Source organism: Pseudomonas sp. B14(2022) (genome assembly GCF_012030485.1).
Classification (GTDB): domain Bacteria; phylum Pseudomonadota; class Gammaproteobacteria; order Pseudomonadales; family Pseudomonadaceae; genus Aquipseudomonas.
In genome coordinates this window covers 114,482-169,712 of the sequence record NZ_JAAUVM010000011.1, presented here as the reverse complement: position 1 = coordinate 169,712, position 55,231 = coordinate 114,482, and the positions used below count along the sequence as shown (strand labels likewise).

General features: G+C 60.3%; 60 protein-coding genes, 1 tRNA gene and 1 pseudogene (2 of these 62 cut by a window edge). 45 read left to right on the top strand and 17 right to left on the bottom strand.

What is annotated here, in order from left to right; all coding sequences use genetic code 11:
- Nucleotides 1–565: the 5' portion of a Maf family protein gene (locus HCF10_RS17970; RefSeq protein ID WP_167656081.1), read on the bottom strand. The gene continues 14 nt to the left of window position 1, outside the view; the window shows 565 of its 579 coding nt (coding positions 1–565); its start codon is at nt 563–565; the stop codon falls past the left edge of the window.
- Between the two features lie 105 nt (nt 566–670).
- Between HCF10_RS17970 and HCF10_RS17965 the strand changes: the two genes are divergently transcribed.
- From HCF10_RS17965 to HCF10_RS17870, 20 genes are all read left to right on the top strand, one after another.
- On the top strand, nt 671–1,201 hold the full coding sequence (locus HCF10_RS17965; RefSeq protein WP_027607804.1) for a YceD family protein: 531 nt from the start codon (nt 671–673) through the stop codon (nt 1,199–1,201).
- Between the two features lie 13 nt (nt 1,202–1,214).
- Nucleotides 1,215–1,397, top strand: coding sequence for a 50S ribosomal protein L32 (gene rpmF, locus HCF10_RS17960; RefSeq protein WP_008152339.1), 183 nt, complete (start codon nt 1,215–1,217; stop codon nt 1,395–1,397).
- Nucleotides 1,398–1,401: 4 nt separating this feature from the next.
- A complete protein-coding gene (gene plsX / locus HCF10_RS17955) occupies nt 1,402–2,412 on the top strand; it encodes a phosphate acyltransferase PlsX (RefSeq protein ID WP_131697761.1) in 1,011 nt (336 codons plus the stop codon).
- Between the two features lie 125 nt (nt 2,413–2,537).
- Nucleotides 2,538–3,476, top strand: a complete 939-nt coding sequence (gene fabD, locus HCF10_RS17950; protein ID WP_032886801.1) for an ACP S-malonyltransferase — start codon at nt 2,538–2,540, stop codon at nt 3,474–3,476.
- Between the two features lie 24 nt (nt 3,477–3,500).
- Nucleotides 3,501–4,244 (top strand): 3-oxoacyl-ACP reductase FabG, encoded by a 744-nt coding sequence (gene fabG, locus HCF10_RS17945; RefSeq protein ID WP_167656080.1) that lies wholly within the window; start codon nt 3,501–3,503, stop codon nt 4,242–4,244.
- Nucleotides 4,245–4,435: 191 nt separating this feature from the next.
- Nucleotides 4,436–4,672: an acyl carrier protein gene (gene acpP, locus HCF10_RS17940; protein ID WP_003442511.1), complete on the top strand. Its 237-nt coding sequence runs from the start codon at nt 4,436–4,438 to the stop codon at nt 4,670–4,672.
- A 127-nt stretch (nt 4,673–4,799) separates the two neighbouring features.
- On the top strand, nt 4,800–6,044 hold the full coding sequence (gene fabF, locus HCF10_RS17935; protein ID WP_131697760.1) for a beta-ketoacyl-ACP synthase II: 1,245 nt from the start codon (nt 4,800–4,802) through the stop codon (nt 6,042–6,044).
- Entirely contained in the window at nt 6,044–6,859 is an 816-nt protein-coding gene (pabC, locus tag HCF10_RS17930) for an aminodeoxychorismate lyase (RefSeq protein WP_131697759.1), read from the top strand. Before fabF ends, pabC begins: the two co-directional genes overlap by 1 nt.
- A gap of 1 nt (nt 6,860) precedes the next feature.
- A complete protein-coding gene (gene mltG, locus HCF10_RS17925; protein WP_131697758.1) occupies nt 6,861–7,982 on the top strand; it encodes an endolytic transglycosylase MltG in 1,122 nt (373 codons plus the stop codon).
- Between the two features lie 19 nt (nt 7,983–8,001).
- Entirely contained in the window at nt 8,002–8,634 is a 633-nt protein-coding gene (tmk, locus tag HCF10_RS17920) for a dTMP kinase (RefSeq protein WP_145338698.1), read from the top strand.
- The gene (locus HCF10_RS17915; RefSeq protein ID WP_167656079.1) at nt 8,627–9,616 is read left to right on the top strand and encodes a DNA polymerase III subunit delta'; all 990 of its coding nucleotides are present in this window, start codon (nt 8,627–8,629) and stop codon (nt 9,614–9,616) included. The genes tmk and HCF10_RS17915 overlap by 8 nt, the downstream gene beginning before the upstream one ends.
- Nucleotides 9,617–9,679: 63 nt before the next feature.
- Nucleotides 9,680–10,465 (top strand): TatD family hydrolase, encoded by a 786-nt coding sequence (locus tag HCF10_RS17910; RefSeq protein ID WP_131697755.1) that lies wholly within the window; start codon nt 9,680–9,682, stop codon nt 10,463–10,465.
- 444 nt (nt 10,466–10,909) lie between these two features.
- Nucleotides 10,910–11,578, top strand: a complete 669-nt coding sequence (locus HCF10_RS17905) for a TetR/AcrR family transcriptional regulator (RefSeq protein ID WP_027607814.1) — start codon at nt 10,910–10,912, stop codon at nt 11,576–11,578.
- 114 nt (nt 11,579–11,692) lie between these two features.
- Nucleotides 11,693–12,661, top strand: a complete 969-nt coding sequence (locus tag HCF10_RS17900; protein WP_131697754.1) for a GTP 3',8-cyclase MoaA — start codon at nt 11,693–11,695, stop codon at nt 12,659–12,661.
- Between the two features lie 144 nt (nt 12,662–12,805).
- Complete coding sequence (locus tag HCF10_RS17895) at nt 12,806–13,411, top strand: DUF4823 domain-containing protein (RefSeq protein WP_027607816.1); 606 nt, start codon at nt 12,806–12,808, stop codon at nt 13,409–13,411.
- A 16-nt stretch (nt 13,412–13,427) separates the two neighbouring features.
- A complete protein-coding gene (locus HCF10_RS17890) occupies nt 13,428–13,988 on the top strand; it encodes a DUF1285 domain-containing protein (RefSeq protein ID WP_131697753.1) in 561 nt (186 codons plus the stop codon).
- Nucleotides 13,989–14,059: 71 nt separating this feature from the next.
- On the top strand, nt 14,060–14,773 hold the full coding sequence (locus HCF10_RS17885) for a GntR family transcriptional regulator (RefSeq protein WP_131697752.1): 714 nt from the start codon (nt 14,060–14,062) through the stop codon (nt 14,771–14,773).
- On the top strand, nt 14,770–15,771 hold the full coding sequence (locus tag HCF10_RS17880; RefSeq protein WP_131697751.1) for an ADP-ribosylglycohydrolase family protein: 1,002 nt from the start codon (nt 14,770–14,772) through the stop codon (nt 15,769–15,771). Before HCF10_RS17885 ends, HCF10_RS17880 begins: the two co-directional genes overlap by 4 nt.
- A 77-nt stretch (nt 15,772–15,848) precedes the next feature.
- Nucleotides 15,849–17,315, top strand: a complete 1,467-nt coding sequence (locus HCF10_RS17875; RefSeq protein WP_167656078.1) for a purine-cytosine permease family protein — start codon at nt 15,849–15,851, stop codon at nt 17,313–17,315.
- Nucleotides 17,308–18,225, top strand: a complete 918-nt coding sequence (locus HCF10_RS17870) for a PfkB family carbohydrate kinase (protein ID WP_167656077.1) — start codon at nt 17,308–17,310, stop codon at nt 18,223–18,225. Before HCF10_RS17875 ends, HCF10_RS17870 begins: the two co-directional genes overlap by 8 nt.
- 59 nt (nt 18,226–18,284) lie before the next feature.
- On the opposite strand, the gene HCF10_RS17865 is transcribed toward HCF10_RS17870, so the two are convergent.
- From HCF10_RS17865 to HCF10_RS17855, 3 genes are all read right to left on the bottom strand, one after another.
- Complete coding sequence (locus tag HCF10_RS17865) at nt 18,285–18,551, bottom strand: hypothetical protein (RefSeq protein WP_167656076.1); 267 nt, start codon at nt 18,549–18,551, stop codon at nt 18,285–18,287.
- 51 nt (nt 18,552–18,602) lie between these two features.
- Nucleotides 18,603–18,935: a hypothetical protein gene (locus HCF10_RS17860; protein ID WP_131697748.1), complete on the bottom strand. Its 333-nt coding sequence runs from the start codon at nt 18,933–18,935 to the stop codon at nt 18,603–18,605.
- 85 nt (nt 18,936–19,020) lie between these two features.
- Nucleotides 19,021–20,217, bottom strand: coding sequence for an MFS transporter (locus HCF10_RS17855; RefSeq protein WP_145338691.1), 1,197 nt, complete (start codon nt 20,215–20,217; stop codon nt 19,021–19,023).
- Between the two features lie 187 nt (nt 20,218–20,404).
- Here HCF10_RS17855 and HCF10_RS17850 point away from each other — a divergent pair, with 187 nt between their 5' ends.
- The 6 genes from HCF10_RS17850 (at nt 20,405) to HCF10_RS17825 (ending at nt 26,340) form a co-directional block, all read left to right on the top strand.
- Nucleotides 20,405–20,884, top strand: a complete 480-nt coding sequence (locus HCF10_RS17850) for a GNAT family N-acetyltransferase (protein ID WP_027607824.1) — start codon at nt 20,405–20,407, stop codon at nt 20,882–20,884.
- 238 nt (nt 20,885–21,122) lie between these two features.
- Nucleotides 21,123–21,944, top strand: coding sequence for an SDR family oxidoreductase (locus HCF10_RS17845; protein WP_131697746.1), 822 nt, complete (start codon nt 21,123–21,125; stop codon nt 21,942–21,944).
- 37 nt (nt 21,945–21,981) lie between these two features.
- Nucleotides 21,982–22,968 carry a substrate-binding domain-containing protein gene (locus HCF10_RS17840; RefSeq protein ID WP_167656075.1) on the top strand — a complete coding sequence of 329 codons (987 nt, stop codon included), beginning with the start codon at nt 21,982–21,984 and terminating at the stop codon, nt 22,966–22,968.
- Nucleotides 22,965–24,464, top strand: coding sequence for an L-arabinose ABC transporter ATP-binding protein AraG (gene araG, locus HCF10_RS17835; RefSeq protein ID WP_167656093.1), 1,500 nt, complete (start codon nt 22,965–22,967; stop codon nt 24,462–24,464). The genes HCF10_RS17840 and araG overlap by 4 nt, the downstream gene beginning before the upstream one ends.
- Nucleotides 24,465–24,483: 19 nt before the next feature.
- Nucleotides 24,484–25,449, top strand: coding sequence for an L-arabinose ABC transporter permease AraH (gene araH, locus HCF10_RS17830; RefSeq protein ID WP_090400399.1), 966 nt, complete (start codon nt 24,484–24,486; stop codon nt 25,447–25,449).
- Nucleotides 25,450–25,536: 87 nt separating this feature from the next.
- Nucleotides 25,537–26,340: an IclR family transcriptional regulator gene (locus HCF10_RS17825; protein ID WP_145337045.1), complete on the top strand. Its 804-nt coding sequence runs from the start codon at nt 25,537–25,539 to the stop codon at nt 26,338–26,340.
- Here HCF10_RS17825 and HCF10_RS17820 read toward each other — a convergent pair whose 3' ends face one another.
- Nucleotides 26,341–27,393 (bottom strand): NAD(P)-dependent alcohol dehydrogenase, encoded by a 1,053-nt coding sequence (locus HCF10_RS17820; protein WP_131699733.1) that lies wholly within the window; start codon nt 27,391–27,393, stop codon nt 26,341–26,343.
- A gap of 183 nt (nt 27,394–27,576) precedes the next feature.
- On the opposite strand from HCF10_RS17820, the gene HCF10_RS17815 reads away from it, so the two are divergent.
- Nucleotides 27,577–28,470, top strand: a complete 894-nt coding sequence (locus HCF10_RS17815; protein WP_131699732.1) for an AraC family transcriptional regulator — start codon at nt 27,577–27,579, stop codon at nt 28,468–28,470.
- A 70-nt stretch (nt 28,471–28,540) separates the two neighbouring features.
- Here the strand turns inward: HCF10_RS17815 and HCF10_RS17810 are convergent, their stop codons facing one another.
- On the bottom strand, nt 28,541–30,205 hold the full coding sequence (locus HCF10_RS17810) for an electron transfer flavoprotein-ubiquinone oxidoreductase (protein WP_131699731.1): 1,665 nt from the start codon (nt 30,203–30,205) through the stop codon (nt 28,541–28,543).
- A 534-nt stretch (nt 30,206–30,739) separates the two neighbouring features.
- Here HCF10_RS17810 and HCF10_RS17805 point away from each other — a divergent pair.
- The 14 genes from HCF10_RS17805 (at nt 30,740) to HCF10_RS17740 (ending at nt 42,391) form a co-directional block, all read left to right on the top strand.
- Complete coding sequence (locus tag HCF10_RS17805; protein WP_065924817.1) at nt 30,740–31,489, top strand: electron transfer flavoprotein subunit beta/FixA family protein; 750 nt, start codon at nt 30,740–30,742, stop codon at nt 31,487–31,489.
- A 2-nt stretch (nt 31,490–31,491) separates the two neighbouring features.
- A complete protein-coding gene (locus HCF10_RS17800) occupies nt 31,492–32,421 on the top strand; it encodes an electron transfer flavoprotein subunit alpha/FixB family protein (RefSeq protein ID WP_167656074.1) in 930 nt (309 codons plus the stop codon).
- An 83-nt stretch (nt 32,422–32,504) separates the two neighbouring features.
- Entirely contained in the window at nt 32,505–33,320 is an 816-nt protein-coding gene (locus HCF10_RS17795; RefSeq protein WP_131699729.1) for a substrate-binding periplasmic protein, read from the top strand.
- Between the two features lie 9 nt (nt 33,321–33,329).
- Complete coding sequence (locus HCF10_RS17790) at nt 33,330–33,692, top strand: DUF4398 domain-containing protein (RefSeq protein ID WP_131699728.1); 363 nt, start codon at nt 33,330–33,332, stop codon at nt 33,690–33,692.
- A complete protein-coding gene (locus tag HCF10_RS17785; protein WP_131699727.1) occupies nt 33,689–34,504 on the top strand; it encodes an OmpA family protein in 816 nt (271 codons plus the stop codon). Before HCF10_RS17790 ends, HCF10_RS17785 begins: the two co-directional genes overlap by 4 nt.
- A 271-nt stretch (nt 34,505–34,775) precedes the next feature.
- Complete coding sequence (locus HCF10_RS17780) at nt 34,776–36,215, top strand: aminotransferase-like domain-containing protein (RefSeq protein ID WP_017527404.1); 1,440 nt, start codon at nt 34,776–34,778, stop codon at nt 36,213–36,215.
- Nucleotides 36,216–36,319: 104 nt separating this feature from the next.
- A complete protein-coding gene (locus HCF10_RS17775) occupies nt 36,320–36,811 on the top strand; it encodes a translation initiation factor 2 (protein ID WP_131699726.1) in 492 nt (163 codons plus the stop codon).
- Nucleotides 36,812–36,973: 162 nt separating this feature from the next.
- A complete protein-coding gene (locus tag HCF10_RS17770) occupies nt 36,974–37,228 on the top strand; it encodes a YkgJ family cysteine cluster protein (protein ID WP_017527406.1) in 255 nt (84 codons plus the stop codon).
- 41 nt (nt 37,229–37,269) lie between these two features.
- A complete protein-coding gene (locus HCF10_RS17765) occupies nt 37,270–37,875 on the top strand; it encodes an START domain-containing protein (protein ID WP_131699725.1) in 606 nt (201 codons plus the stop codon).
- A gap of 103 nt (nt 37,876–37,978) precedes the next feature.
- Nucleotides 37,979–38,215, top strand: a complete 237-nt coding sequence (locus HCF10_RS17760) for a hypothetical protein (RefSeq protein WP_048731221.1) — start codon at nt 37,979–37,981, stop codon at nt 38,213–38,215.
- 213 nt (nt 38,216–38,428) lie between these two features.
- Nucleotides 38,429–38,770, top strand: coding sequence for a ribonuclease E inhibitor RraB (locus HCF10_RS17755; RefSeq protein WP_015885395.1), 342 nt, complete (start codon nt 38,429–38,431; stop codon nt 38,768–38,770).
- 456 nt (nt 38,771–39,226) lie between these two features.
- Nucleotides 39,227–40,636: a circularly permuted type 2 ATP-grasp protein gene (locus HCF10_RS17750; protein ID WP_167656073.1), complete on the top strand. Its 1,410-nt coding sequence runs from the start codon at nt 39,227–39,229 to the stop codon at nt 40,634–40,636.
- A gap of 4 nt (nt 40,637–40,640) precedes the next feature.
- On the top strand, nt 40,641–41,591 hold the full coding sequence (locus tag HCF10_RS17745) for an alpha-E domain-containing protein (protein ID WP_053139428.1): 951 nt from the start codon (nt 40,641–40,643) through the stop codon (nt 41,589–41,591).
- Complete coding sequence (locus HCF10_RS17740) at nt 41,588–42,391, top strand: transglutaminase family protein (protein WP_131699723.1); 804 nt, start codon at nt 41,588–41,590, stop codon at nt 42,389–42,391. Before HCF10_RS17745 ends, HCF10_RS17740 begins: the two co-directional genes overlap by 4 nt.
- 28 nt (nt 42,392–42,419) lie before the next feature.
- Here HCF10_RS17740 and HCF10_RS17735 read toward each other — a convergent pair whose 3' ends face one another.
- Nucleotides 42,420–43,226: a c-type cytochrome gene (locus HCF10_RS17735; protein ID WP_131699722.1), complete on the bottom strand. Its 807-nt coding sequence runs from the start codon at nt 43,224–43,226 to the stop codon at nt 42,420–42,422.
- 649 nt (nt 43,227–43,875) lie between these two features.
- On the opposite strand from HCF10_RS17735, the gene HCF10_RS17730 reads away from it, so the two are divergent.
- The 3 genes from HCF10_RS17730 to HCF10_RS17720 all read left to right on the top strand — a co-directional run bounded on the left by HCF10_RS17730 (nt 43,876) and on the right by HCF10_RS17720 (nt 48,062).
- Complete coding sequence (locus HCF10_RS17730) at nt 43,876–45,081, top strand: acetyl-CoA C-acetyltransferase (protein WP_167656072.1); 1,206 nt, start codon at nt 43,876–43,878, stop codon at nt 45,079–45,081.
- Nucleotides 45,082–45,097: 16 nt separating this feature from the next.
- Nucleotides 45,098–47,242 (top strand): 3-hydroxyacyl-CoA dehydrogenase NAD-binding domain-containing protein, encoded by a 2,145-nt coding sequence (locus tag HCF10_RS17725; RefSeq protein ID WP_167656071.1) that lies wholly within the window; start codon nt 45,098–45,100, stop codon nt 47,240–47,242.
- 94 nt (nt 47,243–47,336) lie between these two features.
- Entirely contained in the window at nt 47,337–48,062 is a 726-nt protein-coding gene (locus HCF10_RS17720) for an amidotransferase (RefSeq protein WP_131699719.1), read from the top strand.
- Here the strand turns inward: HCF10_RS17720 and HCF10_RS17715 are convergent.
- The 3 genes from HCF10_RS17715 to HCF10_RS17705 all read right to left on the bottom strand — a co-directional run bounded on the left by HCF10_RS17715 (nt 48,059) and on the right by HCF10_RS17705 (nt 50,796).
- Nucleotides 48,059–49,030: a magnesium and cobalt transport protein CorA gene (locus HCF10_RS17715; RefSeq protein ID WP_167656070.1), complete on the bottom strand. Its 972-nt coding sequence runs from the start codon at nt 49,028–49,030 to the stop codon at nt 48,059–48,061. The two genes, HCF10_RS17720 and HCF10_RS17715, sit on opposite strands and share 4 nt — an antisense overlap.
- 138 nt (nt 49,031–49,168) lie before the next feature.
- Nucleotides 49,169–49,891 carry a lysophospholipid acyltransferase family protein gene (locus HCF10_RS17710; protein WP_131699717.1) on the bottom strand — a complete coding sequence of 241 codons (723 nt, stop codon included), beginning with the start codon at nt 49,889–49,891 and terminating at the stop codon, nt 49,169–49,171.
- A gap of 212 nt (nt 49,892–50,103) precedes the next feature.
- A complete protein-coding gene (locus HCF10_RS17705; protein ID WP_131699716.1) occupies nt 50,104–50,796 on the bottom strand; it encodes a crotonase/enoyl-CoA hydratase family protein in 693 nt (230 codons plus the stop codon).
- A 336-nt stretch (nt 50,797–51,132) separates the two neighbouring features.
- Here HCF10_RS17705 and HCF10_RS17700 point away from each other — a divergent pair.
- A tRNA-Ser gene (locus tag HCF10_RS17700) sits at nt 51,133–51,222 on the top strand.
- Between the two features lie 85 nt (nt 51,223–51,307).
- On the opposite strand, the gene HCF10_RS17695 is transcribed toward HCF10_RS17700, so the two are convergent.
- The 7 genes and pseudogenes from HCF10_RS17695 to HCF10_RS17665 all read right to left on the bottom strand — a co-directional run.
- The gene (locus tag HCF10_RS17695) at nt 51,308–51,577 is read right to left on the bottom strand and encodes a short-chain dehydrogenase (RefSeq protein ID WP_167656069.1); all 270 of its coding nucleotides are present in this window, start codon (nt 51,575–51,577) and stop codon (nt 51,308–51,310) included.
- Nucleotides 51,578–52,104: 527 nt separating this feature from the next.
- The gene (locus HCF10_RS17690) at nt 52,105–53,145 is read right to left on the bottom strand and encodes a DMT family transporter (RefSeq protein WP_167656068.1); all 1,041 of its coding nucleotides are present in this window, start codon (nt 53,143–53,145) and stop codon (nt 52,105–52,107) included.
- Between the two features lie 62 nt (nt 53,146–53,207).
- Nucleotides 53,208–53,543, bottom strand: coding sequence for a hypothetical protein (locus HCF10_RS17685; protein WP_131699711.1), 336 nt, complete (start codon nt 53,541–53,543; stop codon nt 53,208–53,210).
- 90 nt (nt 53,544–53,633) lie between these two features.
- Entirely contained in the window at nt 53,634–54,212 is a 579-nt protein-coding gene (locus tag HCF10_RS17680) for a DUF4337 domain-containing protein (RefSeq protein WP_167656067.1), read from the bottom strand.
- Nucleotides 54,213–54,274: 62 nt separating this feature from the next.
- A complete protein-coding gene (locus tag HCF10_RS17675) occupies nt 54,275–54,640 on the bottom strand; it encodes a DUF2784 domain-containing protein (RefSeq protein WP_167656066.1) in 366 nt (121 codons plus the stop codon).
- Nucleotides 54,641–54,689: 49 nt separating this feature from the next.
- Nucleotides 54,690–55,016, bottom strand: a complete 327-nt coding sequence (locus HCF10_RS17670; RefSeq protein ID WP_131699708.1) for a helix-turn-helix domain-containing protein — start codon at nt 55,014–55,016, stop codon at nt 54,690–54,692.
- A pseudogene (locus HCF10_RS17665) lies at nt 55,000–55,231 on the bottom strand (type II toxin-antitoxin system RelE family toxin); its annotated part runs 20 nt beyond the window's last position; the annotation flags it as partial. The gene HCF10_RS17670 and the pseudogene HCF10_RS17665, both read right to left, overlap by 17 nt.

Sequence of the window (55,231 nt, the reverse complement as noted above, 5' to 3'; positions counted from 1 at the left end):
CGCCTTCGCTGAGTAGCATGTCCACCAAGCGAATCAGCGGTAAGCCGACGAGGCTGGTCGCGTCCGGCCCTTCGGTGCTCTGGAAGAGGCTCACGCCCAGCCCTTCCGCCTTGAAGCTGCCCGCGCAGTCATACGGCTGCTCTATACGCAGGTAGCGCTCGATGCGCGCTGCATCCAGCTCGCGCATTTGCACAGTGAAAGGCACGCAGTCCACCTGGCAGTGCCCGGTCTCGCTGTTCAGCAGGGCCAGGCCGGTGAGGAAGCTGACACGCTTGCCACTGGCGGCCAATAACTGCTCGCGCGCATTTTCGAACGTGTGGGGCTTGCCGATGATACGGCCTTCCAGCGCGGCGACCTGGTCTGAGCCGATGATCAGGTGTCCTGGGTGGCTGGCGGCGAGGGCGCGGGCCTTTGCTTCGGCCAAGCGCTTGACCAGCTCGATGGCAGACTCATTTGCAGCGTGGCTTTCGTCGATATCCGGCGAGCTGCAGATGAATGGCAGGTGCAGGCGACTGAGCAATTCCCGGCGATAAACCGAGCTGGAAGCGAGTAATAAAGGCAGCATATACGTCTCCTCAAGGCGGCCGCCGATTCTAGCGGGGCGACCGGCCGACGCACAGGGCTGAATTTCCTTTGACATGGCTGGGTGCATCCCTATAATGCTGCGCCTATGTTGAATGACCCGATTCCACCTCACGTTGACCCGCGCAAATTGGCTGATCGTGGCACTTCCCTTCAAGGTGAGTTGCTGCTGGCCGATTTGGAGAGACTCTGCGACCCGCTTTCCGACACTGTCGGTACGGTGCAGGCCAAATTCGTTTTTGAACGAGATGAACGTAAATCTGTGGTAATTCACAGCTTTATCGACACCGAGGTCAAAATGGTTTGCCAGCGTTGTCTTGAGCTGGTCACCCTGCCGATTCACAGCGAGTGCAGTTATGCTGTGGTAAAGGAGGGTGCGAATACCCAGTCGTTGCCGAAAGGTTATGACGTGCTGGAACTGGGCGAAGATCCTTTGGATCTGCATGCACTGATCGAGGAGGAGCTTCTGCTCGCCTTGCCCATTGTGCCTGCTCATCATCCGGAAGAATGCCAGCAGCCGGCGGGTCTCGATGACGAGTCCGAACCGAGCGAGGACGAGGTAACGCGGTCCAACCCGTTCAGTGTATTGGCGCAGTTAAAGCGTGACCCAAACGTTTAGGAGTTAATCAATTATGGCTGTTCAGCAGAACAAAAAATCCCGCTCTGCCCGTGACATGCGTCGTTCGCACGACGCCCTGACGGCAAGCACTCTGTCTGTAGAAAAAACTACCGGTGAAATTCACCTGCGTCACCACGTATCGCCAGAAGGCGTATACCGTGGCCGTAAAGTGATCGACAAGGGCGCTGACGAGTAATCACTTGTCTGCTCAAGTCATCGCGATTGACGCAATGGGCGGGGACTTCGGTCCCCGCAGCATTGTTCAGGCCTGCATTGCCAGCCTGTCTGCTACGCCCTCGCTGCACCTGACCCTCGTCGGTCAACCCTCTCTCCTTGAAGAACTGATTGCCAGCCATCCGGCGGTGGATCGCGCGCGCCTGACTGTTACGCCAGCCAGCGAAACCATCACCATGGATGAAAAGCCGGCGACGGCCCTGCGCGGCAAGCCTGACTCTTCGATGCGGGTGGCCTTGGAGCTGCTGCGTGATGGCAAGGTGCAAGCCTGTGTCAGCGCCGGCAACACCGGTGCACTGATGGCGTTGTCGCGGCATGTGCTCAAGACGCTGCCGGGAATTGACCGGCCGGCGATGGTGGCGGCGATTCCGACGCAGAAAGGCTATTGCCAGTTGCTCGACCTGGGCGCGAATGTGGATTGCAGTGCCGAGCACCTGTTCCAGTTCGCCGTGATGGGCTCTGTGGCCGCCGAAGCGCTGGGCGTGGCTCGTCCGCGCGTGGCCTTGCTGAATATCGGTACCGAAGACATCAAGGGCAACCAGCAGGTCAAGCTTGCCGCGACCTTGTTGCAAGGTGCGCGAGGTCTGAACTACATCGGCTTTGTCGAGGGTGATGGTTTGTACCGTGGCGAAGCGGATGTGGTGGTGTGTGATGGGTTTGTCGGCAATATCCTGCTTAAATCCAGCGAAGGCCTGGCGACCATGATCGCCACGCGCATCGAAGCGTTGTTCAAGCAAAGCCTGGCGTCGCGCCTGGTGGGGGCATTGGCGCTGCCGTTGATGCGTCGCCTACAGGCCGATCTGGCGCCAGCGCGGCATAATGGCGCGAGCTTTCTCGGGTTGCAGGGCATTGTGGTGAAAAGCCACGGTTCCGCAGGCGTCGAAGGCTTCCAGAGTGCGATTGCGCGGGCCTTGATCGAGATCCAGGAGAACCTGCCGCAACGCTTGCACGGACGTCTTGAGGATCTGTTGCCTTAGGCGAATTGGCCTGGGAATGCTTAAATGTGACCGGCCAGTTCAATTGACCATCCAATCTGTCAGTTTCGTGCGCTCCCACCGAGGAGCGACCATTTCCGACGACCAGATCATTAGGGGCTTGTTACATGTCTACATCCCTCGCATTCGTCTTTCCAGGGCAGGGTTCGCAGTCCCTCGGCATGTTGGCCGAGTTGGGCGCGCAATACCCGCTGATCCTGGACACGTTCAAGGAAGCTTCCGAGGCCCTGGGTTACGACCTGTGGGCGCTGACCCAGCAGGGGCCGGAAGAGCAGCTCAATCAAACCGATAAAACCCAGCCAGCCATCCTGACCGCTTCAATCGCCCTGTGGCGCTTGTGGTTGGCCGAAGGCGGTGCGCGTCCGGCGTTCGTGGCCGGTCATAGCCTGGGCGAATACAGCGCCCTGGTGGCGGCGGGCAGCCTGACCCTTGCTGAAGCGGTCAAGCTGGTCGAGCGTCGTGGACAACTGATGCAGGAAGCCGTTCCGGCCGGGCAGGGCGGGATGGCCGCTATCCTGGGGCTGGACGATGCTGTCGTAATCGAAGCCTGTGCCGAAGCGGCCCAGGGTGAAGTGGTGAGCGCGGTAAACTTCAACTCCCCAGGCCAGGTGGTGATCGCCGGTGCCAAGGCGGCCGTCGAGCGTGCCATCGAGGGCTGCAAGGCACGTGGTGCCAAGCGTGCATTGCCGTTGCCGGTGAGCGTGCCGTCGCACTGCGAGCTGATGCGCCCGGCTGCCGAGCGTTTTGCCGAGTCCATCGCGGCCATCAACTGGCAGGCGCCGCAGATCCCGCTGGTGCAGAACGTCAGCGCGGCCGTGGCCGTCGACCTCGACACCCTCAAGCGCGACCTGCTGGAGCAACTCTACAAGCCTGTGCGATGGGTCGAGTCGGTCCAGACCCTGGCCGCCAATGGCGCCACCGAGCTGGTCGAGTGCGGCCCGGGCAAAGTCCTGGCCGGCCTGAACAAGCGCTGCGCCGACGGCGTGTCGACTGCCAACCTCAATACCCCGGATGCCTTCGCTGCCGCTCGTGCGGCGCTGGCCTGATCCCCGAACTTAGGAGAAGCCTGCATGAGTCTGCAAGGTAAAGTTGCACTGGTTACCGGCGCGAGCCGTGGCATTGGCCAGGCCATCGCCCTGGAGCTGGGTCGTCAGGGCGCCGTCGTGATTGGCACCGCCACTTCCGCCTCGGGCGCCGAGCGTATCGCCGCGACCCTGAAGGAAAACGGCGTACAAGGCACCGGCCTTGAGCTGAACGTGACCAGCGATGAGTCCGTGGCTGCCGTCTTGGCCGAGATCACCGCACAGTTCGGAGCCCCGGCAATTCTGGTGAATAACGCTGGTATCACCCGCGATAACCTGATGATGCGCATGAAAGACGACGAGTGGTACGACGTGGTCGATACCAATCTGAACAGTCTGTTTCGCCTGTCCAGGGGTGTTTTGCGCGGCATGACCAAGGCGCGCTGGGGTCGAATTATCAATATTGGCTCCGTAGTGGGTGCCATGGGCAACGCAGGCCAAGTAAACTATGCAGCCGCCAAGGCCGGTCTGGAAGGTTTCAGCCGTGCATTGGCGCGTGAGGTCGGCTCGCGGTCGATTACGGTCAATTCGGTGGCCCCAGGGTTCATCGACACCGATATGACCCGCGAACTGCCGGAAGCACAGCGTGAAGCGTTGCTGACGCAGATTCCGCTGGGCCGTCTGGGCCAGGCTCAAGAGATCGCGAATGTGGTCACTTTCCTGGCATCCGACGGTGCGGCATACGTGACTGGGGCTACAATCCCGGTGAACGGCGGGATGTACATGAGTTAAATTGTGACGGATCGCTTCAAAAAAATGTCATACGAGCTGTCTAAAATCCGTTATAAAGCTGCAACTTAATTTATAGGCAGGTGGCAAACCGGGTACAGGGTGAAGCTTTCAGTTGAAAAGCTGAAAAGGCTTTCTATACACTTACCCACTGGCCAGCTGCCTGAATTTGTCCATTAGGAGTTAAACAAGGTATGAGCACCATCGAAGAGCGCGTCAAGAAAATCGTTGCCGAGCAACTGGGCGTCAAAGAAGAAGAAGTGGTCAACACTGCTTCCTTCGTAGAAGACCTGGGTGCCGATTCCCTTGACACCGTTGAGCTGGTGATGGCTCTGGAAGAGGAATTCGAGACCGAAATCCCGGACGAAGAAGCTGAAAAAATCACTACTGTTCAAGCTGCTATCGACTACGTTACGAACCACCAGGCGTAATAGTTTGTAGTCGTCGCCTGCTGTTAGGGAAAAACCGCACTGCTGTAACGGCGTGCGGTTTTTTCTTTAGCGCTGATGAAAAGTAAGCTCTGAAGCAAAGTGTCGTCATTAGAAAAAGGAGAGTGCTGTGTCGCGTAGACGCGTCGTAGTCACCGGTATGGGTATGTTGTCGCCACTGGGTACGGATGTGCCGAGCAGTTGGCAGGGCATTCTGGCTGGCCGCAGTGGTATTGGTCTGATCGAACATACGGACCTTTCTGCCTATTCCACCCGTTTTGGCGGCTCGGTAAAGGGGTTCAATGTCGAGGAATATCTCTCGATCAAAGAGTCCCGCAAGCTCGACCTGTTCATTCAATACGGCCTGGCAGCCGGTTTTCAGGCAGTGCGTAACGCTGGCCTGGAAGTGACCGACGCCAACCGTGAGCGCATCGGCGTGGCCATGGGTTCGGGTATTGGCGGTTTGACCAATATCGAAGAAACCAGCCGCACGCTGCACGAATCCGGGCCCCGTCGAATTTCACCGTTCTTCGTGCCTGGCTCGATCATCAATATGATTTCCGGTTTCCTGTCCATCCACTTGGGTGCGCAGGGGCCTAACTACGCCATTGCTACGGCGTGCACCACGGGTACCCACTGCATCGGTATGGCGGCGCGTAACATCGCCTATGACGAAGCCGACGTGATGATCGCCGGTGGTGCTGAGATGGCGGCCTGCGGCCTGGGGATGGGCGGCTTTGGCGCCTCCCGTGCACTGTCGACCCGCAATGACGAGCCGACCCGTGCCAGCCGCCCGTGGGACAAAGGCCGTGACGGCTTTGTACTGGCCGACGGTGCCGGTGCCCTGGTACTCGAAGAGTTGGAGCACGCCAAGGCGCGTGGTGCCACCATCTATGCCGAGTTGATCGGGTTTGGCATGAGCGGCGACGCCTATCACATGACCTCGCCACCGTCCGACGGTGCCGGCGCTGCGCGTTGCATCACCAACGCCTTGCGCGATGCCAAGGTCAATGCAGACCAGGTGCAATACATCAATGCCCATGGCACCTCGACCCCGACTGGCGATTTGGCGGAAGCCGAAGCCATCAAGTCGGTGTTCGGCGAGCACGCCTACAAGCTGGCGGTCAGCTCCACCAAGTCCATGACCGGCCACCTGTTGGGTGCGGCGGGCGCGGTAGAAGCGATCTTCAGTGTGATGGCCATCAAGGACCAGGTCGCTCCGCCGACCATCAACCTCGATGAGCCGGACGAAGGCTGCGACCTGAACTTCGTGCCGCATGAGCCGCAACAGATGCCGATCGACGTTGCGATCTCCAACTCGTTCGGCTTCGGTGGCACCAACGGTTCCCTGGTGTTCCGCCGGTTCGCCGAGTGATGCACAGCTGGGTCGACGGTCAGCCAGCGGACAGCGTGCCCCTGAAAGATCGCGGCCTGGCGTACGGTGACGGCCTGTTCGAGACCGTCGCCGTCAAGGCCGGGCAGCCCGTGCTGCTTGACCGTCACCTGCAACGCCTTGATGAGGGCTGCAGGCGCCTCGCTTTCGTTGTGGATCAAGTGCTGGTCCGCAGCGAAGTGCAGGCCTATGCCGCCGCTCTCGGCGACGGTGTCCTCAAGTTGATCCTCACCCGCGGCGACAGCCTGCGCGGTTACGGCATCAACCCCGAGGCCCCTGTGCGTCGTATCTTGCAGGGCAGTCCGCCTGCTACCTATCCCCAGGCCCATGGAACCGACGGTGTTCGTCTGTTTGCGTGTGCCACCCGCTTGGCCGAGCAGCCGCTGCTGGCCGGTCTCAAGCACCTCAATCGCCTCGAACAGGTGCTCGCCCGTGCTGAATGGCAGGATGCCGAACATGCCGAAGGTTTGATGCTGGATATGTCCGGGCGTGTCATTGAGGGCGTATTCAGCAACCTGTTCCTGGTGCGTAACGGCTTGTTACTAACCGCTGATCTGAATCGTTGCGGCGTTGAAGGCGTCATGCGCGCCGAGATCCTGGCGCAGGCGCAAGCCCTGGGCGTCCCGGTGGCTGTGGCCGACATCAGTCTCGAGCAATTGCGCGAGGCCGACGAAGTCTTCGTATGCAACAGCGTTTATGGCATTTGGCCGGTGCGTGGATGCGCTGCGATGAGCTGGTCGGTTGGGCCGCTCACCCGTAAACTGCAGGGCATTGTTCGCGCGCTATTGGATATTTGAGTTGATACGAAAACTGGTTGTACTGCTGCTGATCGGTCTGTTCTCGGCGGCTTTGCTGTTGGGGTTTTCCGCATGGAAATACGACGCTGCCTTGAAGCAGCCGTTGAATCTGACCCAGGAGCAATTGCTCGATGTTCCGGCAGGGGCGACGCCCACCGGGACCTTCAATCGCCTGGAAGCCGATGGCGTGCTCGACGGCGCGTTCTGGTTGCGCCTGTATTGGCGCTTCAACCTCGACGGCCAACCGCTGCACAGCGGTGAATACCGCATGACCCCCGGCATGACCGCCGAAGGCCTGATCGGCCTGTGGCAGCGCGGCGAAGTGGTGCAATACAGCCTGACGCTGGTGGAGGGCTGGAATTTCCGTCAGGTGCGTTCGGCACTGGCCAAGCATGAAAAGATCGTGCAGACCCTGTCGGGCCTGAGTGACAGTGAAGTGATGGACAAGCTCGGCCATCCCGGCGTGTTCCCCGAAGGGCGGTTCTTCCCGGATACCTACCGCTTCGTGCGCGGCATGACCGATGTCGAGTTCCTGAAGAAAGCCTATAACCGCCTGGATGATGTGCTCGCCCAGGAGTGGAGCAAGCGCGCTGCCGATGCGCCCTATACCGACCCCTATCAAGCCTTGATCATGGCCTCCCTGGTGGAGAAAGAGACCGGTGTGCCGGAAGAGCGCGGGCAGATCGCCGGGGTATTCGTGCGCCGCCTGAAGATCGGCATGCTGCTGCAGACCGACCCGACCGTGATCTACGGGCTGGGCGAGCGCTATAACGGCAAGTTGACCCGTGCGCACCTCAAGGAAGCCAACCCCTACAACACCTACATGGTTGCCGGTCTGCCGCCGACACCCATCGCCATGGTCGGCCGCGAGGCGATCCATGCCGCGTTGAACCCGGTGCCGGGCAGCAGCCTGTATTTCGTCGCCCGTGGCGACGGTAGCCATATTTTCTCCGATGACCTGGGTGCGCATAATGCCGCCGTGCGTGAGTTCCAGCTCAAGCGCCGTGCCGATTACCGCTCAAGCCCGGCACCGATGGTCAAACCGCCGGAAGACGTAACGCCGCCTGCTGATGCACCCGCCGAGCCCGCGTCGGATGCCGCCGCGCCGCAAAGCCCGCAATGACTCTGACTAAGGACTGCCTGTGACTGGCTTGTTTATTACCCTGGAAGGCCCCGAAGGCGCCGGCAAAAGCACCAACCGCGATTACCTGGCCGGGCGCTTGCGCGCTGAAGGTGTCGAGGTGGTGTTGACCCGTGAGCCCGGCGGTACGCCACTGGCCGAGCGCATCCGTGAAGTGTTGCTGGCCCCAGGCGAAGAACAGATGAACCCGGACACCGAGCTCCTGCTGGTGTTCGCTGCCCGTGCCCAGCACCTGGCCGAGGTGATTCGCCCGGCCCTGGCCCGTGGTGCCGTGGTGATCTGCGACCGTTTCACCGATTCCACTTATGCCTACCAGGGCGGTGGCCGAGGCTTGTCCCTGGCGCGTATCGCTACCCTTGAGACCTTTGTGCAAGGAGACTTGCGCCCTGACCTGACCGTGCTGTTCGACCTGCCGGTGGAAGTGGGCATGGCCCGCGCGAGCGCCCGTGGGCGTCTCGATCGTTTCGAACTGGAAGGCCAGGGGTTTTTCGATGCTGTGCGCAGCGCGTTCCTCAAGCGCGCCGAGGCTGAACCGGCGCGCTACCACCTGCTGGACGCGGCCCAGCCATTGACGCAAGTGCAGCAGGCCATCGACGCCCTGTTGCCCAAGCTGTTGGAGCGCGCCCGTGGCTGAAGCCTACCCATGGCAGGACAGTCTCTGGCAGCAGTTGGCCGGACGCGCACAGCACGCCCATGCTTATCTGCTGCACGGGCCGATCGGTATTGGTAAACGTGATCTGGCTGAGCGACTCATGGCCAGTTTGCTGTGCCAGCGCCCGGTCAATCTTGAAGCCTGCGGCGAGTGCAAATCCTGCCTGTTGCTCAAGGCCGGCAGCCACCCGGACAATTACCTGCTCGAACCCGAGGAAGCCGATAAGGCGATCAAGGTCGACCAGGTGCGTGACCTCGTCAGTTTCGTGGTGCAGACCGCGCAGATGGGCGGGCGCAAAGTCGTATTGATCGAGCCGGTGGAGGCGATGAACATCAACGCCGCCAATGCCTTGCTCAAGAGCCTGGAGGAACCCTCCGGCGACACGGTGTTGTTGCTGGTGAGTCACCAGTCCAGCCGCTTGTTGCCGACCATTCGCAGCCGTTGCGTACAGCAGGCCTGCCCGTTGCCGAGCGAAGCCATGAGCCTGCAATGGCTGGCGAAGGCGCTGCCGGATTGCTCCGAAGTGGAACGGGTCGAGTTGCTGACCCTGGCGGCCGGTTCCCCGCTGGCGGCCGTCAAGCTGCAAGCCCAGGGCGTACGTGAGCAACGCGCCCTGGTTGTGGATGGGGTGAAAAAACTGCTCAAACAAGAGCTGTCCGCCACCCAGTTGGCCGAAAGTGCGTGGAAGGACATTCCCTTGCTGCTGCTGTTCGACTGGTTCTGTGATTGGTCGAGCCTGATCCTGCGCTACCAGTTGACCCAGGATGAAAACGGCCTGGGCTTGCCGGACATGCGCAAGGTGGTGCAATACCTCGCGCAGAAAAGTGCCCAGGACAAGGTACTGACTATCCAGGACTGGATCCTCGCCCAGCGCCAGAAGGTGCTCGGCAAGGCCAACCTCAACCGCGTGCTGTTGCTTGAAGCGCTGCTGGTGCAGTGGGTTGGCTTGCTCGGCCGGCGTTAATTTCCTTGGCCGACGGGTGTATCGTTGGCCAGACACTTTCCGTGACTTAAGTCGTAATTTCCTATGCTTGTAGATTCCCATTGCCACCTTGATCGCCTTGACCTCACCCAGCACGGCGGCTCCCTTGATGCTGCCCTCGACGCTGCACGCCAGCGTGGGGTAGGGCATTTCCTATGCATTGGCGTCAGCGCCGAAAATGCTGCCGACGTCAAAGCCCTGGCCGAGCGTTATGCCGATGTGGATTGCTCGGTGGGTATCCACCCGCTGGACCTCAAGCCCGGCGAAGCCCCGGCCCTCGACTGGCTGCTGGGCGAACTCAATCACCCGCGCGTGGTGGCCATTGGCGAAACCGGCCTGGACTACCATTACGAGCCGGAAGCCGCCGAGTTGCAGCAGGCTTCGTTTCGCCTGCATTTGCAGGCCGCCCGGCAAACCGGCAAACCGGTGATCGTCCACACCCGTGGCGCCCGTGCCGATACCCTTGCCCTGTTGCGCGAAGCCGCGTTGCCCCAGGCCGGCGTGTTGCATTGCTTTACCGAGGATTGGGACATGGCCAGGGCCGCACTCGACCTGGGTTTCTATATTTCCTTGTCGGGCATTGTCACGTTCCGCAATGCCGATGCCCTGCGCGACGTGGCGCGCCAGGTCCCGGCGGATCGCCTGCTGGTGGAAACCGATTCGCCGTACCTGGCGCCGATTCCCCATCGTGGCAAACCGAACCTGCCTGAATATGTACGGGATGTGGCGGATTACCTGGCCATGCTGCGCGGTGAGTCCTATGAGCGCTTTGCCGAGCAGACCACCGAAAACTTCAAGCGCCTCTTCCCTCTGGCCCATGTAGTTGCCTGACACGACTGAATCGCAGGCAAAAAAAACCCGGGTTCTGGGGGGTGAATCCGGGTTAAGACCATTAGGAGTAAAACAAGGGCACACAGTCCGTCGGTACCCAGGTCGGCGCTTCACTTGGGGGAGATGTCACGCCAACAGTTCAAGTATTGATCAGTATCTGATTCAGTCCAGTCACGACTGATCGTTTTTTAAACAGATTTGGAATACATGCGCTTCGCTTGAGTTCTCATTGGGCGGGTGCACGGCGCAGTTGTTGCGTTTTATTTCTGACTGATAGGCATGAAATCGTTGGCGCTCTGAAAGTAAAGTGCAGGGCGGGTTCACATAGACGTTGCCCAACGACCGTTCAGTCGGGATAATCCCTCGCACTGGGTAAATCGTATCGCCATGTATTTGTGGCCCTGCGCAACCCTCCCTATTCCGACCTTTGCAGACCTCTTCCTCATGCACAAAGAACCCCGTAAGGTCCGTGAGTTTCGCCGCCGTGAGCAGGAAATTCTCGACACCGCACTCAAGTTGTTCCTCGAACAAGGCGAAGACAGCGTCACCGTCGAGATGATCGCGGATGCCGTGGGTATCGGCAAAGGCACGATCTACAAACACTTCAAGTCCAAGGCCGAGATCTACCTGCGCCTGATGCTCGACTATGAGCGCGACTTGAACGAGCTGCTGCATTCGGCCGATGTCGACAAGGACAAGGAAGCGCTGTCCCGTGCCTACTTCGAGTTCCGTATGCGGGACCCACAGCGCTACCGTCTGTTTGACCGCCTGGAAGAGAAGGTGGTCAAGGGCCATCAAGTGCCGGAGATGGTCGAGGAGCTGCACAAGATCCGCGCCTCGAACTTCGAACGCCTGACCCTGCTGATCAAGGGGCGCATCAGCGAAGGCAAGCTTGAAGACGTACCACCGTACTTCCACTACTGCGCTGCATGGGCCTTGGTGCACGGCGCCGTGGCGCTGTACCACTCGCCGTTCTGGAGCAATGTGCTGGAAGATCAGGAAGGCTTCTTCCAGTTCCTGATGGACATCGGTGTGCGCATGGGCAACAAGCGTAAACACAGCAGCGAGCCAGCACTGGTTGAAGCGGCCCCCGTCGAAACCCCAGCCACGTAACGATTTACTGCCAGGCGCAGTAACCCAGGAATATACTCAGGCAAGGATCTTGCTAAAAGCTGATTTATCAGTCAGTTTTCAGTGCGCCCGAATCTTCCTCTGCCGGAGTGATCCATGATCGTTGATCGTCAAGGCAGGCGTTTTCGCAATTTGCGGATCAGCCTGACCTCAGCCTGCAATTACGCGTGTACCTACTGCGTGCCGAACGGCAAGCGGCTGGTGGCTGCCCAGGACGAACTCTCGGCGGAGGCCATGGCCCGTGGCGTGGCCTACCTGATCGAAGCGGCGGGTATCGACCGCTTGCGCATCACCGGCGGCGAACCGCTGGTCAGCCCCAAGCTGGAAGCCTTCATGGGCGCAGTGGGCGGCATGGGCCTCAGCGATATCAGCCTGACCACCAACGGCCAGTTGCTGGCGCGCAAACTGCCGCTGCTGGTGGATGCCGGCATCCGCCGTATCAACGTCTCCCTCGACACCCTGGATGCCGATGCCTTTCGCAGCATCGCCCGTGGCGGCGACCTGGCCACCGTGCTCGATGGTATGGACCAGGCCCGCGCCGCCGGGATCAAGATCAAGGTCAACATGGTGCCGTTGCGCGGCCAGAACCTCGACCAGGTGATGCCGCTGCTCGACTACTGCCTGGAGCGTGGTTACGAGCTGCGTTTTATCGAGTTGATGCGCATGGGCCACCTGGCCAAGGACTCCAATGCATTCCTGCAGCAGTTCGTCAGCCTGCAACAACTGCTCAGCCTGATCGGCGAACATTACGAATACCTGCAAGCCAACGCTCCCGTGGATGCCACGGCGGTGCGCTACGAAGTGCCGGGCAAAGGCTTCTTTGGCGTGATCGCCAACGAAAGCGTGCCGTTCTGCCGTACCTGTTCACGGCTGCGGTTGTCGTCGACCGGCTGGCTGCATGGCTGCCTGTCGTCGAGCAACCGTCACTACGTCGGCGACCTGTTGGACAAGCCCCGCCACCAGGCGCTGCCGGCCCTGCAAGGCCTGCTGATGAAGGCCCTGGGCGACAAACAGGAAGTGGCCTTCTCCGGCGGCGCGACGGTCATGAAGATCATCGGCGGCTGACCCTATCCCCAAGATTACACATCACCCAATGTGGGAGGCGGCAAACCCCTCCCACATTTAGTTCTGCGTTGTTTCCAAATGGCGCGGATTCTGCATCTCGTGGCCATTCGCCGGTTTTCCGTCACCGGCTTCTGGAGGATTAGGATGCGTAGTCTGGTTTTGTTGCTGGCGTCGTTGACGCTGAGTGGTTGCATGACCGTCAGCGATATGGCCGAAGGCACCCGTTATCAGATGAGCGACGCCGGGCTGCTGGACCACAGCGATACTCGTCGTACCGCCTCGGTGCGCATACAGCCGGATTCCTTTGTCTTTATTGCCCAGGGCGCCTTCGTACCGCCCGGCAGCGCCTACCCGCGGCCGAACGTGGTGGCCGAGGAAGCCTTCAACGGTTTCGTCGAATACTTCCCCATGGTGCGTCGCGCTCGTCAGCCGGAAGGCCTCGAGCAGGCGATGGCCGAAGCCCGTGCGGCGGGTGCCCACTACCTGCTGTACTGCCGCTTCGCCAAGGCCGATGACCGTATCGGCAACGCCGACGAATGGGCTGATCAAGAGGCGTTGGACCGGCTTGGCCTGGACAACGGGGTGATCCAGATCATGTTGATCGAGACCAGCACCCAGTATTTGATTGATACTGCACGTATTCGCAGTCGTGGCGGTTTACTGACGTTCCACGACAACAAGCCAGAAGATCTGATTGCCCGCCCCTTGGCGCAGTACGCCCGAGGCCTGCTGGGCATGGGCGATCAGTAACACCAAGGAGAACACCATGACCGATTCCGCCAAGGCCAACGATCTGTTGGCACAGTTGCCCAAGGGCAAGGGACCGGCGCCGGTGCATCTGTGGAACCCGGATTTCTGCGGCAATATCGACATGCGGATCGCCCGTGACGGGACCTGGTTCTATCAGGGCACGCCGATCGGGCGTAAACCGATGGTCAAGTTGTTCTCCACTATTATCCGCCGCGACGGCGATGATTACTTCCTGATCACTCCCGTGGAAAAAGTCGGTATCACCGTCGATGATGCGCCCTTTGTCGCGGTTACTCTCGACGTCGAAGGGCAGGGCGAAAGCCAGGTGCTGCGCTTCACCACCAACGTCGACGAACAGATTGAAGCCGATATTGAGCATCCACTGCGGGTGGTGATCGACCCTGTCACCCAAGAGCCGTCCCCCTATCTGCGCGTGCGTACCAACCTTGAAGCCCTGGTGCATCGCAATGTGTTCTACCAATTGGTGGAGTTGGCAGTGAGCCGTCCGATCAACGGTCAGACCTGGCTTGGCGTATGGAGCGGCGGCGAATTTTTCCGCATTGGCCTGGAACCCTGAGCCCGATTTTTTTCATCTCCCTGAAATAATTCCCTTGCTGCAAATGGCCGCTTTCGGTTATCAATTTGTACATGATTAGACATGTCCGCTTTGATAAGAAAAAACGCGTCGTCGACGAGCTCATCCGCCGTATCGAGGGTGGGGTGATGGCCGACGGTTTCCTGTTGCCGGGCGAGCATCAACTGGCTGAAGAGTTTGCGGTCAGCCGGGGCACGCTGCGTGAAGCCCTCGCCGAACTCAAAAGGCGTAATTACATCGCGACCCAGAGCGGCGTGGGCTCTATCGTCACGTTTGATGGCATCGCGCTCGATCAAACCAGCGGCTGGGCCCAGGCCCTGGCGGACACCGGGGCTCTGGTGACCACCGATATTCTGCGCCTGGAAGCGACGACGCGCCCCGATCTGTTCAGCCGGTTCGGCACCGACCAATTTATCGCCCTCGACCGCCGCCGCCGGACGACTGATGGCACGGCCGTTTCCCTTGAGCGCTCGTTGATGCCCGCGTCCGGTGGCCTGGAAGGCCTGCCCCGCGTTGGCCTGATCGACAATTCCCTGACCATCACCCTGGCAGCCTACGGTTACGTCGGTGCCGAAGGTGACCAATGGATCGGCGCCGAGCCCCTTGGCGATGAAGACGCCGAGTTGCTTGGCCGCCCGGTGGGCACGGTGTTTCTCAAGGCCTCGCGCACCACCTACGATCGCCGCGAGCGCTTCATGGAGTACGTCGAAAGCCTGCTCGACCCTCTGCACTTTCGCCTGCACCTGCAGTTTGGATCTTCGAAATGACCCCGAATAGCCGCGCCCTCGGCGCTTTCTACGGTCTGGCGTTGGGCGATGCCCTGGGCATGCCCACCCAATCCCTGAGCCGTGAGCAAGTGCAACAGCGTTTCGGTGCCATTACCGGCCTGGAAGATGCCGACGCCGACCAACCCATCGCGCCCAATATGCCGGCGGGCTCCATCACCGATGACACCGAGCAAGCGATCCTGGTGGGTGAGCTGCTGGTCGAGGGCCAAGGCAAGATCGACCCCACCGTGCTTGCCCGGCGCCTGATCGATTGGGAAGCGGTGATGCGCGCCAAGGGCTCCCAGGATTTGCTCGGCCCCTCCACCAAGCGTGCAATCGACATGATCCTCAACGGCCATACCCCGGAAGAGTCCGGGCGCTACGGCACCACCAATGGCGCCGCCATGCGCATCACTCCCGTGGGGATCGCCGCCAATGTCAGCGACCCGGCGCGATTTATCCAGGCGGTGATCCAGGCCTGCCAGGTCACCCACAACACCACCCTGGGCATTTCCAGCGCAGCGGCAGTGGCGGCGGTGGTGTCCGCGGGCATCAACGGTGTGGACTTGGGTGAAGCCTTGAATATCGGCACCCAGGTGGCTCAACAGGCGGAAGGCCATGGCCATTGGATTGCCGGCGGGCGCATCTCCACCCGCATCAGTTGGGCACGCACCCTGAGCGTCGGCAGCGGCGACAAAGCCCTGTTCGCCGACCTGCTGTATGAATTGATCGGCACCTCCGTCGCCTCCCAGGAGTCGGTGGTTGTGTCATTTGCCCTCGCCCAGCAAGTGGCGGTGGGGGCCATGAACGCGTTCGAAGCCCTGTGCCTGGCCGCGAGCCTGGGCGGCGATACCGACACGATTGCCGCGATGCTCGGCGCGATGCTCGGTGCCTGCCTCGGCCTGCAGTGCTGGCCCGAATCGATGATCGAGCAGGTCAAGCAGGTCAATGGCCTGGATCTGCAGCCGCTGGTTCAAGGCTTGCTCGAATTGCGCTGAGTCAGGAAGACCGGGATACCGATTCAACTTGCATATCTGCCACAACCACAACAATACAGGCACCAGGAGCACGTCTCATGAGCAGTACTTCTTCCGGCCAAAGTGCCGGGCAATTGGAAACCCGCGGTATTGAACCGGTCCCTGAAGGCGAGTGCAACGGCCATCCGCTGCAACTGTTCTGGGTGTGGTTCGCCGCCAATATCAGCATCCTCGGCCTGCCCCTCGGCGCGACCCTTGTGGCGTTTCGCGGCCTGGCCATCTGGCAGGCAGTTATCGTCGCGATCCTCGGCGCCGCCGGCTCTTTCGCCGTGGTGGGCATCATCTCCATCGCTGGCCGTCGCGGTCGTGCGCCCAGCCTGACCTTGTCCCGCGCCATCTTCGGTGTGCGCGGCAATATCGGCCCGACGCTGGTGTCGTTGATGTCGCGCCTGGGCTGGGAAACCGTCAACACCACCACGGCTGCCTTCGTGTTGCTGTCGTTGTGTTCGATTCTGTTCGGCTCTGCGGTCGAGGCGAAAAGCGCACCGGTCCTTACCCTGATATTCATCGGCATTTTTGTGTTGCTGACGTTGGCCGTTTCGGGCCTGGGCCACGCCACCTTGCTGGTGATCCAGAAGTGGGCCACCTACGTGTTCGGCGCGTTGAATATCCTGGTGGGCGGTTTCCTCTGTGCCACCATCGACTGGAGCGCGGTGTTCAATGCCACCCCGGCTCCCCTGAGCGCGATGATCATCGGCGTTGGCACCATGGCCGCCGGTACCGGTATCGGCTGGGCCAACGCCGGTGCCGACATGTCGCGCTACCAGCACCGCAGCGTCACAGCCGTGCGCCTGGTGGCGTCGGCGGCATTTGGTGCGGGCATTCCGCTGGTGCTGCTGATCACCCTCGGCGGCCTGCTGTCGGTGGGCAACAATGACCTGGCCGCGGCCACTGACCCGATCATTGCGATCCGCGACATGCTGCCGACCTGGATGGCGGTGCCGTACCTGATCACCGCGTTTGGCGGGCTGTTGCTGTCGAACAACCTGTCGGTGTATTCGGCCGGCCTGACCACCTTGACCCTCGGCCTGAAGGTTAAGCGCGTGCATGCGGTGATCGTCGGCATCGTGGCGATCTTCGCCGGCTCCATTTATTTCATGCTGATCGCCGACAGTTTCTACGGCCCGTTCATCACCTTCATCTCGTTGCTGGCGGTGCCGATCACCGCGTGGGTCGGGATCTTCGTGGTCGACCTGATCCATCGTCATTACTACAGCCCCAAGGACCTGCTGGACGTGAGCCCAAGCAGCGCCTACTGGTATCGCGGCGGTGTGGAATGGCGTGCATTCGGCGCCTGGGCCGTGGCCATCGTGCTGGGTTTCAGCTTCACCACCATCGGCACCACCGCCGAGAACATCTGGTTCGCCGGGCCGTTGTCCGACTCCTGGCTTGGCCACAATGGCCTGGGCTGGATCGTCACCTTCCTGGTTGCCGGTGGGATTTATGCGGTACTGGGCGGCGCGGCTGACCGTCGTCCGGCGTTAGTCGAGAGCCCCAATGTCTAGATTGCTGCACACGGGCCAGGTCATCGTCGACCTGGTCATGGCCCTCGACACCTTGCCCGCGACCGGCGGCGACGTGCTGGCCAAGTCCGCCAGCTTCGAAGCCGGCGGGGGCTTCAATGTGATGGCGGCGGCGCGGCGCAATGGCTTGCCGGTGGTCTATCTGGGCCGTCACGGCGATGGCCGCTTCGGCGACCTGGCCCGCGCGGCGATGCAGGCCGAGGGCATTGAAATGGCCCTGGCGGCCAGCAGCGGAAAGGACACCGGTTTGTGCGTGTCCCTGACCGAGGCCACTACCGAGCGAACCTTTATTTCCCATATCGGCGCCGAGGGTGAACTGAGTGCCGAGGACCTGGCCAATGTTGTGCCGCATCCGGATGACTATGTGTATGTCAGTGGCTACAGCCTGCTTCTGGAGGGTAAGGCCCAGCCACTGATCGACTGGCTGCTGGCATTGCCCCGGGAAATCGCGGTGGTGTTCGACCCGGGCCCGTTGGTCAAGGCACCGGATTCGCCCCTGATGCGTGCGCTGTTGCCACGTATCGATATCTGGACCAGCAATGGTCCTGAAGCCTTGGCGTTCACTGGCACGGCAGACATTGCAGCAGCGTTGCCGGCGCTCAGCCAGCACCTGCGCGCCGAGACGCTATTGGTGGTGCGTGACGGACCGAATGGCTGCTGGGTGGGACGTGCGGGTCAGATCGAGCATGTACCCGGCTTCAAGGTGCAGGCGGTGGACAGCAATGGCGCGGGGGATGCACATGCAGGGGTGTTTATTGCGGGATTGGCGGGTGGTTTGAAACCTGCCGCGGCAGCACAGCGGGCGAACGCCGCGGCAGCTCTGGCGGTGACACGGTGGGGGCCGGCAACTTCCCCAGGCGCCGCCGAAGTCGACGCATTACTCACAGAATAAACGCGGGCAAAAATGTGGGAGCGAGCAAGCCCACTCCCACATCTGGTTTTGCACGAGTGCTACTGGCGTGTCTCACCTTCGAGCTTGCGCGCCTCGTCCACACCCGACGATGTCAACTTGATCGGCAAATTCAGTGAGTACTCACCGGCATCGTCGGTGGTCACATGCCCATCCTTGATGAGCCCGCGGTCCTGCAGAAATGCCAATACACTGGCAACCTCTTTTTCGCCACGGTAGTTGTCCAGCACTTCCTTGCCCAAGCCTTGCGGATGGGCGTGCAGCAGGCGGGTGAGGACTTCTTTCTCAAGGTTTCTATCGACGTTCATGCGTACCTCTTCACAGGGAAATGGTCGGGTGTCGGTGTTGCTATCGATGGATCAAGGTGCAGGCTGTTTCGGCGCGCCAGGGACGTTCGAGTCGTCGCCCTTGTTGATATTGGGTTGATTGATCGCCGGGCCCATTTTGCCGTTGCCGACGGCAGGCGGTGCCTGGCGTTGGGTGTCATTGCCCTGGGTACGAGGGTCAGCACCGGGTTGGATAATCGCACCGCCATTGGTGTCGAGGCCGGTACCCATGGATTTCTGGGACTCAGTGGTGGCGTCAGGTGTTGGATCGGTCGGTCCGGTGGACGAGCTGGCAGCAAAGGCGCTCAGCGACGCGGCAGACAACAGACCCGAGAGGGCGAGGGCAGCAAACGTGGAATGCTTCATGAGGGTTTCTCCCTAGGATTAATGTCCTTACCCTTTATTGGTCAGCCGCCGTTTGCGGATCGTGCCTTGAGGACGACGAACGGTATCAACCCACCTGTAAGATTTTATGTGACGCTGCTTGGCGCCAAGCCAGGCGCGCCAGGCTGATCAACCAATTGCCCAAGGCCACGGCCAGCACGCTGAGCATCAGCGCCGGGAGGCCGAAATCGACGATGATCCAGCCCGCCAGCCACGGAAAGCCGAATACCCCGACAAAATACGCCAGGCTAAACAACAGCAGTGCCTGGGACGTAGTGCCGGCGGGTGCCTCGTTGGCCACCAGCCCGTTGATCACCGAATACGTCAGGCCATAACCGACGCCCAAGGTCACGGCCGCCAACAGGTAGCTGGCGTTGCCGCTGACCCCAAAGGCAAACAGCAGGATCGACCCCAGCATCACGCCGGAGAGCACACAGGCGCTCACATAGGCATCACGCTTGACCACGTAGCCGGCTATCAGCAGGCGACTGGAAATGGCCGCACTCACGAACCCTGTGAAGAACAGCGAATAATCCAGGCCGTGGGCCGCTGCGTAGCTGGTCTGGAACGAAGACAAACCACCAAACACGCACCCTCCGAGGCCCACCATGACAATCGCAAACACGGCCCGTGAAGACAGCACGCGGCAACACGCTCCCCAGGATATTTTCGACACCGGCGCCATTGCGTGGCGCTTGAGCGCCGTGCCCAATTGCCAGAACACCAGCACCCCGACCAGGCTGGCCAGCGCGGCGATGTAGAAGGCGCTGGTCAGGGGCAGGTCCAGCGCATTGGCGGCGCGTCCCAGCAAAGGCCCCGCACCGATGCCGCTCATCATGCTGCCCGACAGCAACGCAAAATATTTGGCCCGTTGCCGGGGCTCTACCAGCATGGCCACGATGATCGGGCCCAAGGTATAGAACACGCCCCAGCCAAGCCCCAGGGACAACCCGAACAGCATCAGGCCCTCGCCAAATCCCGGCATCAACGCAAAACCCAGGCACGCCACCACCAGCAATACACCCATCCCCGCAACGGCCCGCGCCGCCCCCAACGCATCGGCCAAATGACCGGAAAGCAGCACCGCGACAAAAGTGCTGAGCATCGCGGCGCAGATCACGCTGCCGGCGTCGTGTTCGTTGCCACCGCGTGCATGAATCAGCAATGACAACAGAAAGGTCGAGCCGTAGGACAGCGACAGCAGGAAGCTGGCAAGGCAGAACAGGGCAAACAGCTGGGTGCTCACCGGGGACTTGGAGTGCATGGGGCCGCCTGGAGGTGGTTGGATTTATGGTCCCTTGTTTAACATGTACGCTGATTGGGTTTGTTCTGTGGTTGCTGGTCCTTGCATTACTGCTGGCCGGAGTAACGTGGCAACCCACGAAATTGCACTGCAACCAGTCATCAAAGCGCCTTAATATGTGTGCTTTGAAATTGCCCAAGGCTCGCCCATGACCATCGAGATTCGCCCCGCCGTGCCCAGCGATGCTGCGCAAATCCTGACTTTCATCACTGAGTTGGCCGAGTACGAAAAAGCCCGGCATGAAGTGATCGCCAGCGTGGTGGACATCCAGCGCAGCCTGTTCAGCGAGGGCGCCACCGCCCATGGCCTGATCTGCTCGCGGGATGGCTTGCCGATTGGTTTTGCGGTGTTCTTTTTCAGCTATTCCACGTGGCTGGGCAGCAACTGCCTGTACCTCGAAGACCTGTACATCAACCCGGAGCAACGTGGCGGCGGGGCGGGCAAGAAGTTGTTGCGCCACTTGGCGAAGATTGCCTTTGATAACGGTTGCGCGCGCTTCGAATGGAGCGTGCTGGACTGGAACGAGCCGGCGATTGCCTTCTACAAATCCATCGGCGCCCAGCCGCAGGAGGAGTGGGTGCGCTATCGCATGGAAGGTGATGCGCTGCGAGACTTCGCCCTTGGCTGAGGCCACCGTTTTGAAAGCACTGTAGATCAAATGTGGGAGGGGGCTTGCTCCCGATAGCGGTGAATCAGTCAGCCTTTCTGTAGCTGACGTGCCGCTATCGGGAGCAAGCCCCTTCCCACATTATTTTTTGATTTTGCTCACTATGTGGGATGCAAATTTATATATTGAGATATTTCAAATGATGGGTTTATAGTCCTTTGCATCAGCACTCACTGCCAAAAATAAAACAGGTGAAGCGATGCAGGCTCAACCGTTGTCATTACCCGCCGTGCCCGAGCCAACTTACGGCGAGCGGCTGAAGAACAAGGTGGTGATCATCACCGGCGCCGCTCAGGGCATTGGTGAGGCGATCGTCGCGTGTTTCCAGGCCCAGCAGGCACGCCTGGTGATCGCTGATATACAGGGCGAAAAGGTCGAGAAAGTCGCCGCCCACTGGCGCGAACGCGGCGCCGAGATCTACGCGCAGTCGGTCGATATCACCTCCAAAGAGCAATGGCTGGCGCTGGTCAATGTGGCCATTGAGCGCTTCGGCCGGGTGGATGTACTGGTCAACTGTGCCGGCGTCAACGTGTTCCGCGACCCGTTGGAGATGAGCGACGAAGACTGGCGTCGTTGCTTCGCCATCGACCTCGACGGCGCCTGGTACGGCTGCCGCACGGTGCTGCCGCACATGATCGAGCAGGGCATCGGCAACATCATCAATATCGCCTCCACCCATTCCAGCCACATCATTCCCGGCTGCTTCCCTTACCCCGTGGCCAAGCACGGCCTGCTCGGCCTTACCCGCGCCCTGGGTATCGAATACGCGCCCAAGGGCATTCGCGTGAATGCCATCGCCCCGGGCTATATCGAAACTCAGCTCAACGTCGACTACTGGAACGGTTTCCCTGACCCCCACGCCGAGCGCCAGCGCGCGTTCGACCTGCACCCACCCAAGCGCATCGGCCAGCCCATCGAGGTGGCGATGACGGCGCTGTTCCTGGCGACCGACGAGGCGCCCTTTATCAATGCCACCTGCCTGATGATCGATGGCGGGCGGTCTGTGATGTACCACGACTAGAACTTGCCACTCCCAATAACAACAAGAGGTGCCGTTCATGAAAAAAGGAATACGCGTACTGGCAGCTGCCGCCGTGCTCAGCGGCCTCAGTACTTTCGCATTTGCCGAGGAAGTGAAGATCGGCTTCCTGGTCAAACAGGCCGAGGAACCGTGGTTCCAGACCGAATGGGCCTTTGCCGAAAAAGCCGGCAAGGAACATGGCTTTACCGTGATCAAGATCGCCGTGCCCGATGGCGAGAAAACCCTCTCGGCCATCGACAGCCTGGCCGCCAACGGCGCCAAGGGCTTTGTGATCTGCCCGCCGGACGTGTCCCTGGGCCCGGCCATTGTCGCCAAGGCCAAGGCCAACGGCTTGAAAGTGATTGCCGTGGATGACCGCTTTGTCGACGCCAAGGGCAACTTCATGGAGGACGTGCCGTACCTGGGCATGGCCGCGTTTGAAGTCGGCCAGAAACAAGGCGCGGCCATGGCTGCCGAAGCGAAAAAACGCGGTTGGGACTGGAAGGACACCTACGCGGTGATCAACACCTTCAATGAACTCGACACCGGCAAGAAACGCACCGATGGCTCGATCAAATCCCTCGAAGAAGCCGGCATTCCCAAGGACCATATCCTCACCGCCGCGCTGAAAACCCTCGACGTTCCCGGCAGCATGGACGCCACCAACTCGGCCCTGGTCAAGCTGCCCAGCGGCGCGAAAAACCTGATCATCGGCGGCATGAACGACAACACCGTGCTCGGCGGCGTGCGCGCCACCGAAAGCGCCGGCTTCGCGGCGGCCAATGTGATCGGTATCGGCATCAATGGCACCGACGCCATCGGCGAATTGAAGAAAGCCAACAGCGGCTTCTTCGGCTCGATGCTGCCAAGCCCGCACATCGAGGGCTACAACACCGCGCTGATGATGTACGAGTGGGTCACCAAGGGCACTGAGCCGCCTAAATACACGGCCATGGATGAAGTGACCCTGATCACCCGCGCCAACTTCCAGGAAGAACTGACCAAGATCGGGCTGTGGAAATGACTGCGGCGGCCCTGCGTTTTGACGCTATCGGCAAAACCTTTCCCGGGGTCAAGGCGCTGGACGGCATCAGCTTCACCGCCCACCCGGGGCAGGTGCACGCCCTGATGGGCGAGAACGGTGCGGGCAAGTCGACGCTGCTGAAGATATTGGGCGGTGCCTATATCCCCAGCAGCGGCAGCGTGCAGATCGGCGCGCAGACCATGGCGTTCAAATGCGCCGCCGACAGCATCGCCAGCGGAGTGGCGGTGATTCACCAGGAGCTGCACTTGGTGCCGGAAATGACCGTCGCCGAAAACCTGTTCCTCGGGCATTTGCCATCGCGCTTCGGCGTGGTCAACCGGAGCCTGCTGCGCAAGCAGGCCCTGGCTTGTCTCAAGGGCCTGGCGGATGAAATCGACCCCGAGGAAAAACTCGGCCGCCTGTCCCTGGGCCAGCGCCAACTGGTGGAAATCGCCAAGGCGCTGTCCCGTGGCGCCCATGTGATCGCCTTCGACGAACCGACCAGCAGCCTGTCGGCGCGGGAGATCGACCGGCTGATGGCGATCATCACGCGCCTGCGGGACGAGGGCAAAGTGGTGCTCTACGTCTCGCACCGCATGGAAGAGGTGTTCCGCATCTGCAACGCGGTCACGGTGTTCAAGGACGGCCGTTACGTGTGCACCTTCGATGACATGAGTGCGTTGACCCACGACCAGTTGGTGACCTGCATGGTCGGTCGCGACATCCAGGACATCTACGACTACCGCCCGCGTGAGCACGGCGAGGTGGCGCTCAAGGTGGACGGTTTGTTGGGCCCGGGTTTGCGTGAACCGATCAGTTTTGAGGTGCGCAAAGGCGAAATCCTTGGCCTGTTCGGTTTGGTGGGGGCAGGGCGCACGGAGTTGTTCCGTTTGCTCAGCGGTTTGGAGCGCGCCAGTGCCGGCAGCCTGGAGTTATGCGGGGAGGCCCTGCAACTGCGCTCACCCCGCGACGCCATCGCCGCCGGTGTGCTGCTGTGCCCGGAAGACCGCAAAAAGGAAGGCATTATTCCGCTGTCCAGCGTCGCCGAGAACATCAATATCAGCGCGCGTGGAGCCCACTCTTCGTTCGGCTGGCTGCTGCGCGATGGCTGGGAGAAGGGCAATGCCGACCAGCAGATCAAGGCAATGAAAGTCAAAACCCCGACCGCCGCGCAAAAGATCATGTACCTGTCCGGCGGCAACCAGCAGAAAGCCATTCTTGGCCGCTGGCTGTCGATGCCCATGAAGGTGCTGCTGCTGGATGAGCCGACGCGTGGCATCGACATCGGCGCCAAGTCGGAGATCTACCAGATCATTCATAACCTGGCCGCCAGCGGCATTGCGGTGATCGTGGTGTCCAGCGACCTGATGGAAGTGATGGGCATCTCCGATCGCATCCTGGTGATGAGCGAAGGCGCGCTGACCGGCGAACTGAGCCGCGATCAAGCGGATGAAGCACGCCTGCTGCAACTGGCACTCCCGCGTTCGCGGGCTTAAAGAATAAGAGGGTGTAGGCATGTCTCAGGTAAAAACTGCAAAGGGCTTCTGGCCGGGTTTCAACCAGCGCAAGTTTCTCGATGACTGGGTGATGCTGTTGGCGGCATTGGGCATCTTTGTGCTCAGCGCACTGTTTATCGACAACTTCCTCTCGCCGTTGAACATGCGCGGCCTGGGCCTGGCGATTTCCACCGTGGGCATCGCCGCCTGCACCATGCTGTTCTGCCTGGCGTCGGGGCACTTCGACTTGTCGGTGGGCTCGGTCATCGCCTGCGCCGGTGTGGTGGCGGGGATCGTGATTCGCGACACCGACAGTGTGGTGCTGGGTGTCTCGGCCGCATTGGCCATGGGCCTGGTCGTCGGGCTGATCAACGGCATTGTCATCGCCAAACTGCGTATCAATGCGTTGATCGCGACGTTGGCGACCATGCAGATCGTACGCGGCCTGGCCTACATCTTCTCCAACGGCAAAGCGGTGGGGGTGATGAACGAGGATTTCTTTGTGTTCGGCAACGGCCAACTGTTGGGCGTGCCGGTGCCGATCATCATCACCGTGCTGTGCTTTGTGTTCTTCGGCTGGCTGCTCAACTACACCACTTATGGGCGCAACACCATGGCGATCGGGGGAAACCAGGAAGCCGCGTTGCTCGCCGGGGTGAACGTTGATCGCACCAAGATCATCATCTTTGCCGTGCACGGTTTGATCGGTGCCTTGGCCGGTGTGATCCTCGCCTCGCGCATGACCTCGGGCCAGCCGATGATCGGCCAGGGGTTCGAGCTGACGGTGATTTCTGCCTGCGTGCTGGGCGGGGTGTCGCTGAGCGGCGGCATCGGTATGATCCGCCACGTGATTGCAGGTGTGCTGATCCTGGCGATCATCGAGAACGCGATGAACCTGAAGAACATCGACACCTTCTACCAGTACGTGATTCGCGGTTCGATCCTGTTGCTGGCAGTCATCATCGACCGTATGAAGCAGCGCTAAACCGAACACCACCCACCTTTGGATCTCCACTGTATTGAGGGACGGTATTTGCCATAATGCCCCCGCTTTCATACCTATAGGCCCGATATGCAGGAAAACGCCCACACCCCCGTCAAAGACGCAGCCCCCACCGGCACCCAGACCCTGCTGCGTGGCCTGGGCGTCGTGCAGGCGGTGGCGGCCGGTGCGCGGGATCTGAAAGAGATCGCCAAGCGCATCGGCACCACCCGCAGCACCACGCACCGCCTGGCCAGTTGTCTGGTGGAGGAGCGTTACCTGCGCGTGGTACCGCAAGTCGGTTACCTGTTGGGGCCGAAGTTGATCGAGCTGGGGTTTCAGGCGCGCGAAGAGCTGCCGTTGGTGACCCTGGCGGTGCCGTACCTGGATGAGTTGTCGGCATTGACCGGCGACACCATTCACCTGGCCATTCGCGAATACGACGACGTGCTTTACCTGCACAAGAACCCTGGCCGCAACGGCCCGGAAATGCGTTCGCGGGTCGGCCATCGCATGCCGTTGGCACGCACGGGCGTGGGCAAGGCGATGCTGCTGGATGACTCGGTGCAAGAGTGGCAGCGCTTGTACGAGACCAGCCTGCCGGCGGGTGGGAAAAACCTGCAATGGCCGCAGCATCCAGAACAGTCCTGGGCGCAGTTCGAGCAGCGCATGCGTGAGTATGTGGTGGGGGGTTATGCGTTCGACCTGGAAGACAACGAACCATCGATCCGTTGCGTAGCGGCACCGGTGCGCGATGCCAGCCGACGAATCGTCGCCGGCATCAGCATCGCCAGTACCGTGCCCTACATGCCGCTGGAGAAAATGGCCGAGCTGATCCCAGTGATCAAACAGGTCGCAGCGCGGCTGTCAGCGGAGTTGGGCGCGAAAGTCTGATCAGACCTTCAAGGTTGCCATGTCGATGACAAAGCGGTACTTCACATCACCGGCGATCATGCGGGTGTAGGCCTCGTTGATCTGGCGGATGTCGAGCATTTCGATGTCGCAGGTGATGCCATGTTCGGCACAGAAATCCAGGACTTCCTGGGTTTCGGCAATACCTCCGATCAAGGAGCCGGCGAGCACTTTACGCCCCAATACCAGCTTGGCGGCGTTGACCGGTGGGTCCACGGGCTCGATCAGGCCAACCAGGATGTGCACGCCATCAAAGCGCAGCACGTCGAGGTAGGGGTTCAGGTCGTGCTGCACCGGGATGGTGTCGAGCAGGAAGTCGAAGCTGCCGGCGGCGGCTTTCATCTGTTCGGCATCGGTGGACACGATCACATGGTCGGCACCCTGGCGGCGGCCTTCTTCAGCCTTGCTCGCCGAGCGGGTGAACAGTGTCACTTCCGCGCCCATGGCCTTGGCGAACTTGATGCCCATATGGCCCAGGCCACCCATGCCGAGAATCCCGACTTTGTCGCCAGCCTTGACGCCGTAGTGCTTGAGCGGCGAATAGGTGGTGATGCCCGCGCACAGGATCGGCGCAGCGCTGGCCAGGTCGAGCTTGGCCGGGATCTTCACCACAAAGTGCTCGCTGACCACGATACTGTCGGAGTAGCCGCCCATGGTGTTGCTGCCATCGACGCGGTCCGGTGTGGCGTAGGTCATGGTCGGGCCTTCGAGGCAATATTGCTCCAGATCCGATTTGCACGCTTCGCAATGGCGGCACGAATCGACCATGCAGCCGACGCCGACGAGGTCGCCGACTTTATGCGCGGTCACGCTGGCACCGACGGCAGTGACCTTGCCGACGATCTCGTGGCCCGGCATCAGCGGGTACACAGCGATGCCCCATTCGTTACGGGCCTGGTGGATGTCGGAGTGGCACACGCCGCAGTAGAGAATCTCGATGGCCACGTCATCGGCGCGCGGGCTGCGGCGTTCAAACGACATGGGGGCGAGGGGAGTGGTGGCCGACTGGGCGGCATAACCGATGGCGGTATACATGGAAAAAAACCTCGCAAAAGCACTGACAGATGAGGCGGGCCATTCTCCCCACCACCCCCTGAAACGGCCATGGTGATTGCTCCGAGTCTCATGCCTATTCGTCCGGCAGTGCCCCTTGTTTGGATTCATTGGTCGCCAGACCTGCGATGATGCTCTCATCCCTTTTTCGCGAAGTTTTTTGCCATGTTGTTGACCCGCCATCTTGATGCCAACGCCACGCTGGTTTCCCTGATCGAGGGGCTGACGTCCCGCGACGGTTTCTCCCCGACCCACCTGCCGGGCGTGCAAGTACTGCGTGCCAGTTGCGACGTAGCGCGCGGCCCGCAGATCTACGAGCCGAGCCTGATGTTCGTGGCCCAAGGCAGCAAGGTCGCCTACCTGGGCCCGCGTACGCTGGAGTATGGCGCCGGGCACTACCTGATCCAGGCGATGCCGGTGCCGTTCGAGTGCGAGACATTCGCCATGGCGCCCGGTGCGCCGCTGCTGGGGGTGACTGTGGGCATTGACCGCGTGGTGCTGGGTGAATTGGTGATCGCCATGGGCATGCAGGCCGGGCCGCCGCCGACCGCGCAAACCCTGGAGTCAATGAGTTCGGTGGTCCTGGATGACACCATGCGCGGCTGCGTCGAGCGGCTGCTGCAGTGCCTGCACGATCCACTGGAAAGCCGGATCATGGGCCCGGCGCGGGTGCGCGAATTGTTGTTCACCGCCTTGCGCGGCCCCCAGGCCGATGTGCTGCGTGCGTTGGTGGAACAGCAAGGGCAGTTCTCGCGAATCGCCACGTCGTTGAACCACCTGCATGCCCATTACGCCGAGCCGCTGAATATCGAGACGTTGGCGGGGTATGCGCATATGAGTGCGTCGACGTTTCACGAGCATTTCAAACGCTGCACATTGTTGTCGCCGGTGCAGTACTTGAAGCGTTTGCGCTTGCTCAAGGCTCAGCAGTTGCTGCTGGTGGAAGGCATGGGCGTCGCGCAGGCGGCGCACAGCGTGGGGTACCAGAGTACGTCGCAGTTCAGTCGCGAGTACAAGCGCTACTTCGAGCGCAACCCTGGCGAAGAGCGGGCTGCATAGTCATTTCAGGCAAAAGCACAATCCAAATGTGGGCCATAAAAAAGGCTCCCATTTGGGAGCCTCGTTTGCGTTACATATTCGGGTAAGTCGGCCCGCCCGCACCTTCCGGTGTGACCCACGTGATGTTCTGCGAAGGGTCCTTGATGTCACAGGTCTTGCAGTGCACGCAGTTCTGGGCGTTGATCTGGAAGCGCTTCTCGCCGTCTTCCTTGGTGATCACTTCATACACGCCGGCCGGGCAGTAGCGCTGCGCCGGTTCATCGTAGAGCGGCAGGTTGGTGCCGATCGGGATGCTTGGGTCTTTCAACTTCAAGTGGCACGGCTGCTCTTCTTCGTGGTTGGTACCGGAGATGAACACCGAGCTCAACTTGTCGAAGCTCAACTTGCCGTCGGGTTTCGGGTAGTCGATTTTCTGGCTGTCTTTGGCCAGCTTCAGGCAGGCGTAGTCCGGCTTGGTATCGTGCAGGGTGAACGGCATCTTGCCGCCGAGGATATTCTGGTCGAACCAGTTGAAGCCGGCGCCGATGATCGGGCCGAACTTGTGCATGGCCGGGCCGAAGTTGCGGCTGGCGAACAGTTCTTCGTAGAGCCAGCTGGCTTTGAAGCTGTCGACGTAGTTGGTCAGCTCATCGCCGCCTTCGGAGTCGGCAAACAGGCGCTCGGCCACGGCATCGGCAGCGAGCATGCCGGACTTCATCGCGGTGTGGCTGCCCTTGATCTTGGCCACGTTCATGGTGCCCAGGTCGCAGCCGATGAGCGCGCCGCCCTTGAAGACCATCTTCGGCAACGAGTTGATGCCGCCCTTGGCCAGGGCGCGTGCGCCGTAGCTGATGCGCTTGCCGCCTTCCAGGTACTGGGCCAGCACCGGGTGGTGCTTGAGGCGCTGGAACTCGTCGAACGGCGACAGGAAGGTGTTGCTGTAGGACAGGTCGACGATCAGGCCGACGACCACCTGGTTGTTTTCCAGGTGATAGAGGAACGAGCCACCGGTGTTCTCGTTGCTCATGATGTCCAGCGGCCAACCGGCGGTGTGTACCACCAGGCCTGGCTGATGCTTGGCCGGGTCGATTTCCCAGATTTCCTTGAGGCCGATGCCGTAGTGCTGGGCGTCGGCGTCGCTGTCCAGGTTGAAACGCTGGATCAACTGCTTGCCGATATGCCCACGGCAGCCTTCGGCGAACAGCGTGTACTTGCCACGCAGTTCCATGCCCGGGGTGTAGACGCCTTCTTTTGGCTGGCCTTCACGGTCAACGCCGAGGTCGCCGGTGATGATCCCGCGCACTACGCCGTTTTCATCGAACAGCGCTTCCTGGGCGGCGAAGCCTGGGTAGACTTCCACGCCCAGGTTTTCGGCCTGCTGGGCCAGCCAGCGGCACAGGTTACCGAGGGAGATGATGTAGTTGCCTTCGTTGTGCATGGTCTTGGGCACAAAGAAGTCAGGCACCTTGGTGGAGGTCTCGCTGCTGCGCAGCACATAGATGTCATCGCGCACCACGGGGGTGTTGAGCGGGGCGCCGAGTTCCTTCCAGTCCGGGAACAGTTCGTTCAGGGCACGTGGTTCAAACACGGCACCGGAAAGGATGTGTGCGCCCACTTCGGAGCCTTTCTCGACCACGCAGACGCTGATTTCCTTACCGGCTTCGGCGGCCTTCTGCTTCAGTCGGCAGGCGGCAGACAGGCCCGCCGGGCCAGCGCCGACGATGACCACGTCGAATTCCATGTATTCGCGTTCCACAGGCTATCTCCTACTCAAGGCTCAACAGGCTTTTTTTTCTAATGGGTGGAGGTTCGGTGTCGTGTCCGTCATCGCCGTGCGCAACGGCAGGGGATGACCCACCTGTCTCTCTAGGTGGCGCATTATATATAGACCACTGTCAGCGTCCAATACAAACGTTTGTTTGAATTGCCCGCAGGCTAGGTAAATCAAAGCAACGCGGCTTATGACTGGCCATTTTGCCGTATTGACCAGAATAGGCGTTCCGGTCAATATACGGTCGGTTTTGCACAGACCGTAGGCAGACTGTAGGTTTCAAGAGCACGTCCAAAAGCACGGCAAAGGCAAAACAGGTGACGCGCGTTTAATTGATAGCGCGCAGTTTACACGCCGCGATAAAGAATGACCTCCCAGTCACCACTGACGAACGGTCATCATTTCCCGTGAGCAAGGTCATTCGCCGCCGTTTTTGGAGGTGCCCTTGTGTGCCGATGAGCATCAACCGCCAGGTTCGCCTAGGCGACTTTCTTTTCACCGGAGAGTAACGAGGAATCCATGAAGGTTCTTGTAGCTGTCAAACGCGTTGTCGATTACAACGTGAAAGTTCGCGTCAAGGCGGACAATTCCGGCGTCGACCTTGCTAACGTCAAGATGTCGATGAACCCTTTCTGTGAAATCGCCGTGGAAGAAGCCGTACGCCTGAAAGAGAAAGGCGTGGCGACTGAAATCGTTGTGGTTTCCATCGGCCCGACCACTGCTCAAGAGCAGCTGCGTACCGCCCTGGCACTGGGTGCCGACCGCGCTATCCTGGTCGAGTCCGCTGAAGAGCTGACCTCCCTGGCCGTGGCCAAGTTGCTCAAAGCCGTTGTCGACAAGGAACAGCCTCAGCTGGTGATCCTCGGCAAACAGGCGATTGACAGCGACAACAACCAGACTGGCCAGATGCTGGCTGCACTGACCGGTTACGGCCAGGGCACCTTCGCTTCGAAAGTCGAAGTGAGCGGCGACAACGTTGCCGTGACCCGTGAAATCGACGGCGGCGCGCAGACGGTTTCCCTGAAACTGCCGGCCATCGTCACCACCGACCTGCGTTTGAACGAGCCGCGCTACGCGTCCCTGCCAAACATCATGAAAGCCAAGAAGAAGCCTCTCGAAGTGCTGACTCCGGATGCTTTGGGCGTTTCCACCGCCTCCACCAACAAGACCGTCAAAGTCGAAGCGCCGGCTGCACGCAGCGCAGGCATCAAGGTCAAGTCCGTGGCTGAACTGGTCGAGAAACTGAAAAACGAAGCGAAGGTAATCTAAAAATGACTATCTTGGTAATCGCTGAACACGACAACAAGGTGCTGGCCCCGGCCACCCTGAACACTGTTGCTGCTGCCGCTAAAATCGGTGGCGACATCCACGTACTGGTCGCCGGTCAAGGCGCTGGCGCCGTGGCTGAAGCCGCAGCCAAAGTCGCTGGCGTGAGCAAAGTACTGCTGGCCGACAACGCCGCTTACGCTCACCAACTGCCGGAAAACGTCGCCCCTCTGGTAGCAGAGCTCGGCGCTGGCTACAGCCACATCCTGGCTGCCGCCACCTCCAACGGCAAAAACATCCTGCCGCGCGTTGCCGCACAGCTGGACGTTGACCAGATCTCCGAAATCGTTTCGGTAGAAAGCGCCGACACCTTCAAGCGTCCGATTTACGCCGGTAACGCCATCGCTACCGTGCAATCGACTGCTGCCGTCAAAGTCATCACCGTGCGTGCCACCGGTTTCGATCCGGTTGCCGCTGAAGGTGGTTCGGCTGCCGTTGAAGCCGTTGCTGCGGCCCACGACGCTGGCACGTCCAGCTTTGTCGGCGAAGAGCTGGCCAAGTCGGACCGTCCTGAGCTGACTGCTGCCAAGATCGTCGTTTCCGGCGGCCGTGGCATGCAGAACGGTGACAACTTCAAGCACCTGTACGCCCTGGCCGACAAGCTCGGCGCTGCGGTCGGCGCCTCCCGCGCGGCCGTCGACGCAGGCTTCGTACCCAACGACATGCAGGTCGGCCAGACCGGCAAGATCGTTGCGCCACAGCTGTACATCGCCGTCGGTATCTCCGGCGCGATCCAGCACTTGGCCGGTATGAAAGACTCCAAAGTGATCGTCGCGATCAACAAGGACGAAGAAGCACCGATCTTCCAGGTGGCCGATTACGGCCTGGTGGCGGACTTGTTCGAAGCCGTACCTGAGTTGGAGAAGCTGGTCTAATCCAGCCGCTTCACTTATAAAGAGCCCGGTCCTGTGACCGGGCTTTTTTTTGCCTGGCTTTTTTGAACACCGGAGAAACCGCCATGGAACTGCGCCCCTGGGCCGTACTGCTGGGACTTACGCTGCTGCCGAGCCTGACCCTGGCCGCCGGCAAATGTGATCGCCTGGTGATCACCGGCAGCCCGGACGCACCGCCGCTGCTGTGGCGCGATCCCCAAGACCCGACGCACCTGATCGGCGCCACCGCCGACGTATTGCAACAGGTAGCCAAGGATCTTGGGTTGAAAATCGACCTGCTCTACGGTGGCAAGCGCTCCCAGGCCCTGGACGAAGTGCGCAGCGGGCGCATGGACATCCTCGCCGATGCACCGCTGAACCTTGGCGAGCTGGAAACCCTCGACTACATCCACCCGGAGCTGGTGCAGCTCGATTATCTGGTCTGGACCCGCAAGGATTCGGCACTGGCCTACACCACGGCGGCCGACCTGCATGGTCACAAGGGCGCGGTGTCGGAACGTGCGCGCTTGAGCCGCGACTTTGAAACCTTCGCCGCCCAGCAACTGACCCTGCAACGCCTGCCCACGTTGACCCCGGCCTTTCAGAAACTGCTGCTGGGGGAAGTGGACTACGTGCTGGCCGGGCGTTACTCCGGCATGGCCATGGCCCAGACCCTGGGCATGAGCAATGACCTGGTAGCCCGCGATGTGCCCGTCGATCAGCCCGGCCTGTACCTGGCGATTTCCCATAACTCGGCCTGCAATGATCCCTGGCTGCGCGGACAGCTGGCCAAAAAGATGACAGAATTGCGCGGGTCTGGTGTGACGGAAGCCGCGTTGCAGCGCAATCTGGAGCGTTGGAAAGCGCAATTGCAACAACCCGTCGGCACCCCAACAAAGTAGGGATTTTCAGTGACTCTTCGACCTTTTTTCGCGGCCCTCGCCGTTGTCGCTCTGGCGGGATGTGCAGCCGATCCTGCGCCGAATGAACAAATTCGTCTTACCCAGCAAGCCCTGGTACAAGCCAACGCCGTGGGCGCCAGCGCCGATGAATCACCCGAACTTAAACTGGCCGAGGACAAATTCGCCCGGGCCAAGGCCGACATGGCCGAGCAATCCTACAAGGACGCGCGCATGCAGGCCGAACAGGCCGAGCTGGATGCGCGCCTGGCCGAAGCCCAAGTACTGACCCGCAAGAGCCAGGAACAACTGAACGTGCTCAACACCCGCATCACGCGCCTGCGCAAGCAATTGCAGCTGGGAGAAGCCCAATGAACCCGATGATCCGTGGTCTGGGGTGTGCTGTGCTGTTGGGCAGTGCGGCACTCGGCGGTTGTGCCAGCCACCCCAATGGCGAACAGGCCTTACAACAGGCGGGCAGCGACTTCCAAAAGGTCAAGGAAGACGCCAACGTGCTGCGTATCGCACCCAAGGACGTCATCCGCGCCGGTGAATCCCTGGCACGGGCCGACCGCTTGTCCAGCTACTGGGGCAGCGGTGCCGACGTGGTGCATTACGCCTACCTGAGCCAGCGCTACAGCGCCATTGCCCGCGAACACACCGAGCAGGCACTCAACGAAGAACGTGCTGCCAAGCTCGAACTGGAACGCCAGCGCCTGCAATTGGCCCTGCGTGAAAGCAAGCTGATCAGCGTGCAGCAGCAGGGTAAATGGCTCGAAGAACAGATCGCCAGCCTGACCACCACCCAGACTGATCGTGGCCTGGTGATGACCCTGGGCGACGTGCTGTTCGATACCGGTGAAGCGGAGTTGAAAAACTCGGCCAACCGCACCGTGTTGAAAATCGTGCAGTTCCTGCAACTGAACCCCAAGCGTGTAGTGCGCATCGAGGGGTACGCCGACAATACGGGCGGTCAGCAGGAAAACCTCAAACTGTCCCGTGATCGTGCGCAATCGGTGGCCGATGTGCTGGTGGATCTGGGGATCGACGAAAAACGCATCCAGGTTGAGGGCTACGGCGACCAGTACCCGGTGGAAGCCAACGCCTCCGAACGTGGCCGCGCGCAGAATCGTCGCGTGGAAATAGTGTTCTCCGACGAAAAAGGCCAACTGGGAGCCGCGCGCTAACGCCTAGCACAGATCAAAAGTGTGGGAGGGGGCTTGTCCCCGATAGCGGTGGTTCAGTCAATATTTTGGGTGACTGACACTCCGTCATCGGGGGCAAGCCCCCTCCCACATTTTTCTGCACACCCCTGAAAATTCTATCCGCCACCCTTACAGTTTTTGCTATCACTGCCAGCCGCGCTCGACTATTGTGGCAACTGTCCCCGTACACTTCTAAACTGTGCCGGTATGTTTCACACAAAAATAAAATACCCGTGAAATCGAGTGCTGCGTCATGACCAATCTGTTGCTTTACCAACGTATCGCCCAGCAACTGGCTGAGGATATCCGTCGCGGTGTCTATCAACCGGGTGAGCGCGTGCCTTCGGTGCGCAAGATGAGCTCCCAGCTCAATGTCAGCCACGCCACGGTATTGCAGGCTTATGCCAACCTGGAAGACCAGGGGCTGATCCGGGCGCGGCCGCAGTCCGGTTACTACGTGCACCAGACGCCAGCGCTGACGGCGCCGACGCCGGACATCGCGCGGGTCGAGCGCCCGGGGTTGGTCACCCGCAGCAGCATTATCCAGCAGGTATTGGGCGAGTCGCGCCGCGAAGGCGTATTCCCGTTGGGCGCCGCCGTGCCGAGCGTCGATTATTTGCCGGTACGGGCGCTGCACCAGCAATTGGCCAAGGTCACGCGCTTCCAGAGCCCACGCGCTTTCAGCTACATGTTCAGCCCCGGTTTCGAGCCGCTGCGCCGTCAGGTGGCGATTCGCATGCGTGACGCCGGCGTGGTGGTGGACCCTTCCGAAGTGGTGATCACCCATGGCTGTGTTGATGCATTGCAGATGTCCCTGCGGGTGCTGACACGCCCCGGCGACTTGATCGCGGCTGAATCACCGACCTATTACGGCTTGCTGCAACTGGCCGACCTGCTGGGCCTCAAGGTCATCGAGATCCCAAGCGATCCGTCTACCGGCATGAGCCTGGAAGCCTTGCAACTGGCGGCCAACCAATGGTCGATCAAGGCCCTGGTGCTGACCACCCGCCTGAGCAACCCCCTGGGCGGCACCATGCCCGAGGAACGGCAGAAACAGTTGCTGCGCCTGGCGTCGGATTTCGATATCCAGATTGTCGAAGACGATATTTACGGCGAACTGATGTTCGAACTCGGCCGCACCAAGGCCCTTAAGGCCTACGACCGCCTCGACCGGGTCATCTATTGCTCAAGCTTCTCCAAGACCTTGTCGCCGGGTGTGCGCATCGGCTGGATGATCGCCGGCAAGTACCAGCAGGAAATCCAGCGCCTGCAAATGTTCAGCACCCACTCGGCATGCAGCGTCACCCAGATGGGCGTGGCGGCGTACCTGGAGAACGGTGGCTACGATCGGCACCTGCGTTACATTCGCCAGGAATACCGCAAGAATCTCAGCGCCTTCCAACTGGCGGTGCAGCAGTATTTCCCGGAAGGCACCCAGATGACCCGTCCGACGGGCGGCTTTATCTTGTGGGTCAGTTTGCCTGGGCGGGTCAATACTCAGGAACTGCACGTGCGTGCCCTGCAACAGGGCATCAGCATTGCGCCGGGGTTGATCTTCAGCAACACCGAGCAGTTCAACCACTGTATTCGCCTTAACTGCGGCACACCGTGGAACCGCGAAGCAGAGCGCGCGCTGATGACCCTGGGGATGCTAGCCAGCCAGTTATGCCAGGAAACCGCAGCCGGCTTTTGAGGTGTCGAAAAGGGGCAACGCCGATAGCTGGCTGATCACCGTGCTTGTCATGCCGCGCACAACAAGCGAGCATATGGCCCTCTGCCGTTAATGCTGTAGGCAATATGACCTCGATTGTTCGCGCTGCTTTGGTGGTTGGCCTGTTGAGCCTGTGTAACGTCAGCACAGTGCTGGCGGCGGCACCCGTGGCTGAAAACAAGCCTGCTGCCGATACCCAGCAGGATGCCCCGGTAAAAAAACCAACCTCCGCCAAGCAAGCTCCCGTCGCGAAGAAGCCAACCACCACGGCGAAAAAACGGGCGTCGACGGCGAAAAAATCCAAGTCAGCCCAGGAAGTGGCGCAAACCAAGTTGCCACCGGCACAGTTGGATTTGTCCCTGCCTTCGGACATGGTCAGGCATCTGCAGCCCCTGGGTACCATGCCCAAGCCCAAAAGCGTGCCGTTGTTGCCGCCGATGTTCGGTGAAAAGCCCACCGACAACAGTGCGTTCCAGATCAACGGCCGTTTGCTCAGCAATGAGATGAAGCTGCAATTGCGCAACGAAGAGCGCCGTGAAGTGGAAGGTGCTGCGTTGGAGTTCGAGTTCAAGCAGTAAACTTTTTCCTACGAAGTGACGCAGTCCATCGACCATCTGTCGCAGACTGATCGGTCACTTTTGTTTTGTGCGAAAAACCCCTGTTAGACCATTTTAAAACGGCTGTTTAAGGGCGTACTCTAGCCCGGCCATCCCTATTGAGTCGTCGAGGACCTGCTGGTCATGAATTGCCGTGAAGGCTGTGGCGCCTGCTGCATCGCCCCCTCCATCAGTTCGCCCTTACCCGGAATGCCCAATGGCAAACCGGCGGGCGAACGCTGCCTGCACCTGTCGGTCGAACAGTTGTGCCAACTGTTCGGCCAACCGGAGCGCCCGGCGGTGTGCAGTGATTTCAAGGCGGATATCGATGTCTGCGGCACCGACCAGGCCGATGCGATCCGGTTGATCGGCTGGTGGGAGCAGATGACGGCGGCTTGATGGGCTTTACTATTGGAACTTCAACAATAAGGAATAAAACAATGGGTTCGCTGAAACGACTGGCTGTGCTGTGCGGTTTTACGCTGTTATTTACTGCCACTGCCCAGGCTGAGGATTGGCAAGTCGCCAAGGATGAAGACGGTATCAAGGTGTCCCTGAGCGAAGTCGCCGGCTCCAAATACAAGGCGTATCGCGGTGTGACCGTGATCAAGGCGCCTGTCGCCAAGATCCAGGCCCTGCAGGAAGATGTGGTCGGCGCCTGTTCGTGGATTCATGAGTGCAAATCCCAGAAGCTGGTCGACAAGAAAGGCGATGAGGCCTGGACCTACACCCAGTTCAAGGCGCCGTTCCCGGTGACCGATCGTGATTCGTACATCCATGTCACCACCACCAAGGACGCCGACGGCAGCGTGACCCGCAAGTTGCAGGGCGTGCCGACCTACAAGCCCGAAGAAAAAGGCTACGTGCGTGTCGCCCAGGTCGAGGGCTTCTGGAAACTGGTGCCTAAAGGCGCCAATGAGACCGAAGTCACCTACCAGGTACACACCGAGCCAGGCGGCAGCGTGCCGTCGTGGTTGGCCAACAAGTTCGTGGTGGAGGCGCCGTTCAACACCTTGAAAGCCTTGAAAGAACACGCTGAAAAATAAACGCAGTTGATCCGGTGCCTCCTGACCTGAGTGGAACGTTTGCCGAGCCCTCAAGGTCCAGATAGTTGTGAACCCACACACGGGTTTTATCGAGGAGGCACCGATGCAAAAGTGGCAGATTACCTTCGTTGATGATCACGGCGTACAGTCCGTGGAGCAGTTCACCTGCGAGCAGAAGCCCAGCCTCGAAGATGCGGCACACATGATTCGCAACAAGTTGGTGCCGGTGGCCGCCGAACTGGACCTCAATGATCTTGAGGGGCGCAAACCCGAGCCAACGGTCAAGATCCTCAAAGATCAGAACAGTATTCAAATCCTCGACATCTCTCCCGCCGCCTGAATATTCCCTGTATGCCATTCAAGCACCTCTGGTGGAGGTGATAGCTTCGCGCTACTCTGCAAGTGAGATCAGCGAATGAATCGCTAAGGTCTGGTCTTGTCAGCTACATGCTTGTTTTCCCGTGGTGATGTTGTTGCCGTGGTACCCGCGCCGTCAGCGCGCGGGCTTTGGGAAGCACGGAAAGTCTATCCATCGGTTTGAGGAGGACGTTTCATGAGCACAGCCTATCAAGAAGACATCAGCACCAACGTTCTGCGCCGCATGAAAGAAGGCGGCTTCGACTTTTCACGTTTCCACCCCATTGAGTTCTACGCCATTTTCCCGGATGAGGAACGGGCGCGCAGGGCTGCGGGTGAATTTCGTGGCGAGTCCCTGAATGCCCAAGTCAGTGCGCGCGACGATGGCGCCTGGTACTTGGAACTGAGCAAGATCATGTTTGCAACCTACGACGGCATAGGAGACTTCGAGCAAGACTTTGAAGCGGTGGTCGAGCCGCTGGGAGGGATCATCGAAGGATGGGGCGTCAAGCAGGAGGTGCGTGGGTTACCCATGTAGCGCGACTGTATGAGCAACGCAGCGTATCGGCTGACCTTAGGGTCGGCCGATTTTGTATGGGCTGCGTGAAGGTTTGCGGAACTTGCGCTGCCCTTTCTTGCACCAAAAAAAAAGCCACCCGAAAAGGGTGGCTGAAAGGGAAGACCGTAGGAGCCGGTCAGTACACGAGCCTCAAGGTACCGAGTGCGGGATGGGTAAGGCTGTAGGACGTGTCCTGTTCAACTGATGGGGCCGATTATCCGCAGGCTTGCGTGGGCAGTGAAATCAACTCTGACTATGCTGTTGATAGCCAAAGCTTGCATTGCCATGAAGCGTGCAGCAGTGCAGTGGGGATTCTGCGCACCAGGACGGTGCGATCAGGTCTTTGCTTATATTCAACCCACTGATTTTTAAGTGTTTATGCCGCTGGCACGGGCCTTGCGATGGTTCTTGCGTCCGGGTGACAAGGAGTACGGCATGATCCGCACTTATTACGACGAAATGTACGATGGGGCAGGGCAGGTTCGCCCTCACTACCGCGAGTTCGCCCGCTGGTTGTCCGAAACCCCCGCTGAACTGCTGGCCCAGCGCCGGCGCGAAGCCGACTTGCTGTTTCACCGCGCCGGGATCACCTTCACGCTTTACGGGGACGAGCAGGGCACCGAGCGCCTGATTCCTTTTGACACCATCCCTCGCAGCATTCCCGCCAGCGAATGGCGAATGGTCGAACGTGGCTGCATCCAACGGGTCAAGGCGCTGAACATGTTTCTCGCCGACCTCTATCACGACCAATGCATCATCAAGGCCGGGATCATTCCCGCCGAACAGGTGCTGGCTAACGAGCAATACCAGTTGGCGATGCAGGGGCTGAACCTGCACCGCGATCTGTATTCCCACATCTCCGGGGTCGACCTCGTACGCGATGGCGACGGCACCTACTACGTGCTGGAAGACAACCTGCGTACACCCAGCGGTGTGAGCTACATGCTCGAAGACCGCAAGATGATGATGCGCCTGTTCCCCGAGTTGTTCGCCGCTCAGCGTATCGCGCCGATCGACCATTACCCCAACCTGCTGCTCGATACCCTTAAAAGTGCCAGCCCCCTGGATAACCCCAGTGTGGTGGTACTGACCCCGGGGCGCTTCAACAGCGCGTTCTTTGAGCATGCGTTTTTAGCCCGGGAAATGGGTGTGGAGTTGGTGGAAGGCGCGGATCTGTTTGTGCGCGACGACCGCGTATTCATGCGCACCACCGACGGCCCCAAAGCCGTGGACGTGATCTACCGTCGCCTTGACGACGCATTCCTCGACCCGCTGGCGTTCAACCCGGACTCCATGCTCGGCGTGCCTGGCCTGCTGGCGGCGTATCGCTCGGGCAATGTGGTGCTGGCCAATGCCATCGGCACCGGGGTGGCGGATGACAAGTCTGTGTACCCCTTCGTCAGCGAGATGATCCGTTTTTACCTGGATGAAGAACCGATCCTGCAGAACGTTCCCACCTTCCAATGCCGTAAGCCCGACGAATTGTCACACGTGCTGGCCAACCTGCCGGACCTGGTGGTGAAGGAAACCCAGGGCTCCGGCGGCTACGGCATGCTGGTGGGGCCGGCGTCCACGGCCGCTGAAATCGAAGCCTTCCGCGCCCGCATCAAGGCCAAGCCCCACGCCTATATCGCACAGCCAACCCTGTGCTTATCCACCTGCCCGACCTTTGTCGAAAACGGCATTGCGCCGCGCCATATCGACCTGCGCCCGTTCGTGTTGTCCGGCAAGGAAACCCGGGTGGTACCCGGCGGTTTGACCCGTGTCGCGCTGCGCGAAGGGTCGCTGGTGGTCAATTCATCCCAGGGCGGCGGCACCAAAGACACCTGGGTGGTCGAGGACTGATGCCATGTTGAGTAGAACTGCCTCGGATTTGTACTGGATGTCGCGCTACCTGGAACGCGCTGAAAACCTCGCGCGCATGCTCGATGTCAGTTATTCGCTGTCGCTGATGCCCCAGGATGGGCGCGGTGATGGCCTGCATGAACTGGCCATGCCGCTGTTGATCACCGGCACGCTGGATGATTATCGCGAGCGCCACGGTGAATTGCATGCCGAACGCCTGTTGCATTTTTTCGCACTGGATGCGGCCAACCCGGCCAGTATCTACAGTTGTCTCGGCGCCGCGCGGGCCAGTGCCCATGCCGTTCGTGGGCGAATTACCGCGGACATGTGGGAAAACATCAACGCCACGTGGCTGGATATTCGCGAAATCTCACAGCAGGGTCTCAGCCGCTACGGCATGAGCCGGTTTTGCGAGTGGGTCAAGGAGCGTTCCCATCTGTTTCGGGGGGCGACCTACGGCACCATCATGCGCAATGACGCCTTTCGTTTTATTCGGCTGGGTACGTTTATCGAGCGCGCCGACAACACCCTGCGCCTGCTGGATGCGCGTTATGAAATGGCCGGCGACCAGGCCGACGCCGTCACCGATGGCACTGCCCACGCCTACTATCAGTGGAGTGCCTTGCTGCGCGCGTTATCGTCGTTCGAGGCCTATACCGAGATCTACCGCGACGCCCCAGGGGCCCGACAAGTCGCGGAACTGTTGCTGTTGCGCGCCGATGTACCGCGCTCGCTGCGAGCCTGCAGCGAAGAGATCGACCAGATCCTCGCCAGCCTGCCCGGCATCAACGGCCGTCCGGCCCAGCGCCTGGCCGCCGAGATGGACGCGCGCCTGCGGTTTACCGCCATCGATGAAATCCTCGAGGAAGGCCTGCACGCCTGGCTGACCGACTTTATCCCCTTGGTTCGCCAGTTGGGCGACGCCATCTACAGTTCCTACCTGGAGGCTGCATGAGACTCTCCATCAGTCACGAAACCACTTACCACTACGACGACCAGGTACGCGCCAGCATCCAGTACCTGCGCCTCACGCCCCACGACAGCGAGCGCCAGCATGTGCTCAGTTGGCAACTGGACCTGCCACGCCCGGTGCGCGCGCAGATAGATCCATTCGGCAACATCCTGCACGTGCTAACCCTGGACGAACCCCACGACGCGATCATCATCGGCGCCCGTGGCCAGGTGGATATCGATGAGCTGCGTGAGGCTGAACACGAGAGCCAGTCAGCCTTTCCGTTCCTGCGCTGTACTCGCCTGACCGAGCCCGACGAAGCCCTGCGCGCCTTTGCGCAACAGCATTGCCACCAGCGGCGTGATCGCACCGCGTTGATCGACCTGATGCACGCCCTCAACCAGTCGATGGTCTACACGCCGGGTGCCACCGAAGTCGACACCTGCGCCGCCCAGGCCTTCGCTGGGCGGGCGGGGGTGTGCCAGGACCATACCCATGCGTTCCTGGCCTGCGCGCGCAGCCTGGGCATTCCTGCGCGGTATGTGTCGGGGTATTTGTACACGGAAGACAGCACCCACCTGGCCAGCCACGCCTGGGCCGAAGCCTGGCTGGATGACGCCTGGTACAGCTTTGACGTGACCAACCAACTGGCCCGGCCGGAGCGGCATTTGAAACTTGCTGTGGGCCTGGACTACCTCGACGCCTGCCCGGTGCGCGGCATGCGCCGTGGCGGTGGGCATGAGCAGATGCATGCCAAGGTGTTCGTGGCGCCGACGCCGGTGGTCCTGGTCCAGCAGCAATAACCCGCTCGCCACAGAGATTAAGGTGGGGTCAGTGTTGTTGTTTACGCCCCGCCATATGCTTCAAGTACCCCACCAGCAACTCCAGCTCGCTGTCAGGCAACACACTGGCGGCGAACGCTGGCATCTTCGCCTGCGGCCAGTGCCTCAGGCTCTGCGGGTCGCGGATATAGCGCTTGAGGAAGTCGCCGCTGAAATATTCCGTAGGGTTGTAGGGAACATTCAGGTCGGGTCCCACCTGTGCATCGCCGGCGCCATTGAGGCGGTGGCAGGCCAGGCAGTTCTTCTGGAACAGCGCAAAGCCCTGGTTGACCGGATCATCGACCGCCAATGTCGGGTCGGGCAACAACGCGGGAAAACGTTCAGCTACGGTCTTCAACTGCTTGATCGCGGAAATCTGGAACGGCCACTGCTCCGGGCTGATATGCCCGGCCTGCGGATCGGTCCATACAAGGTAGAACGGCCCGGCACTCGGCTTGCCGTCTGCCAATGGGGGCCACGGGTGGGCCGGGTCTTCCACGGCCAGCCAGGCGCGGGCGCCGTTTTTTTGCAGCAACGGTGCGGCCGTCAGTTCCGCGGCGAATCCATCCAGGGCAACGGCTTGCAGATGGTTATCGGGCTGGATATCCGGTAGGAGCACTGCCAGCGGGACTGCGCGATAGGTCATGTTGCGCTTGTAGGAAACGTCATCAACGACCTGCACTGTCTGCGCGTCCGGATGCTTGAGCAGGTCAGCGGTTTGCCACGTCTTGCGCGTGTGATCCAGCTCGACGGTCAATTGCGCCGCCGAAGCGGGCAGGGCGAGCAACACGGCTAGGAATGCGAAGATCGGTTTCAAGGCGGCGGCCCCGTATTAAGTGGCGATAGGGCTCACGATACCGGAAAAACGCGGGTAAAAAGGCAGCCCCTGCAACAGGATCGCTATGCACGAAGTCCCGGCAGGTGCTGCCAAAAGCAGTAATCCTGATGCAATAAGTGCACAGAATGGAGGGGTCGGACCTTTACCCAATAACCTTGGTCAGGTTGGGCAAGATCAGAATCAGGGTGGTGGCGAACAGAATAAGTCCCGCCTGACGTACTTTCGAATGTTTGAACATGGCTGACTGCCTTTTGTTGTTATTCCTGAGCGTCAAATGCGTGCCGGTGTATTTCAGTATCGCAACGTGACGTGTCGCTTTTCTTACAGCTGCTCCAGCAAAACCCGGCAGCAACTTCTTACTGATTGAACCTTAGAGCCCTCGTTATGCGCCGCTTAGACCCATTTCATATCACTTAATAAGTATTTCTACTTAAAAAGGCATGAGGCATAACGCCATCTTGGCGCCAATGCCTTGGCTAGACAGCTAAAACGATTAATCAGGCAATTACCTTAGGTCCCTACCGTTCGTCCGAGCGTGGCGGTCAAAAGCAATGAGCGCATCCGTCATTGAAACCGTGTCAATCGGGCCTAAGGTAAGGGCACACATGCACAGCGGTTCGAGGACGTCATGACCCAAGCTTTGATCTTTGATGCGATACGCACGCCCCGCGGCAAGGGCAAGGCCGACGGCGCCTTGTACAGCGTCAAGCCGGTAAATCTGGTGGCGGGCTTGCTCACCGAGCTTGCGCAACGCAACGACCTCGACACCCAGCAAGTGGATGACATCGTGCTCGGCTGCGTCACCCCGGTGGGCGACCAGGGCGCCGACATCGCCAAGACCGCTGCCTTGGTGGCGGACTGGGCCGTCAGCGTTGCAGGGGTACAGGTCAACCGCTTCTGCGCCTCCGGCCTGGAAGCGGTCAACCTCGGCGCGATGAAAGTGCGTTCCGGCTTTGAGGACCTGGTGGTGGTCGGCGGCGTGGAGTCCATGTCCCGCGTGCCCATGGGCAGCGATGGCGGCGCCTGGGTGCTCGACCCGCAAACCAATATGCATAGCCATTTCACGCCCCAGGGCATTGGCGCCGACCTGATCGCCACCCTGGAAGGCTTCACCCGTGAGGACGTCGATAGCTTTGCCCTGCAGTCCCAGCAGAAAGCCGCCAGGGCGCGTGCAGACGGGTCCTTCAACAAGTCGTTGATCGCGGTGCAGGACCAGAACGGCATTGTGCTGCTGGACCATGATGAATTCATTCGCGCCGACTCCACCCTCGAAGGCCTGGGCAAGCTCAAGCCCAGCTTCGAAATGATGGGGCAGATGGGCTTCGACGCCACCGCATTGCGGGTCTACAGCCACGTGGAACGCATCCATCATGTCCACACACCGGGCAACAGCTCCGGCATTGTCGACGGCGCCGCATTGATGTTGATCGGCTCCGAAGCGAAGGGCCGCGAACTGGGCTTGCAACCTCGGGCGCGCATCGTCGCCACGGCCGTCACCAGCACCGACCCGACCATCATGCTCACAGGCCCGGCGCCGGCCACCCGCAAAGCGCTGGCCAAGGCCGGTTTGCGCGTAGAAGACATCGACCTGTTCGAGGTCAACGAAGCCTTCGCCTCGGTGGTGCTCAAGTTCATCAAGGACATGGGTATCGATGCCGCGCGCGTCAACGTCAACGGCGGCTCCATCGCCATGGGCCACCCGCTGGGCGCCACGGGCTGCGCGATCCTCGGCACCCTGCTCGACGAACTGGAGGTGCGCCAGCAGCGCTACGGCCTGGCCACTCTGTGTGTCGGCGGCGGCATGGGCATCGCCACCATTATCGAACGTCTCTGAGCCCAAGGAATTTGTCATGACCGATGCCATTCGTTACGAAAAAGGCCAGGACCAGATCGTGGTGCTGACCCTCGACATGCCCGGCCAGAGCGCCAACACCATGAACGCCGTGTACCGTGAGGCGATGGCGGCCACCGTCGCACGCCTGCAAGCGGAAAAGGACGACATTGCCGGTGTGGTTATCACCTCGGCGAAGAAGACTTTTTTCGCCGGCGGCGACCTCAATGAACTGATCAAGGTCGACAAGGCCCACGCCAAGGATTTCTACGACAGCGTCCTGGTGTTGAAGGCGCAACTGCGCAGCCTGGAAACCCTCGGCAAGCCGGTGGTGGCCGCCATCAATGGCGCAGCCCTCGGCGGTGGTTGGGAGATTTGCCTCGCGTGTCACTACCGCGTCGCGCTGGATGACAAGTCGGTGCAGCTCGGTTTGCCGGAGGTCACCCTTGGCCTGTTGCCAGGCGGCGGGGGCGTGGTGCGTATGGTGCGCATGCTGGGGCTGGAAAAGGCTTTGCCGTATTTGCTCGAAGGCAAGAAGGTCCGGCCACAGCAGGCCCTGCAAGCGGGACTGATCGATGAGTTGGCAGCGGATCCTACTGAACTGCTGGCCAAATCCCGCGCCTGGATTCTCGCCAATCCGCAGGCCAAACAGCCGTGGGACAACAAGACCTATCAGATCCCCGGCGGTACGCCGTCCAGCCCGAAAGTTGCGCAAATGCTCGCCATCGCACCGTCGATTTTGCGCAGTAAAACCCATGGCTGCTTCCCGGCCCCGGAAAAAATCCTCTGCGCCGCCGTGGAAGGCGCGCAGGTGGACTTCGATACCGCGCACCTGATCGAAACCCGCTACTTCACCGAATTGGTCACCGGGCAGGTGGCGAAAAACATGATGGGCACCTTCTGGTTCCAGCTCAATGAAATCAACGCCGGCAGCTCGCGGCCTCAGGGCTTTGCGCCTTACGTGACACGTAAGGTCGGAGTGCTCGGCGCCGGGATGATGGGCGCCGGCATCGCCTATGTCAGCGCCTGTGCGGGCATCGATGTCGTGCTCAAGGACATTAACCTGGCAGCCGCCGAGAAGGGCAAGGCACATTCGGCGGCGCTGTTGGACAAAAAGGTCAGCCGTGGGCAATTGACCGCCGAGGAGCGCGAAACCATCCTCGCGCGGATTCATCCTACGGCTTCAGATACTGATCTGGTCGGCTGCGACCTGATCATCGAGGCCGTCTTCGAAGACCGTGAACTCAAGGCCAAGGTCTCGGCTGCCGCACACAGTGTGGTCGGCGCCGACGCGGTCATCGCCTCCAACACGTCCACCTTGCCCATCAGCAGCCTGGCCACGGCGGTGCCGGATCAAGGCAAGTTCATCGGCCTGCATTTCTTCAGCCCGGTGGACAAGATGCCCCTGGTGGAAATTATCAAGGGCGCCCGCACTTCGGACGAAACCCTGGCCCGGGGTTTCGATTTCGTCCTGCAGATCAAGAAAACTCCGATCGTGGTCAACGACAGTCGTGGGTTCTTCACCTCGCGGGTGTTCGGCACTTTCACCCATGAAGGCATCGCCATGTTGGGCGAAGGCGTGGCTGCGCCGATGATCGAGACTGAAGCGCGCAAGGCAGGTATGCCGGTAGGGCCGTTGGCGGTGTCCGACGAAGTGTCCCTCAGCCTGATGAGCCATATCCGACAGCAGGCTGCCAAGGATCTGCAGGCGGAAGGTAAAGCAGTGCCGAATCATCCGGCGACGCTGGTAATTGATCTGTTGGTGAACGAGTACAAGCGCGCGGGCAAGGCGGCGGGGGGCGGTTTCTACGAGTACCCGGCGGGCGGGCAGAAGCATTTATGGCCTGAGTTGAAAGCGCGCTTCGAGCGGGCCGACCAGCAGATTTCGGCGCAGGATGTGCGCGACCGTTTGCTGTTTATCCAGGCCATCGAGACCGTGCGCTGCGTGGAGGAGGGCGTGTTGATGTCCACCGCGGACGCCAACGTGGGGTCGATCTTCGGGATTGGCTTTGCCGCCTGGAGCGGTGGCGCGTTGCAGTTTATCAACCAGTACGGCCTCAACGACTTTATCGCCCGCGCCCGCTACCTGGCCGAACAGTATGGGGAGCGGTTCTCACCGCCGGCGTTGCTGTTGGAGAAAGCTGCGCAGAACACGACCTTCTGACGGTTTTGGGTATGTACAGGGCTTGCCTTGTCAGGGTATTTCAAGGCAGGCTCTGGGGTGTGCATTATTCCCATCACCGTGTCAGGTATTTTTTATGTCGCTACGCGTCTGTATCCTGGAAACCGATATCCTGCGTCCAGGCTTGATCGATCAGTACCAAGGGTATGGGCAGATGTTCAAGCGCCTGTTCTCCAAGCAGCCGATTGCCGCCGAATTCGTTGTGTACAACGTGGTGCAGGGCGAATACCCGTCGGACGACGAAGTGTTCGATGCGTACCTGGTGACCGGCAGCAAGGCCGATTCCTTCGGCACCGACCCCTGGATCCAGACCCTCAAGACCTACCTGCTCCAACGCTATGAGCGCGGCGACAAGTTGCTGGGCATCTGCTTCGGCCACCAATTGCTGGCCCTGCTGCTGGGCGGCAAGGCCGAGCGCGCGGGGCAGGGCTGGGGCATGGGCATTCACGACTACAAACTCGATGCCAAGGCACCGTGGATGAGCCCGGAAGTGCCAGAGCTGACGCTATTGATCAGCCACCAGGACCAAGTCACCACCTTGCCGGACAATGCCACGGTCATCGCCTCCAGCGAATTCTGCCCGTTCGCCGCCTACCATATCGGCGACCAAGTGCTGTGCTTCCAGGGGCATCCGGAATTTATCCATGACTATTCCCGCGAGTTGCTGGAGATTCTTCAGACAACCCTGGGTGAAAAAATCTACACAAACGGCGTAGCCAGCCTGGCGCGCGACCACCACGGCGTGACCGTGGCGGAATGGATGATGCGCTTCGTGGCGCACAAGCCTGAGGCCCGGGTTTAAAGCCAGCCCGAGCGTTTGAAACTGGCCCACAAGCTCGTGCAACCGAACGCAATAAACCCGAGCACCGCAAAATAGCCGTAGTGCCATTGCAGCTCGGGCATGTTCTGGAAGTTCATCCCATAAATCCCCGCCACTGCGGTGGGGAACGCCAGGATCGCCGCCCATGCGGCAAACTTGCGCTGCACCACGCTCTGGCGCGAGGCCTCCAGCAATACACCGATCTCGATGGTCTGGCTGGCGATGTCGCGCAGGGTGGTGAGGTCTTCCATCTGCCGCGTTACGTGGATCTGCACGTCACGGAAATACGGGCGCATGTTCTTGTCGATAAACGGGAAGCTCAGCTTCTGCAGCTCCTGGCTGATCTCCACCATCGGTGCCACGTAACGCTTGAGCCGCAGCACATCGCGGCGCAGGCCATGGATCTTCTGGATATCGCGCTCGCTCAGCGAGCTGCACAGCACGTTGTGCTCCAGTTCATCGATCTCGGCGTGGATCGCCTCGCTCACCGGCTGGTAGTTTTCGGTGACGAAATCCAACAGGGCATACAGTACGAAATCTTCCCCATGCTCCAGCAACAGCGGGCGCGCCTCACAACGCTGGCGCACAAAGCCGTAGGACGCCGAGTGACCATTGCGTGCGGTAATGATGTAGCCGTTGCCGGCGAAGATATGGGTCTCGATAAACTCCAGCTTGCCGTTCTCGCGCACCGGTGAATAGGTGACGATAAACAGCGCATCACCGAAGGTTTCCAACTTGGGGCGGCTGTGTTTTTCCAGGGCGTCTTCGATGGCCAGTTCATGCAGGTTGAACTGGCGTTGTAGATTGGCCAGCTCCTGGGCGTCGGGCTCTTCCAGGCCGATCCACACAAAGTGCCCGGGTTTGGCGGCCCAGGCCGCGCCTTCGTCGAGGGTGATATCAGTGACTTTCTTTCCGGCGCTGTACACGGCGGCCGCAACAACTCTACCCATGGTGCTGATCACTTCTTATTAGGAGGACAGGTGTTGGGCAGCTTAGCTTGAATGACGTTCCGTTGCGGCGTTTGCAGGTGCTCGCTTTTTGTGACGAGCAAGCTTGTTTGCGATGGGGGCCAAGCCCCCATAAGGGGTTCAGGCGGATTGCACTTCGCGATCCATCGCTGCAATGCACTCATCCATCTGCGCCTGACAGGTCTGCATCAACTGCGGGATGTCATCCGAAGTCAGGCCCACAGTAGGAATCGGCGGCAACGAGCGTATGAGCACATCACCACTGTTCCAGCGATTGAGCCGCATATGGGTGACGTAATTGCTGACACACACCTGCACGATAGGCACGCCAGCGGCGATGGCCATATGAAACGCGCCTTTCTTGAACGGCAACAAGCCCTTGCCCAGGTTGCGCGTGCCTTCCGGAAACACCCAGATCGACGTGTCCTGATGTTGCAACGTATGAGTGGTGGTGAGCATCGCGCGACGTGCCTTGTGCGCATTGCCGCGGTCGATCAGCACATTGCCCGCCAGCCAGAACAACTGGCCGAACAGCGGTACCCATTTCAGGCTCTTTTTGGCGATACACACGGTGCGATGGGGCACCACGGTGCCCAGCACAAACAGGTCATAGTTGGACTGGTGGTTAGCGATGATCACGCACGTGCCGGGCTTGTTGCGCAGGGAGTCGACATCGGTCTTCACCTTCAGCCGCAGAATCCACATGGCCGGCAGCGCATAGAGGCGCGCGCATAAACGACTGTTGTCCGGGTTGAACGGTCGGCAGGCCCCGAGCAGAACGCCCAGTACACCGGCGACCATAAAGTGCAGGCCCATCAACAGCATACGTAACAGAAAAAGCATCGACACGGCCCATCGTGACAAAAGGTGGCGCAGTGTACGGATGTGCACTGTATTCGGCAATTGCCCCTAAAGAGGTAGGAGATGGGCGATGTTTAAGCACATGTTTCAACATGTACCGACATAGGCAGGCTAGAGCGGCCAAAGATGTTTCGGATTCATGTGTAAGAAAAAGCCCGACGCAAGGTCGGGCTTTGATGTTTCGGTTGTAGGGCTTAACTCAGGATATGGCCCTGATCCTGGATGATTGCTTCATCCAACGCCTCCAGCAGCGCCTTACGCACCTTCAGCTTGGTGTGCTTATGCGCATTCATATTCAATTTCTTCAACTGACGTGCCGCTTCCAGCGCCGCCGCCTGCAGCTCTTCAGGTGCCACCACCTTGTCGAGGAAGCCGGCCTGCAACGCGCCTTGCGGGTCAAACATCTCGGCATTGATCACCGACCGATGAAACGCCGATTTACGCAGACGGTCCCGCGCCAATTCGATACCGGCGTGGTGCATGGTCATACCGATCGCCACCTCATTCAGGCCAATGCTGAACGGGCCTTCCACCCCAATCCGATAATCTGCCGACAACAACAGGAACGCACCCTTGGCCACCGCATGCCCAGGGCACGCCACAATCACCGGGAACGGGTGCGACAACAGGCGACGCGCCAACGTCGAACCCGACGTCACCAGGCCGATGGCTTCTTTAGGGCCGGCCGTCATCACCTTCAAGTCATACCCACCCGACAGAATCCCCGGCGTGCCGGTGATCACCACCACCGCCCGATCTTTCTCGGCCTGGTCCAGCGCTGTATTGAACGCACTGACCACATCCGGAGAAATGGCATTCACCTTGCCGTTGCTCAGGGTCAGGGTCGCGATACCGTCTTCGAGGTGGTAAGTAATCAACTCACTCATGACGCGGTTCCTTGTAGGATTTGTTATAGAGAGGCTGTTTATAGCGGCGCATGCGCAGACGTTACCCACCACGCCCGCCCCGGTAAAGCGCCGTGACTGACTGCCCAGTCAGACTTTCCCCGCAGAGTGAGCGCTGCAAGGCCTGAGGCAGGGCGCAACACCCGCCCCAGACGCAGGCCGCCCATGCCCAAGAATGGCAGAATCACCACCCCTTGCCGGGCGACTACCGGCATAGCCGTCTAACCGCATGAAAATTCTGAAAAAAACCTTTGCCATCAGAAAGGCTTTCGACTACATTAGCGCGCCTCGACAGACTGAACTGGTTTGACGAGATACGGTGAAGTGTCCGAGTGGCTTAAGGAGCACGCCTGGAAAGTGTGTATACAAGAAATTGTATCGAGAGTTCGAATCTCTCCTTCACCGCCAAATTCGATGTAAACAAAACCCCTGGTTTCGAGAGAACCCAGGGGTTTTGTGATTTCTGGGGTTTGAAACACTAACCTAATTCAAATCATTTGCTTGGTGTATCCATCCTACGCGCTATGACGTCCAGCAAGTCACACCCATCGCGTAACGGGATTGAGCACAGTAAGGCAAAATCGCTGAGTACGACCGCATCGCTATTTATTTCGCCGCGCAGCGCAAGGTTCTCTAGGACCTGTGTCACGGCACGAAGTCGATAGGTCGCGGCGTCGAGGAGGATTTCCAGTGGTGCGGTTGTATCGACAAAAAGAGCAGGAGTGGCGCTATCGTTGCTGGTGAGGGCCATGTATTGGTTCATGAGTGACTCCATTAAGACAAATATAAAAACAACGAAGCCTTTTCACGCTAAACCGTTAACGGGAATAGCGTGGACAATGACCTCGTCTACGTTCCGTCTTGATTGTCCTCGAGTCGCCAAACCCGGTCGCCATATCAGCGACCGAGGGACTATAGGCTGGGCGGTTTTGAAGTGGGAGAGTGGCGCTTCTGAGAGCTTTGTAGGAAGTTGCTCAAATCTATTGCTGCTGTGCAATACATCTCTTATCAAACTTAAAATAACTTACTGATTTTTAAGATTTAATATTTCACCCTAAAGTCTTGAGCCTTGCATAAGCAATTTCGGGCGACCGCATTCCTGTGGCGAGCGGGCTTGTCCCGCGTTGGGCTGCGCAGCAGCCCCAAAACCAGGCGCAGAGGAGTGCCTGATACACCTCATTCGTCTTCATCAGGGGCGCTTCGCACCCCAGCGCGGGACAAGCCCGCTCGCCACAGAGGTCCCAGTTTGCTGCGCGACAGCGCTACGTCGAAGAGGTAGTGGGGCCTCCCTCAATGCCTATGCCGATGATGCACATCCGGAAAATGCGCATGGCTGTGTCTCAGCGGGCTGTGCACATGCACATGGCTATGGGGTTCCGCCGGATCCCACTCAAACCCATGCTCATGCTGATGATGTTCATCATGCACATGCCGATGCCCGTGTTCCGTCGCGTCATGCTGATGTTCATGGGCATGCCGTTCCGTCAGGTGCAGCCAAACGCCCACGGCCATCAACGCCGATGCAATCCAGAAAGCCAGTGTCACTGACTCACCCAACATCAGCACCGCAATCGCCGCACCCAGGAACGGCGCGGTGGAAAAATAGGCTCCCGTGCGTGCACTGCCCAGTCCGCGCAGCGCCAGTACGAACATCACCAGGCTGATGCCATAGCCCAGAAAACCAACCAGCAAGATAGGCGCCAGCTGCGCCATGCCCGGGATCTGCGCCCCGAGATAAAGCGCCAACCCGCCATTCACCAGCCCTGCAATCAACCCCTTGGCCCCGGCGATAAACAGCGCGTCCGACGCAGACACTTTGCGTGTCAGGTTGTTATCGATTCCCCAGCACAGGCACGCCACGGCAACCGCCAGCGGCCCCGTCCAATCGTGGCTCGTGCCACCGCCGTCGGCCCCTGACAACACCACGCCGCCCAGCACGATGGCGATCATCCCCAGGACGATGCGACGGTCGGCGTTTTCCCTGAACACGACCCAGGCGATAACAGCGGTCAGCACCGATTCCAGGTTGAGCATCAGGGAGGCGGTTGCGCCGGCGGTGCGGGTCAGGCCGAACATCAACGCGACCGGCCCGAGGATGCCGCCGAATGCGATGGCGCCGAGCAGCCAGGGCCATTCTGATGGGGTCAGTCCGCTGGGTTTCCAGCCACGATCACGGATCAGGCGCACGCCGGCGAGGCCGACGCCGCTGCCGAGGTAGAGCAGGCCGGCGAGCAGCACGGGCGAGAGGCCCAGGCCGAGGTTTTTAGCGAGTGGGGTGCTGGCGCCGAACAGCGCGGCGGCGGCGAGTGCGTAGAGGATACTGAGGTTCATGGGCCGTCCTCGAAAGGTCGGCCCATGATACGTCGCGGGCTCAGGTGAAAGCCCGGGCGATTTTACTGCGCGGTTTTCAGCTTGATCACATCACCGGAAATCTTGGTGGTGTAACCGCTCAGCACCCAGGCCCAGAACCAGTTTTCCTGCACTTGGGTGTTGATCAGCGCATCGCCGCCTTTTGCTTTGATGGCGGCATTCTGGGCGCGCACGAAACGGCTGTTCTGGCCGATCGGGATCACGCCGAACAACATGATGCCGGTGGCGCTGGCTTCACTGTGGCCCAGGACGGTGTATTGGCTGCTGTCGTATTGCGGGGATTTGATGGCGGTGCCGGTGCAGCCTGCAAGCGTGAAACCGAGAACTGCTGCTGCAACCACTTTACTGATGTACTTCACTGGGAAACTCCATGGACTAAAGCCCGAGATTCAATTCTCGGGGCTGTACTTTAATCGCCCCGGCAAGGGATTGAAATCAATCTTCCCCCGTCAGATATGCAACCACGCCAGGCTACCTAACACCACCGCCACACCCGCCGCCGCATAGGACGTGCGCTTCAACCATTCCCTTCTCGTCAACAACGTAATCGCCGCCAGCGAAATCGCGATCTGAATCGCGGTCATCGCCTGGGCCCAGCGATGGTGCTGGTGCAGGGCCTGCTCGGATTTTTCATCCCATTCCTTTGAGGTCGCCTCCAGTTTCTCCGCCTGCTTGCGTACCTCTTCCTTCTGGCTTTTGTAGCGCTCGATCTCATCCTTGTAATGCGCGGCATCCACACCGGGAATATGGGTCGCGAGTTCCGCCAGGTTCTGCCGGCTGGACTTGGCCTGGTAGTAGTTCCACTGGTTGGCGGCTTCGGTCTTGATGATGGCCGCGTTGTTCTTGTCCATCGCTGCCTCGCTCTCGGTTGAGCCGGCCTGGTAGCTGAGCATGGCGCCGAGGGTGGCCATCAGCGCGGTCATGACGGCGATGCGACTGGCGAAATTGTCCCCACGGCCGTGGGCATGTTCGGTGGTGTGTTCAAGGTGTTTTTCGTGAGGGCTGGGGACTTCGAAGGCTTCGGACATGAGGGCGCGCCGGTCAAGGAAAACGGACTGAGGGAGTCTGATTCTTCACCAGTGAAGCTGTCTCAAGCCTGTACGTAACGTCGGATCAAGCGCACATACACCGCAATATTGATCGCCAGCACCAACCCGCCCAGGCTCAGCTGGATCTGTGGCGTCAGCCCGGCCGGGTAGATCAACGTGAGGATGTAATGCTCGATAAACCCTCCGCCATAACCGTCCTGCCCGGCGAGGTGGCGAAACAGGTTTTCCCAGCGGGTCAGCGGGCAGGGCAGGTGGAACACTTCGACCGCCACACCCCACGCAGCGGCGGGCAGGTGCAGCCAGATAATCGGGCGCCATTTCAGCGCCAGCAGCCCACCAAACAGTACGAACAGGATGAAACACAGGTGGAACAGCACGAGGCTGTCTGCGGCTAGACGATAGAGCATGTTTGGTTTCGCTTTTAGGTGACTGGAGGCGCGGACAGTCCCGTTGAGGCTATAGCTCCAGTTGACCGGGGTTGATGCCAAATGCCTTGGCAATCTTTTCCCGCGTCGTCCGGCGAGGTTTGTTCACCGCCTCTTGCTGGGCAAATGCGGATTGGGAAATGCCCAGGCGTTGGGCGACTTCTTCCTGGGTCAGGTTCAGGTGTTCGCGCCAGGCTCGGATCGGAGTTGCGCCATCTACCAGGCGGCTGACAACCGCGTGGGGGATTAGGTTTGGATCGTTCTGCTGGGCCAGATAGTGTTCATAAGGAATCACCACGAAAGCTGGCTTGCCCTCCGTATTGTGGATGATCTGTATGGCAGTAGGTTCGCTCGTCACGTTTCTTGACCTCTTGAATGCTGACCACGTGGATATCGCCGTCCCAATCGAAAAGGACTCGGTAACGCCCTACCCTTAATCGGTAACTGCAGGGGTGGTTGACCAACGCTTTGACGTTGACTGCGTCGGGCATGCGTTCAAGTGCGAAGACGGCATCGCGCACTTGTTGCTGATGATACGAATGCAATCGAAGCAATTGCTTGACGGCTTTTCGG

What these genes read in the sequence shown, in the direction of transcription:
- HCF10_RS17965 (WP_027607804.1), top strand. Translation starts at nt 671, where the DNA reads ATGTTGAATGACCCGATTCCACCTCACGTTGACCCGCGCAAATTGGCT.
- rpmF (WP_008152339.1), top strand. Translation starts at nt 1,215, where the DNA reads ATGGCTGTTCAGCAGAACAAAAAATCCCGCTCTGCCCGTGACATGCGT.
- fabD (WP_032886801.1), top strand. Translation starts at nt 2,538, where the DNA reads ATGTCTACATCCCTCGCATTCGTCTTTCCAGGGCAGGGTTCGCAGTCC.
- fabG (WP_167656080.1), top strand. Translation starts at nt 3,501, where the DNA reads ATGAGTCTGCAAGGTAAAGTTGCACTGGTTACCGGCGCGAGCCGTGGC.
- acpP (WP_003442511.1), top strand. Translation starts at nt 4,436, where the DNA reads ATGAGCACCATCGAAGAGCGCGTCAAGAAAATCGTTGCCGAGCAACTG.
- pabC (WP_131697759.1), top strand. Translation starts at nt 6,044, where the DNA reads ATGCACAGCTGGGTCGACGGTCAGCCAGCGGACAGCGTGCCCCTGAAA.
- HCF10_RS17910 (WP_131697755.1), top strand. Translation starts at nt 9,680, where the DNA reads ATGCTTGTAGATTCCCATTGCCACCTTGATCGCCTTGACCTCACCCAG.
- HCF10_RS17905 (WP_027607814.1), top strand. Translation starts at nt 10,910, where the DNA reads ATGCACAAAGAACCCCGTAAGGTCCGTGAGTTTCGCCGCCGTGAGCAG.
- HCF10_RS17900 (WP_131697754.1), top strand. Translation starts at nt 11,693, where the DNA reads ATGATCGTTGATCGTCAAGGCAGGCGTTTTCGCAATTTGCGGATCAGC.
- HCF10_RS17895 (WP_027607816.1), top strand. Translation starts at nt 12,806, where the DNA reads ATGCGTAGTCTGGTTTTGTTGCTGGCGTCGTTGACGCTGAGTGGTTGC.
- HCF10_RS17890 (WP_131697753.1), top strand. Translation starts at nt 13,428, where the DNA reads ATGACCGATTCCGCCAAGGCCAACGATCTGTTGGCACAGTTGCCCAAG.
- HCF10_RS17885 (WP_131697752.1), top strand. Translation starts at nt 14,060, where the DNA reads ATGATTAGACATGTCCGCTTTGATAAGAAAAAACGCGTCGTCGACGAG.
- HCF10_RS17880 (WP_131697751.1), top strand. Translation starts at nt 14,770, where the DNA reads ATGACCCCGAATAGCCGCGCCCTCGGCGCTTTCTACGGTCTGGCGTTG.
- HCF10_RS17875 (WP_167656078.1), top strand. Translation starts at nt 15,849, where the DNA reads ATGAGCAGTACTTCTTCCGGCCAAAGTGCCGGGCAATTGGAAACCCGC.
- HCF10_RS17870 (WP_167656077.1), top strand. Translation starts at nt 17,308, where the DNA reads ATGTCTAGATTGCTGCACACGGGCCAGGTCATCGTCGACCTGGTCATG.
- HCF10_RS17865 (WP_167656076.1), bottom strand. Translation starts at nt 18,551, where the DNA reads ATGAACGTCGATAGAAACCTTGAGAAAGAAGTCCTCACCCGCCTGCTG.
- HCF10_RS17860 (WP_131697748.1), bottom strand. Translation starts at nt 18,935, where the DNA reads ATGAAGCATTCCACGTTTGCTGCCCTCGCCCTCTCGGGTCTGTTGTCT.
- HCF10_RS17855 (WP_145338691.1), bottom strand. Translation starts at nt 20,217, where the DNA reads ATGCACTCCAAGTCCCCGGTGAGCACCCAGCTGTTTGCCCTGTTCTGC.
- HCF10_RS17850 (WP_027607824.1), top strand. Translation starts at nt 20,405, where the DNA reads ATGACCATCGAGATTCGCCCCGCCGTGCCCAGCGATGCTGCGCAAATC.
- HCF10_RS17845 (WP_131697746.1), top strand. Translation starts at nt 21,123, where the DNA reads ATGCAGGCTCAACCGTTGTCATTACCCGCCGTGCCCGAGCCAACTTAC.
- HCF10_RS17840 (WP_167656075.1), top strand. Translation starts at nt 21,982, where the DNA reads ATGAAAAAAGGAATACGCGTACTGGCAGCTGCCGCCGTGCTCAGCGGC.
- araG (WP_167656093.1), top strand. Translation starts at nt 22,965, where the DNA reads ATGACTGCGGCGGCCCTGCGTTTTGACGCTATCGGCAAAACCTTTCCC.
- araH (WP_090400399.1), top strand. Translation starts at nt 24,484, where the DNA reads ATGTCTCAGGTAAAAACTGCAAAGGGCTTCTGGCCGGGTTTCAACCAG.
- HCF10_RS17825 (WP_145337045.1), top strand. Translation starts at nt 25,537, where the DNA reads ATGCAGGAAAACGCCCACACCCCCGTCAAAGACGCAGCCCCCACCGGC.
- HCF10_RS17820 (WP_131699733.1), bottom strand. Translation starts at nt 27,393, where the DNA reads ATGTATACCGCCATCGGTTATGCCGCCCAGTCGGCCACCACTCCCCTC.
- HCF10_RS17815 (WP_131699732.1), top strand. Translation starts at nt 27,577, where the DNA reads ATGTTGTTGACCCGCCATCTTGATGCCAACGCCACGCTGGTTTCCCTG.
- HCF10_RS17805 (WP_065924817.1), top strand. Translation starts at nt 30,740, where the DNA reads ATGAAGGTTCTTGTAGCTGTCAAACGCGTTGTCGATTACAACGTGAAA.
- HCF10_RS17800 (WP_167656074.1), top strand. Translation starts at nt 31,492, where the DNA reads ATGACTATCTTGGTAATCGCTGAACACGACAACAAGGTGCTGGCCCCG.
- HCF10_RS17795 (WP_131699729.1), top strand. Translation starts at nt 32,505, where the DNA reads ATGGAACTGCGCCCCTGGGCCGTACTGCTGGGACTTACGCTGCTGCCG.
- HCF10_RS17785 (WP_131699727.1), top strand. Translation starts at nt 33,689, where the DNA reads ATGAACCCGATGATCCGTGGTCTGGGGTGTGCTGTGCTGTTGGGCAGT.
- HCF10_RS17780 (WP_017527404.1), top strand. Translation starts at nt 34,776, where the DNA reads ATGACCAATCTGTTGCTTTACCAACGTATCGCCCAGCAACTGGCTGAG.
- HCF10_RS17775 (WP_131699726.1), top strand. Translation starts at nt 36,320, where the DNA reads ATGACCTCGATTGTTCGCGCTGCTTTGGTGGTTGGCCTGTTGAGCCTG.
- HCF10_RS17770 (WP_017527406.1), top strand. Translation starts at nt 36,974, where the DNA reads ATGAATTGCCGTGAAGGCTGTGGCGCCTGCTGCATCGCCCCCTCCATC.
- HCF10_RS17765 (WP_131699725.1), top strand. Translation starts at nt 37,270, where the DNA reads ATGGGTTCGCTGAAACGACTGGCTGTGCTGTGCGGTTTTACGCTGTTA.
- HCF10_RS17760 (WP_048731221.1), top strand. Translation starts at nt 37,979, where the DNA reads ATGCAAAAGTGGCAGATTACCTTCGTTGATGATCACGGCGTACAGTCC.
- HCF10_RS17755 (WP_015885395.1), top strand. Translation starts at nt 38,429, where the DNA reads ATGAGCACAGCCTATCAAGAAGACATCAGCACCAACGTTCTGCGCCGC.
- HCF10_RS17750 (WP_167656073.1), top strand. Translation starts at nt 39,227, where the DNA reads ATGATCCGCACTTATTACGACGAAATGTACGATGGGGCAGGGCAGGTT.
- HCF10_RS17745 (WP_053139428.1), top strand. Translation starts at nt 40,641, where the DNA reads ATGTTGAGTAGAACTGCCTCGGATTTGTACTGGATGTCGCGCTACCTG.
- HCF10_RS17740 (WP_131699723.1), top strand. Translation starts at nt 41,588, where the DNA reads ATGAGACTCTCCATCAGTCACGAAACCACTTACCACTACGACGACCAG.
- HCF10_RS17730 (WP_167656072.1), top strand. Translation starts at nt 43,876, where the DNA reads ATGACCCAAGCTTTGATCTTTGATGCGATACGCACGCCCCGCGGCAAG.
- HCF10_RS17725 (WP_167656071.1), top strand. Translation starts at nt 45,098, where the DNA reads ATGACCGATGCCATTCGTTACGAAAAAGGCCAGGACCAGATCGTGGTG.
- HCF10_RS17720 (WP_131699719.1), top strand. Translation starts at nt 47,337, where the DNA reads ATGTCGCTACGCGTCTGTATCCTGGAAACCGATATCCTGCGTCCAGGC.
- HCF10_RS17715 (WP_167656070.1), bottom strand. Translation starts at nt 49,030, where the DNA reads ATGGGTAGAGTTGTTGCGGCCGCCGTGTACAGCGCCGGAAAGAAAGTC.
- HCF10_RS17710 (WP_131699717.1), bottom strand. Translation starts at nt 49,891, where the DNA reads ATGCTTTTTCTGTTACGTATGCTGTTGATGGGCCTGCACTTTATGGTC.
- HCF10_RS17705 (WP_131699716.1), bottom strand. Translation starts at nt 50,796, where the DNA reads ATGAGTGAGTTGATTACTTACCACCTCGAAGACGGTATCGCGACCCTG.
- HCF10_RS17695 (WP_167656069.1), bottom strand. Translation starts at nt 51,577, where the DNA reads ATGAACCAATACATGGCCCTCACCAGCAACGATAGCGCCACTCCTGCT.
- HCF10_RS17690 (WP_167656068.1), bottom strand. Translation starts at nt 53,145, where the DNA reads ATGAACCTCAGTATCCTCTACGCACTCGCCGCCGCCGCGCTGTTCGGC.
- HCF10_RS17680 (WP_167656067.1), bottom strand. Translation starts at nt 54,212, where the DNA reads ATGTCCGAAGCCTTCGAAGTCCCCAGCCCTCACGAAAAACACCTTGAA.
- HCF10_RS17675 (WP_167656066.1), bottom strand. Translation starts at nt 54,640, where the DNA reads ATGCTCTATCGTCTAGCCGCAGACAGCCTCGTGCTGTTCCACCTGTGT.